This window comes from Rahnella sp. PAMC25617, assembly GCF_050606005.1.
GTDB classification, from domain to species: Bacteria; Pseudomonadota; Gammaproteobacteria; order Enterobacterales; family Enterobacteriaceae; genus Rahnella; species Rahnella variigena.
In genome coordinates this window covers 1-40,517 of the sequence record NZ_JBOCUM010000022.1, presented here as the reverse complement: position 1 = coordinate 40,517, position 40,517 = coordinate 1, and the positions used below count along the sequence as shown (strand labels likewise).

At 50.8% G+C, this 40,517-nt stretch carries 42 protein-coding genes; 26 read left to right on the top strand and 16 right to left on the bottom strand.

Annotation, left to right across the window (positions count from 1 at the left end):
- Window positions 1–11: 11 nt before the first annotated feature.
- Window positions 12–1,535: a glycerol kinase GlpK gene (glpK, locus tag ACM615_RS23175; protein ID WP_112289342.1), complete on the top strand. Its 1,524-nt coding sequence runs from the start codon at window positions 12–14 to the stop codon at window positions 1,533–1,535.
- Between the two features lie 140 nt (window positions 1,536–1,675).
- Window positions 1,676–2,686 carry a class II fructose-bisphosphatase gene (gene glpX, locus ACM615_RS23170; RefSeq protein WP_431012590.1) on the top strand — a complete coding sequence of 337 codons (1,011 nt, stop codon included), beginning with the start codon at window positions 1,676–1,678 and terminating at the stop codon, window positions 2,684–2,686.
- A 64-nt stretch (window positions 2,687–2,750) separates the two neighbouring features.
- Here the strand turns inward: glpX and emrD are convergent, their stop codons facing one another.
- A complete protein-coding gene (gene emrD, locus ACM615_RS23165; protein WP_431012589.1) occupies window positions 2,751–3,944 on the bottom strand; it encodes a multidrug efflux MFS transporter EmrD in 1,194 nt (397 codons plus the stop codon).
- Window positions 3,945–4,252: 308 nt separating this feature from the next.
- Between emrD and fpr the strand changes: the two genes are divergently transcribed.
- Window positions 4,253–4,999, top strand: coding sequence for a ferredoxin--NADP(+) reductase (gene fpr / locus ACM615_RS23160; protein ID WP_112289339.1), 747 nt, complete (start codon window positions 4,253–4,255; stop codon window positions 4,997–4,999).
- Window positions 5,000–5,015: 16 nt separating this feature from the next.
- Here the strand turns inward: fpr and ACM615_RS23155 are convergent, their stop codons facing one another.
- Window positions 5,016–5,438 carry a DUF805 domain-containing protein gene (locus tag ACM615_RS23155; protein WP_120163794.1) on the bottom strand — a complete coding sequence of 141 codons (423 nt, stop codon included), beginning with the start codon at window positions 5,436–5,438 and terminating at the stop codon, window positions 5,016–5,018.
- A gap of 158 nt (window positions 5,439–5,596) precedes the next feature.
- Here ACM615_RS23155 and ACM615_RS23150 point away from each other — a divergent pair, with 158 nt between their 5' ends.
- Window positions 5,597–6,205 carry a DUF1454 family protein gene (locus tag ACM615_RS23150; protein ID WP_112289337.1) on the top strand — a complete coding sequence of 203 codons (609 nt, stop codon included), beginning with the start codon at window positions 5,597–5,599 and terminating at the stop codon, window positions 6,203–6,205.
- 127 nt (window positions 6,206–6,332) lie between these two features.
- Window positions 6,333–7,100 (top strand): triose-phosphate isomerase, encoded by a 768-nt coding sequence (gene tpiA, locus ACM615_RS23145; protein WP_112289336.1) that lies wholly within the window; start codon window positions 6,333–6,335, stop codon window positions 7,098–7,100.
- A 102-nt stretch (window positions 7,101–7,202) separates the two neighbouring features.
- Here tpiA and ACM615_RS23140 read toward each other — a convergent pair whose 3' ends face one another.
- The 3 genes from ACM615_RS23140 to cpxP form a co-directional block, all read right to left on the bottom strand.
- Window positions 7,203–8,192, bottom strand: a complete 990-nt coding sequence (locus ACM615_RS23140) for a sulfate ABC transporter substrate-binding protein (protein ID WP_113877622.1) — start codon at window positions 8,190–8,192, stop codon at window positions 7,203–7,205.
- 183 nt (window positions 8,193–8,375) lie between these two features.
- Window positions 8,376–9,362, bottom strand: a complete 987-nt coding sequence (pfkA, locus tag ACM615_RS23135) for a 6-phosphofructokinase (RefSeq protein ID WP_112289334.1) — start codon at window positions 9,360–9,362, stop codon at window positions 8,376–8,378.
- A gap of 347 nt (window positions 9,363–9,709) precedes the next feature.
- Window positions 9,710–10,219: a cell-envelope stress modulator CpxP gene (cpxP, locus tag ACM615_RS23130; RefSeq protein ID WP_112289333.1), complete on the bottom strand. Its 510-nt coding sequence runs from the start codon at window positions 10,217–10,219 to the stop codon at window positions 9,710–9,712.
- Window positions 10,220–10,371: 152 nt separating this feature from the next.
- Between cpxP and cpxR the strand changes: the two genes are divergently transcribed.
- The 3 genes from cpxR to trmL are packed head-to-tail and all read left to right on the top strand — an operon-like array spanning window position 10,372 to window position 12,951.
- The gene (gene cpxR / locus ACM615_RS23125) at window positions 10,372–11,073 is read left to right on the top strand and encodes an envelope stress response regulator transcription factor CpxR (RefSeq protein ID WP_013577597.1); all 702 of its coding nucleotides are present in this window, start codon (window positions 10,372–10,374) and stop codon (window positions 11,071–11,073) included.
- Window positions 11,070–12,440 (top strand): envelope stress sensor histidine kinase CpxA, encoded by a 1,371-nt coding sequence (gene cpxA, locus ACM615_RS23120; RefSeq protein ID WP_129637819.1) that lies wholly within the window; start codon window positions 11,070–11,072, stop codon window positions 12,438–12,440. The genes cpxR and cpxA overlap by 4 nt, the downstream gene beginning before the upstream one ends.
- A gap of 37 nt (window positions 12,441–12,477) precedes the next feature.
- Window positions 12,478–12,951, top strand: a complete 474-nt coding sequence (trmL, locus tag ACM615_RS23115) for a tRNA (uridine(34)/cytosine(34)/5-carboxymethylaminomethyluridine(34)-2'-O)-methyltransferase TrmL (protein ID WP_112289331.1) — start codon at window positions 12,478–12,480, stop codon at window positions 12,949–12,951.
- Window positions 12,952–13,004: 53 nt separating this feature from the next.
- Here the strand turns inward: trmL and cysE are convergent, their stop codons facing one another.
- The 5 genes from cysE to ACM615_RS23090 form a co-directional block, all read right to left on the bottom strand.
- Complete coding sequence (gene cysE, locus ACM615_RS23110) at window positions 13,005–13,826, bottom strand: serine O-acetyltransferase (protein WP_013577600.1); 822 nt, start codon at window positions 13,824–13,826, stop codon at window positions 13,005–13,007.
- Between the two features lie 87 nt (window positions 13,827–13,913).
- On the bottom strand, window positions 13,914–14,933 hold the full coding sequence (gpsA, locus tag ACM615_RS23105; protein WP_113877623.1) for an NAD(P)H-dependent glycerol-3-phosphate dehydrogenase: 1,020 nt from the start codon (window positions 14,931–14,933) through the stop codon (window positions 13,914–13,916).
- Window positions 14,933–15,403: a protein-export chaperone SecB gene (secB, locus tag ACM615_RS23100; protein ID WP_013577602.1), complete on the bottom strand. Its 471-nt coding sequence runs from the start codon at window positions 15,401–15,403 to the stop codon at window positions 14,933–14,935. The genes gpsA and secB overlap by 1 nt, the downstream gene beginning before the upstream one ends.
- A 64-nt stretch (window positions 15,404–15,467) precedes the next feature.
- The gene (grxC, locus tag ACM615_RS23095) at window positions 15,468–15,719 is read right to left on the bottom strand and encodes a glutaredoxin 3 (protein ID WP_013577603.1); all 252 of its coding nucleotides are present in this window, start codon (window positions 15,717–15,719) and stop codon (window positions 15,468–15,470) included.
- 67 nt (window positions 15,720–15,786) lie between these two features.
- A complete protein-coding gene (locus tag ACM615_RS23090) occupies window positions 15,787–16,218 on the bottom strand; it encodes a rhodanese-like domain-containing protein (protein WP_015699203.1) in 432 nt (143 codons plus the stop codon).
- Between the two features lie 304 nt (window positions 16,219–16,522).
- Between ACM615_RS23090 and gpmM the strand changes: the two genes are divergently transcribed.
- From gpmM to ACM615_RS23065, 5 genes are all read left to right on the top strand, one after another.
- On the top strand, window positions 16,523–18,067 hold the full coding sequence (gpmM, locus tag ACM615_RS23085) for a 2,3-bisphosphoglycerate-independent phosphoglycerate mutase (protein WP_132967212.1): 1,545 nt from the start codon (window positions 16,523–16,525) through the stop codon (window positions 18,065–18,067).
- Window positions 18,068–18,239: 172 nt separating this feature from the next.
- Window positions 18,240–19,505, top strand: coding sequence for a murein hydrolase activator EnvC (gene envC / locus ACM615_RS23080; RefSeq protein WP_205951123.1), 1,266 nt, complete (start codon window positions 18,240–18,242; stop codon window positions 19,503–19,505).
- Between the two features lie 2 nt (window positions 19,506–19,507).
- Window positions 19,508–20,440 (top strand): divergent polysaccharide deacetylase family protein, encoded by a 933-nt coding sequence (locus ACM615_RS23075; protein WP_431012588.1) that lies wholly within the window; start codon window positions 19,508–19,510, stop codon window positions 20,438–20,440.
- A 180-nt stretch (window positions 20,441–20,620) separates the two neighbouring features.
- Entirely contained in the window at window positions 20,621–21,844 is a 1,224-nt protein-coding gene (locus ACM615_RS23070; protein WP_113877627.1) for a glycosyltransferase, read from the top strand.
- 2 nt (window positions 21,845–21,846) lie between these two features.
- Window positions 21,847–22,776 carry a hypothetical protein gene (locus ACM615_RS23065; protein WP_431012587.1) on the top strand — a complete coding sequence of 310 codons (930 nt, stop codon included), beginning with the start codon at window positions 21,847–21,849 and terminating at the stop codon, window positions 22,774–22,776.
- A gap of 65 nt (window positions 22,777–22,841) precedes the next feature.
- Here the strand turns inward: ACM615_RS23065 and tdh are convergent, their stop codons facing one another.
- A complete protein-coding gene (gene tdh / locus ACM615_RS23060; protein ID WP_113877629.1) occupies window positions 22,842–23,864 on the bottom strand; it encodes an L-threonine 3-dehydrogenase in 1,023 nt (340 codons plus the stop codon).
- A gap of 9 nt (window positions 23,865–23,873) precedes the next feature.
- Window positions 23,874–25,070: a glycine C-acetyltransferase gene (gene kbl, locus ACM615_RS23055; protein WP_129637814.1), complete on the bottom strand. Its 1,197-nt coding sequence runs from the start codon at window positions 25,068–25,070 to the stop codon at window positions 23,874–23,876.
- A 241-nt stretch (window positions 25,071–25,311) separates the two neighbouring features.
- Between kbl and rfaD the strand changes: the two genes are divergently transcribed.
- The 12 genes from rfaD to coaD all read left to right on the top strand — a co-directional run bounded on the left by rfaD (window position 25,312) and on the right by coaD (window position 37,789).
- Window positions 25,312–26,244 carry an ADP-glyceromanno-heptose 6-epimerase gene (gene rfaD / locus ACM615_RS23050; RefSeq protein WP_112289323.1) on the top strand — a complete coding sequence of 311 codons (933 nt, stop codon included), beginning with the start codon at window positions 25,312–25,314 and terminating at the stop codon, window positions 26,242–26,244.
- 30 nt (window positions 26,245–26,274) lie between these two features.
- Window positions 26,275–27,324 carry an ADP-heptose--LPS heptosyltransferase RfaF gene (rfaF, locus tag ACM615_RS23045; RefSeq protein ID WP_129637813.1) on the top strand — a complete coding sequence of 350 codons (1,050 nt, stop codon included), beginning with the start codon at window positions 26,275–26,277 and terminating at the stop codon, window positions 27,322–27,324.
- A complete protein-coding gene (gene rfaC / locus ACM615_RS23040; RefSeq protein WP_431012586.1) occupies window positions 27,324–28,307 on the top strand; it encodes a lipopolysaccharide heptosyltransferase RfaC in 984 nt (327 codons plus the stop codon). The genes rfaF and rfaC overlap by 1 nt, the downstream gene beginning before the upstream one ends.
- A 2-nt stretch (window positions 28,308–28,309) precedes the next feature.
- Window positions 28,310–29,407 (top strand): glycosyltransferase family 9 protein, encoded by a 1,098-nt coding sequence (locus ACM615_RS23035; protein WP_431012585.1) that lies wholly within the window; start codon window positions 28,310–28,312, stop codon window positions 29,405–29,407.
- Complete coding sequence (locus ACM615_RS23030) at window positions 29,400–30,401, top strand: glycosyltransferase family 8 protein (RefSeq protein ID WP_431012584.1); 1,002 nt, start codon at window positions 29,400–29,402, stop codon at window positions 30,399–30,401. Before ACM615_RS23035 ends, ACM615_RS23030 begins: the two co-directional genes overlap by 8 nt.
- Window positions 30,394–31,680 (top strand): O-antigen ligase family protein, encoded by a 1,287-nt coding sequence (locus tag ACM615_RS23025; protein WP_113877635.1) that lies wholly within the window; start codon window positions 30,394–30,396, stop codon window positions 31,678–31,680. Before ACM615_RS23030 ends, ACM615_RS23025 begins: the two co-directional genes overlap by 8 nt.
- 66 nt (window positions 31,681–31,746) lie before the next feature.
- Window positions 31,747–32,754 carry a glycosyltransferase gene (locus ACM615_RS23020; RefSeq protein ID WP_431012583.1) on the top strand — a complete coding sequence of 336 codons (1,008 nt, stop codon included), beginning with the start codon at window positions 31,747–31,749 and terminating at the stop codon, window positions 32,752–32,754.
- A gap of 160 nt (window positions 32,755–32,914) precedes the next feature.
- Window positions 32,915–33,997, top strand: a complete 1,083-nt coding sequence (gene rfaQ / locus ACM615_RS23015; RefSeq protein ID WP_112289316.1) for a putative lipopolysaccharide heptosyltransferase III — start codon at window positions 32,915–32,917, stop codon at window positions 33,995–33,997.
- Window positions 33,990–35,138 carry a glycosyltransferase family 4 protein gene (locus ACM615_RS23010; RefSeq protein ID WP_431012582.1) on the top strand — a complete coding sequence of 383 codons (1,149 nt, stop codon included), beginning with the start codon at window positions 33,990–33,992 and terminating at the stop codon, window positions 35,136–35,138. Before rfaQ ends, ACM615_RS23010 begins: the two co-directional genes overlap by 8 nt.
- Window positions 35,139–35,258: 120 nt before the next feature.
- Window positions 35,259–36,533, top strand: coding sequence for a lipid IV(A) 3-deoxy-D-manno-octulosonic acid transferase (waaA, locus tag ACM615_RS23005; protein ID WP_112289314.1), 1,275 nt, complete (start codon window positions 35,259–35,261; stop codon window positions 36,531–36,533).
- Entirely contained in the window at window positions 36,533–37,300 is a 768-nt protein-coding gene (locus ACM615_RS23000; RefSeq protein WP_431012581.1) for a glycosyltransferase family 2 protein, read from the top strand. Before waaA ends, ACM615_RS23000 begins: the two co-directional genes overlap by 1 nt.
- 6 nt (window positions 37,301–37,306) lie before the next feature.
- A complete protein-coding gene (gene coaD / locus ACM615_RS22995; RefSeq protein ID WP_431012580.1) occupies window positions 37,307–37,789 on the top strand; it encodes a pantetheine-phosphate adenylyltransferase in 483 nt (160 codons plus the stop codon).
- Window positions 37,790–37,797: 8 nt separating this feature from the next.
- Here coaD and mutM read toward each other — a convergent pair whose 3' ends face one another.
- The 4 genes from mutM to radC all read right to left on the bottom strand — a co-directional run bounded on the left by mutM (window position 37,798) and on the right by radC (window position 40,111).
- Complete coding sequence (mutM, locus tag ACM615_RS22990) at window positions 37,798–38,607, bottom strand: bifunctional DNA-formamidopyrimidine glycosylase/DNA-(apurinic or apyrimidinic site) lyase (RefSeq protein ID WP_431012579.1); 810 nt, start codon at window positions 38,605–38,607, stop codon at window positions 37,798–37,800.
- 142 nt (window positions 38,608–38,749) lie between these two features.
- Complete coding sequence (gene rpmG, locus ACM615_RS22985) at window positions 38,750–38,917, bottom strand: 50S ribosomal protein L33 (protein WP_004392084.1); 168 nt, start codon at window positions 38,915–38,917, stop codon at window positions 38,750–38,752.
- 11 nt (window positions 38,918–38,928) lie between these two features.
- Window positions 38,929–39,165, bottom strand: a complete 237-nt coding sequence (rpmB, locus tag ACM615_RS22980; RefSeq protein WP_004931195.1) for a 50S ribosomal protein L28 — start codon at window positions 39,163–39,165, stop codon at window positions 38,929–38,931.
- Between the two features lie 265 nt (window positions 39,166–39,430).
- Complete coding sequence (gene radC, locus ACM615_RS22975) at window positions 39,431–40,111, bottom strand: RadC family protein (protein WP_112289310.1); 681 nt, start codon at window positions 40,109–40,111, stop codon at window positions 39,431–39,433.
- 185 nt (window positions 40,112–40,296) lie between these two features.
- Here radC and ACM615_RS22970 point away from each other — a divergent pair.
- Window positions 40,297–40,517: flavoprotein (locus ACM615_RS22970; protein ID WP_431012578.1), on the top strand; the 221-nt coding region annotated here is incomplete at its 3' end.

Genomic DNA, 40,517 nt, shown 5'->3' with positions numbered 1-40,517 from the left:
GGATGAACATTATGTCAGCAGATACGACTCACGAAAAAAAATACATTGTCGCACTCGACCAGGGTACGACCAGTTCACGCGCCGTGGTTCTGGATCACGATGCCAACATCGTCAGCGTTTCACAGCGCGAATTCACCCAGATATACCCTAAATCTGGCTGGGTTGAGCATGACCCGATGGAAATCTGGTCTTCGCAAAGCTCGGTGCTGGTGGAAGTGCTGGCGAAAGCCGACATCAACTCTGATCAGATCGCCGGTATCGGTATCACCAACCAGCGTGAAACCACCATCGTGTGGGAAAAAGAAACCGGCAAGCCAATCTATAACGCGATTGTGTGGCAATGCCGCCGTACTGCTGACATCTGTGAAAAGCTGAAAAAAGATGGCATGGAAGAGTACATCCGTCATAACACCGGCCTGGTGGTTGACCCGTATTTCTCCGGCACCAAACTGAAATGGATCCTCGATCACGTTGAAGGCTCCCGCGAGCGTGCTAAACGTGGCGAACTGCTGTTCGGCACTGTAGACACCTGGTTAGTCTGGAAAATGACTCAGGGACGCGTTCACGTAACGGATTACACTAACGCCTCACGTACCATGCTGTTCAACATCCACGACCTGAAGTGGGATGACCGTATGCTGGAAGCGCTGGATATTCCGCGTGAAATGCTGCCGGAAGTGCGTCCTTCTTCTGAGATTTACGGCCAGACCAACATCGGTGGTAAAGGCGGTACGCGTATTCCAATCGCCGGTATCGCAGGTGACCAGCAGGCGGCGCTTTATGGCCAGCTTTGCGTACAACCGGGTATGGCTAAAAATACTTACGGCACCGGCTGCTTCCTGCTGATGAACACCGGTACTGAAGCGGTCGCGTCTAAAAACGGTCTGCTGACCACCATCGCCTGCGGTCCGCGCGGCGAAGTGAACTACGCACTGGAAGGCGCGGTGTTTGTTGGCGGGGCTTCGATTCAGTGGCTGCGCGACGAACTGAAACTGATCAGCGACGCAACAGACTCCGAATACTTCGCCTCTAAAGTGAAAGACACCAACGGCGTTTACGTGGTACCGGCTTTCACCGGACTCGGTGCGCCTTACTGGGACCCGTATGCCCGTGGTGCCATCTTCGGTCTGAGCCGTGGCGCCAACAGCAATCACATCATCCGTGCAACACTGGAATCTATCGCTTACCAGACCCGCGACGTGCTGGATGCGATGCAGGCTGACTCAGGCACACGTCTGCAGGCGCTGCGTGTGGACGGCGGCGCGGTTGCCAACAACTTCCTGATGCAATTCCAGTCAGACATTCTGGGCACCCGCGTTGAGCGTCCGGAAGTGCTGGAAGTCACCGCGCTGGGTTCTGCTTTCCTCGCAGGTCTTGCCGTCGGCTTCTGGAACGATCTGGAAGAAGTGCGCAGCAAAGCCACTATCGAACGTGAATTCCGCCCAAGCATTGAAACGACGGAACGTAATGTCCGCTATAAAGGCTGGCAAAAAGCGGTGGCACGCGTTCGCTCGTGGGAAGATCACGACGAGTAATCGCCGGATATTATCGCCAACACCTTTCTGAAACTCCCCGCACGGGGAGTTTTTTTATGCCGATTCCCCGTTGTGCTAAAATCGCTCCACAGATGAGCCCTGCCTCACCGACCTCTTTTTTTCTTTCTACAGGCTTTCCAATGAAACGTGAATTAGCAATCGAGTTCTCCCGCGTGACCGAAGCTGCCGCGCTCGCCGGTTATAAATGGCTGGGCCGGGGTGATAAAAACCTCGCCGACAACGCTGCCGTTCAGTCCATGCGCATCATGCTCAACAAAGTCGATATCGACGGCACTATCGTCATTGGCGAAGGGGAAATCGATGAAGCGCCGATGCTGTATATCGGTGAAAAGGTCGGTACCGGGAATGGCGATGCGGTGGATATCGCGGTCGATCCGATTGAAGGTACGCGCATGACTGCAATGGGACAATCCAACGCACTGGCCGTTCTGGCCGTCGGCGACAAAGGGTCTTTCCTCAATGCGCCGGACATGTACATGGAAAAAATCGCCGTCGGGCCGGGTGCCAAAGGCGCTATCGATCTGAACCTGACGCTGGCTGAGAATCTGGCAAATGTCGCCAGAGCGCTGGATAAACCCCTGACAGAACTGACTGTGGCTGTTTTGGCGAAACCACGCCACGACGACGCTATCCGTGAAATGCTGGCCTCCGGCGTGCGTGTGTTCGCATTCCCGGACGGCGACGTGGCGGCAACTATTCTGACCTGTATGCCGGAAAGCGAAGTGGACGTGTTGTACGGCATCGGCGGCGCACCTGAAGGGGTGATTTCCGCTGCGGTGATCCGCGCGCTGGATGGTGATATGCAAGGCCGTTTACTGGCACGTCATCACGTGAAAGGCGATACGCCGGAAAACCGCCGCATGGGCGAAGATGAGCTGGCGCGTTGTCAGGCGATGGGGATTGAGGCGGGTAAAGTGCTGCTGCTCGATGATATGGCGCGTAACGATAACGTGATTTTCTCCGCAACCGGCATTACCAAAGGAGATCTGCTGGAAGGTATCAGCCGTAAAGGAAATATGGCGACCACCGAAACGCTGCTGATCCGCGGTAAATCCCGCACCATCCGTCGTATCCGCTCGACGCATTATCTCGACCGTAAAGACGCCGCGTTGCACGAATTTATTATCTGACCGGATGCCTTAAAGACAAAAAGCAGAGCTCAGCTCTGCTTTTTTTTATGCGCCGGAAACAGTATCAGACCGTATGGCCCTGCTCCTGCTGACGGTTCGACATTGGCCACCAGCACAGCAAGATCAGTACCGCCATCGCAAACATCAGCAAACCCAGACTGAACTGACCGGTTTGCGGCAACATCGCTGACATCCACGCCAACAGCCCCGAGCCCATATTTTGCAAGCCACCCACCAGCGCACCCGCCGCACCGGCCAGATAAGGGAAAGGCTCCATCGCGCCGGTAGTCGCCAATGGGAACAACATGCCAGCGCCGAAGAAGAACAGAGAAGCGGGAACGATCAGCGTCCAGATATTCATGATGCCCAGCCAGCCAGGGATCCACATCGCCAGCCCGGCCAGCAGACAACTGATGACCGAATGCCACATCAGCTGCTGGAAACTTTTTTCGGTACGCCCGGCATACCAGGCACCAAAGAATGCCGCGGGGATCGGCAGGATAAACAGGATGCTGACCATCACGCCGCTCAGCCCGAGAACGCCGCCCATCAGCACGCCACAGCTGGCTTCGAAGACCGCCACACCGGCCAGCGCACCGACCAGCATCACCAGATAGCGGCTGAAGTTGGCATCTGCCAGCAATAAACGAAGGCTGGCGAACATTTTACGCGGCGGATTATCAGCCGTGAATTCCGGACGGGTTTCCGGCAGCCAGCGGTACATAGAAAACGCCACGCCCGCGCACAGGATCAGCAGAAAACCAAAGCTTGCACGCCAGCCCAGCCACGCAGACAAAGCGCCGCCGATGACCGGTGCCAGCAGCGGACTCACCAGAATTCCCATGTTCAGCAGGCTGTTGGCATGACGCAATGCACCACCGCTGTACAAATCACGCGGCATGGTGCGCGCCATCACGCCCGCCACGCCGGTACCCAGCCCCTGTACCGCACTGGCCAGGATCAGCATATTCAGACTGGTCGACATCATTGCGCCCGCCGCGCCAATCAGGAAAATCATCAGCCCGGCCAGGATCACCGGTCTGCGCCCGATGTTATCGGAGAGCGGTCCGTAAATCAGCTGCGAGCCGCCGTACGTCAGCAGATAGGCCGCCATCACACGCTGCACGGCACCGGGTTTCACCGCCAGACTGGTCGCCATATCCGCGATATTCGGCACATAAATGGTTTGCGCCATCTGGCCAACAGCGACCAGCAAAATCAACATTACAAGCAGGTGAATGTTTTCCAGTTTTTTCATTTTTCAGTTCATTATCAGACAGTGATGGAAAAGTGCAGAACAAATAACCAGTAAACCGGCCGCACGGGCGGCGGCGCATAAGTTAACAAATTAAGATGAATAAGCGAGTATCGCAGTGAACTATCCCGTCCGCCGACTGGCAGCAGGATAAGCCAGCGGTGTAACGCTGGGTGTACAAAAATCGATACTGGCTAACCAGAGTTGATCAGGCTGATAACATTTAACCGATAAGGGATCCGAAAAATTTGAAATAAAATCAGGCCTCAGTTTCGGTATTCATGAATAAATCAGGAACAACGGGAGTTTTTATGGCTGATTGGGTGACGGGAAAAGTCAAAAAAGTTGAGCACTGGACAGACAATTTGTTCAGCATCACGGTCAATGCACCGGTCGATCCTTTTACCGCAGGCCAGTTCGCCAAACTCTCTCTGGATATCGATGGCGAGCGCGTTCAGCGTGCCTATTCGTATGTGAATCCGCCCTCCAGCAACGAACTGGAGTTCTATCTGGTCAATGTGCCGGAAGGAAAGCTCAGCCCGCGCTTGCACGTGATGCAGCCGGGTGACGAAATTAATATCACCAAAGAAGCCGCAGGTTTTTTCGTCATCGAAGAAGTGCCGGAATGCGATACGTTGTGGATGCTGGCAACCGGCACGGCAATCGGGCCGTATCTGTCGATTTTGCAGGAAGGGCTCGGGCTGGAGCGGTTCAAAAATATTGTTCTGGTTCACGCGGCACGCTTCGCGGCTGACCTGAGTTATCTGCCACTGATGCAACAGCTTCAGCGTCGCTATGAGGGCAAATTACATATTCAGACAGTGGTCAGCCGCGAAGAGATTGCCGGTTCACTGAGCGGTCGTGTACCTGCGCTGATTGAAAACGGCACGCTGGAAACGGCTGTCGGCCTGAAGATGCTGGCAGAAGACAGCCATGTGATGCTGTGCGGAAACCCGCAGATGGTGCGCGATACCCAGCAAGTCCTGAAAGACACGCGGGGTATGCGCAAGCATCTCAAACGCAAGCCGGGCCATATGACCAGCGAGCATTACTGGTAAATCTATGTCCGCAAAACTAGCGGAATTTAACGTCGTCCGGTTCCGGGCCAAAACGATTTGTGCCCGGCGTACCGACAAACGCGCCGCAGTCGATAATCAGCATGATGAAAATCACGGATGGCGCCAGACGGCCTAATACCCAGCTCCAGGTTTGCGGCATCGCCGCAGCCCAGTTACCGGCCACCAGCATCCACGCCAGCACAAACAGCAATGCCCACCAGGCGGATTTATTGCGATCATGCAATCTTTTCACCAGCACCGCCGCGGTCGGCCACAGTAATACGACCAGCGCAAAACCTGCGGTCTGATAGGTAATCCATTCCTGTGCGGCGAAAAAGAAATCAGCCACCATCAGAATCAGCCAGCTGACCATCCAGATCCAGAAATCGCGACGGCCCAGGCGGCCGTTAAAAGAAAACAGTGCATGCTGTAACGTCATTGACAGTCCGTTCCGTAAAGTCCAATGGGAGTAAATTGTTAAATCAGGCGGAGTGTAACCCACAGGCAGCGGCGGCGAGAATCTTTACGCTCTCCTTTTGACATTACCCCCCGTTCCCCGCTTTAATCGGTCTGTTGAAACAAAATAAGAAATGCCCTATGACTGTTGCTCAATCTTTATTACGCCTGGCGCTGCCCGCGCTGTTGATACTGGCCTGCCAGAATGTCGCGCTTGCCGATCCACCGACCGATCATTCAGGCGCAGAAGAGATGCCAAAGGCACCTTATCTGCTGGCCGGCGCACCGACGTTTGAAACGACGCTGATCAATTTCCGCGCAAAATATAATGAAGCCAATCCGACTCAGCAGATTGGCGAGTTCCGTTCCATCAGCGACAAATCGGCGAACAGTTCCCTGACCCGCGCCGCCAGCAAGATTAACGAAAATCTGTACGCTTCGACGGCGCTGGAAAAAGGCACCGGCAAAATCAAAACGCTGCAAATTACCTATTTGCCGATTCAGGGTGCCGAAGAGAAAGCCGCGCGCACGCTGGCGATCAGCTACATGGCGAACCTGATGCGTCAGTTTGACGCCACACTTTCTGCGCCACAAAGCGTGGCGAAAGTGACGTCCATGATTGAGAAAGGTAAAGGCCAGCAGTTTTATAAGCAGGAAGTGGGCGCGGTGCGTTTTGTGATTTCAGACAATGGCGAAAAAGGTCTGACATTCGCCGTGGAGCCGGTCAAGCTTGCGCTGGCTGAGCCGTGAGATGACGGCTTTTAATGACAAAAAGCAAAGCCTTTACGTCCAATGATCTCTATACTGTTGCACAGGTAATCTGCTTATTTGGCAGAAATTTTAATCGACACTCGCGTCCCCTTTTGGAGGAAAAAACATGCGACATCCATTAGTGATGGGTAACTGGAAGCTTAACGGCAGCACCCACATGGTTAACGAACTGATTGCTGCTCTGCGTACTGAACTGAGCACAGTAGTAGGTTGTGGCGTTGCGATTGCTCCACCAGAAGTTTACCTGTCACAGGCTAAACACGCTCTGGCTGGCAGCCGTATCGCGCTGGGTGCTCAGAACGTTGATGCTAACCTGTCCGGCGCATTCACCGGCGAAATCTCTGCCGACATGCTGAAAGACATCGGTGCGCAATACATCATCATCGGTCACTCAGAACGCCGCACTTACCACAAAGAAAGCGACGAGTTCATCGCGAAGAAATTCGGCGTGCTGAAAGAAGCGGGTCTGATCCCGGTTCTGTGCATCGGTGAAACCGAAGCAGAAAACGAAGCTGGCAAAACTGAAGCCGTTTGCGCTAAGCAACTGGATGCGGTTCTGAACACTCTGGGCGCGAAAGCATTCGAAGGCGCAGTTATCGCTTACGAACCAGTTTGGGCGATCGGTACCGGTAAATCGGCAACTCCTGCACAAGCTCAGGCAGTTCACAAATTCATCCGTGACCACATCGCGAAACAAGATGCTGCGGTTGCTGAACAAGTGATCATCCAGTACGGCGGTTCCGTTAACGCGGCTAACGCTGCTGAGCTGTTCACCCAGCCAGACATTGATGGCGCACTGGTTGGCGGCGCATCACTGAAAGCGGATGCTTTCGCAGTGATCGTGAAAGCGGCTGCAGAAGCTAAACAAGCGTAAGCCTGTTTCTTTTCTTCTGCGCAAAAAAACCCCGGCATGCCGGGGTTTTCTTTTTTGGTGGCAAAGAGAGTTATTTGCGAAAGACCTGTCTGTAAAACGTCATTAACGCTTAGAGATCTGGTCAAAAATACCGTCTGTCGCGAAATGGTCTTTCTGCGCCTGTGCCCAGGTACCTGCAACCTGATCAATGGTGAACAGTTTCAGTTTCGGGAATTCAGAAGCGAATTTCTTTTCGACTTGCGGATCACGAGGGCGGTAATAGTTTTCTGCCGCGATAGTCTGGCCTTCCGGTGAATACAGATACTTCAGATAGGCATCCGCCACAGTGCGGGTATCACGTTTATCCACCACTTTATCGACCACAGAAACCGTTGGCTCAGCCAGAATCGATTCGCTTGGCGTCACGATTTCAAACTTATCTTTGCCGACTTCTTTGGTCGCCAGCAACGCTTCGTTTTCCCACGCAATCAGCACATCACCGATACCGCGCTCAACGAAAGTATTGGTTGCGCCACGCGCGCCGGAATCCAGCACTTCGACGTTTTTATACAATGCTTTCACGAAATCCTGAGCCTTCGCTTTATCATTGTTGTTGTGATGCAGGGCATAACCCCATGCTGCGAGATAGTTCCAGCGGGCACCGCCTGACGTTTTAGGGTTCGGCGTGATAACCGACACGCCCGGCTTGATCAAATCATTCCAGTCGTGAATTTGTTTCGGATTGCCTTTGCGCACCAGGAAAACAATGGTGGACGTATAAGGTGCAGAGTTGTCCGGCAGACGGGTGATCCAGTTTTTATCGATACGACCGCGCTCGGCAATAGCATCAACGTCATACGCCAGCGCCAGTGTTACCACATCCGCTTCAATGCCGTTAATAACAGACGTGGCCTGTTTTCCTGAACCGCCATGCGACTGACGCACGGTCACGGTATCGCCAGTTTTTGCCTGCCAGTATTTGCTGAACGCTTTGTTGTATTGTTCATAGAACTCACGCGTTGGATCGTATGACACGTTCAGAATCTGAATATCTTTGGCAATTGCTCCGGTTGCCACCAACAGTAATCCCAAACCTACAGCCCATTTACGCATCGCACTCTCCCGAGATAGTTTCTATGGATTTCATTTATTTGTTCGTTAAGGAGAGCGTGCCAGATAAAAATGAAACGCATAAAGAATAAAAGGTTTTTTTCTATTACTTTCTGGAATAAACAAAGGACGGGCGAAAAAAAACCTCCCGTAAAGGAGGTTCTTTCGATTGCGTAATTAACTGTATCAGAACAGTTTTTTCGCAGTGTCGTACCAGTCTTCTTTGAATTTGCTTTTCTTGTTCTCTGGTGCGATACAAACCGAGATGAGCTCGTGAACCATTTTCTCGTTTTCTACGCCGACACAGAAACCGCCCTGAGAATAGTCGCGGCCTTCTTCCAGCAGCAGGTCAACAGCATAAGCGCCCATGCGGGAAGCTAAGATGCGGTCGTAAGCGACTGGCGCACCACCACGCTGAATGTGACCTAATACCGTGCCACGCGTTTCGCGGCAGGTTTCTTTCTCAATGTATTTGGCCAGCTCTTCGATGTTATCTAACTTCTCCGTGATGGCGACGATAGCGTGTTTTTTACCTTTCGCGATGCCTGCTTTGATTTCAGCAACCAGATCATCACGTTTGAATTCAACTTCCGGGATAGCGATAAATTCGCAACCACCGGCAATCGCAGCCGCCAGAGTCAGGTCGCCGCAATAACGGCCCATCACTTCAACGATGGAGATACGCTGGTGTGAAGAGGAGGTATCACGCAGACGGTCAATCGCTTCTACCACAGTGCCCAGCGCCGTGAAGAAACCGATGGTGTAGTCAGTACCGGCAACATCGTTATCGATAGTGCCTGGCAGGCCGATACAACGGATGCCGCCTTCTTTGGTCAGCAAGTCTGCACCTGCATAAGAACCGTCACCACCGATAACCACCAGGCCATCAATACCGCGGTCTTTCATATTCTGCAGCGCCACTTTACGCATTTCCGGGTCACGGAATTCCGGGAAACGAGCTGAACCCAGGAAAGTACCGCCGCGGTTAATCATGTCTGAAACGCTGTAGCGATCCAGTTTGCGCATGCGGTTTTCGTACATGCCGAGGTAGCCATCTTCAATACCGTAGACTTCTAAATCTGCAGATAAAGCGGAGCGGACAACGCCACGGATCGCAGCATTCATGCCTGGGGCATCGCCACCACTTGTCAGTACACCAATTTTTTTGATCATGACTACCTCTGAACTTGTAGATGCAATTTCTTAAGAATCTTGAGCCAGCCTGTTGGGCGAATTTTTCTTGTGCAGCCAAAAGGGCTTACTAGCGTTTGAGCCTATAGTATAACAAAACACCGGTGCTGAATTGATTCAAGTCAGCAAGAATACGCATACACTGCTCTGTACTTCGCAATTTACTGATTCATACGGCTTTTACAAGATATTTCCAGTTCGTTACGCGCAGATTTCCACCTTGTTAATTTACGCTTTTGTGAACCCATGCGGAATTGCAGGCAAAAAAAACCCCACCTTTCGGCGGGGGAAGACAGGGATGGTGTCTATGGCAAGGAAAAACAGGGATCTTACTCGGTCGTGCTGGTACTACTCGTCTTCTGGGCAGAAGAGGGCTGTAATCCAGATAACTGCTTACGCATCTGTTGCATGCGCTGCTCGTGTTTCTGGTTCAATACGTCTTTTTGCTCAGGCGTCAGCAGATTAAACATCTGGTTGCGGATGCGGGCCATTTCGACCTGGCGATCCACCTGTTCCTGAGCCATTAATTCGGCTTGTGACCGGACTGCGGCCTGATCAAACTTTTCGGCGGTAACCAATCTGTGCATCGTTTCTATCTGTTCTACATTTACATGAGGCAGATCTTTTCGAGCCTGGTGCATCAGGTCACGCATTTGCTGGCGCTGCTGCTCAGTGAGATTTACACCATCAAACATGGTGTTGCGTTCCTGAGGCTTATCCAACATCGTGCTATCATGTTCTGCTGGCATCGCCGACACTGGTTTTGCGCCATCTGCTAAAACGACACCTGAACTCAGCGTCAGAAGCGTGGCCAAACCGAATGAAGCTGCCTTAAACATCACATACTCCTAAAGTCTTTATCGCTTCATCGCGAATCATTGAAAAGCAGTCTAAACCTGCTGCTGCAAACAAGCGTCAGTGCTTGTAAAAGTACGTAAAGTCATGGAATAGCGGCAATTGATGACGTATTTTGCGTCTAGAGGTAAATACAATGAATAAAATTTTGTTAGTTGATGACGACCGTGAACTGACTTCACTTTTGAAAGAATTGCTCGAAATGGAAGGCTTTAATGTTGTGGTGGCTTACGACGGTGAGCAGGCATTAGAGAAAATCGATAATACCATCGATCTTCTGTTACTTGACGTGATGATGCCGAAGAAAAACGGCATTGAAACCCTTAAAGAATTACGCCAGCGCCACCAGACGCCAGTGATTATGTTAACCGCTCGCGGCAGTGAATTAGACCGTGTTCTTGGCCTCGAACTGGGTGCCGATGACTATCTGCCAAAACCGTTTAATGACCGCGAACTGGTTGCCCGTATCAGGGCGATGTTGCGCCGCTCCAACTGGAGCGAGCAGCAGCAAACCAATGAGAACAACGGTTCACCGACGCTGGAAGTCGATGGCTTACAGCTGAATCCAGGCCGTCAGGAAGCCAGCTTTAATGGCGAAGCGCTGGATCTAACCGGTACCGAATTTACCCTGCTGTATTTACTGGCAAAACATCTCGGACAGGTCGTTTCCCGCGAACATCTGAGCCAGGAAGTATTGGGTAAACGTCTGACACCGTTTGACCGTGCGATTGATATGCACATCTCTAATTTACGCCGTAAATTGCCCGATCGTCAGGACGGACATCCGTGGTTTAAAACCCTGCGCGGACGCGGTTATCTGATGGTTTCTGCTTCATGATAAACAGCCTTACGGCACGTATTTTTGCCATTTTCTGGTTTACGTTAGCCCTGGTGCTAATGCTGGTATTGATGGTGCCGAAACTCGATTCACGCCAGATTACGCCGTTGCTCGATAACGAACAACGGCAGGGCCTGATGATTGAACAGCACGTCGAAGCTGAGCTGGCGACCGACCCTGCCAATGATCTGATGTGGTGGCGCAGGCTGTTCCGCGCTATCGACAAATGGGCACCGCCAGGTCAGCGTTTGTTGCTGGTCACCAGCGAAGGGCGCGTGATTGGCGCTCAGCGTAATGAAATGCAGATTGTGCGTAACTTTATCGGTCAGTCTGATAACTCAGATCGTCCGAAAAAGAAAAAATATGGCCGTGTGGAAATGGTCGGGCCCTTCTCGGTTCGTGATGGTGAAGACAATTACCAGCTTTACCTGATGCGCCCAGCCAGCAGTTCTCAGTCTGATTTTATCAACCTGATGTTCGACCGCCCTCTGCTTCTGCTTATCGTCACGATGCTCATCAGCGCCCCGCTGTTGCTGTGGCTGGCGTGGAGCCTGGCGAAACCTGCGCGTAAGTTGAAAAACGCCGCAGATGACGTTGCACGCGGCAATCTCAAGCAGCATCCGGAACTCGAAGCCGGCCCGCAGGAATTCCTTGCGACCGGTGCCAGTTTCAACCAGATGGTCAGCGCTCTCGAACGAATGGTGACGGCGCAACAACGGCTGATATCTGATATCTCACATGAACTTCGTACCCCGCTGACACGTCTGCAACTGGCTACTGCGCTGATGCGTCGTCGTCATGGCGAAGGTAAAGAGCTGCAACGCATTGAAAATGAAGCGCAACGTCTTGATGGTATGATCAATGACTTACTGGTGTTATCACGCAGCCAGCATAAAAATGAGCTGTCGCGCGAGACCCTGAAAGCCAATGAACTCTGGGAAGGCGTGATTGACGATGCGCAGTTTGAAGCCGAGCAGATGGGCAAAACGCTGGAGATCACGTCGCCGCCTGGTCCGTGGAAACTGATCGGGAATGCCGCGGCACTCGACAGCGCACTGGAAAATATTGTGCGTAATGCCCTGCGTTATTCACATCACCACATTGCGCTGAACTTTGCCCACGACAGCGAAGGGATCACCATCACCGTTGATGACGACGGTCCGGGCGTGAGTGAAGAAGATCGTGAGCAGATTTTCCGTCCGTTCTACCGGACTGATGAAGCGCGTGACCGTGAATCCGGCGGTACCGGCCTTGGGCTGGCTATCGTGGATACTGCGGTTCAGCAGCACAGAGGCAAAGTCAAAGCCGAGGACAGCCCGCTGGGCGGCCTCCGTTTGATTATCTGGCTGCCGCTGCACCAGCGCTAAGTTTCTGCTATTCTGCGTCCCTCTATCAGGGGGACGCATGCTTAACATCGTTTTATTTGAACCAGAAATCCCGCCAAATACCGGCAATATTATCCGCCTGTGTGCCAACACCGGATGTCAGCTTCACCTCATCGAACCGTTAGGTTTCGGCTGGGACGATAAACGTCTGCGCCGCGCCGGGCTCGATTACCATGAATTCGCCCATATTAAGCATCACGCCAATTATGACGCGTTCCTCAGCAGCGAAAATCCACAACGTCTTTTTGCACTGACGACCAAAGGTACGCCCGCGCACAGTGCCGTCAGCTATCAGGATAATGATTTCCTGCTGTTCGGCCCTGAAACACGTGGTCTGCCGGCATCCATTCTGGATAATCTGCCCGCACAGCACAAAATCCGTATTCCGATGCTCGCAGAAAGCCGCAGCATGAACTTGTCGAATGCTGTTTCGGTAGTGGTGTACGAAGCCTGGCGCCAGCTGGGATATCCGGGCGCACTGCTGAAAGAATAGCGTTGTGGAAATGAAGACGATGGCATGCAGAATGATGCCATCGGAAATGCCTGTCAGATACCGTCGCCGAATTCAAAACCCTGCGCAATACCGTTGAAATGCTGATCCATATCCATGGAAGGACGCTCGCTTTCCGGACGCCCGACAATACGCGCCGGCACGCCCGCAGCGGTGGTATGCGGAGGAACGGATTGCAACACGACCGAGCCCGCCCCGATTTTTGCGCCAGCACCCACTTCGATATTACCGAGTATTTTCGCACCGGCACCAATCATGACGCCTTCACGAATTTTAGGGTGACGGTCGCCGCAGGTTTTACCGGTACCGCCGAGGGTAACGGATTGCAAAATCGACACGTCGTTCTCAACAACAGCCGTTTCACCGATGACAATTCCGGTCGCATGGTCAAACATGATGCCGCAACCAATGCGTGCTGCCGGATGAATATCTACGCCAAAGGACACTGAAATCTGATTCTGGAAATAAATCGCCAGCGCTTTACGATCCTGCTTCCACAGCCAGTTACCGATACGGTATGCCTGAAGTGCGTGGAAACCTTTCAGATAGAGCAGCGGAGTCGAATATTTATCGACCGCCGCATCGCGCTGATGCACAGCCAGAATGTCGCGGGCAGCGGACAAGATCATTTGTTCGTCGTTGCGATAGGCTTCTTCAACCACTTCACGGATAGCCATCGCGGGCATAATCGGATTGCCCAGCTTATTGGCCAGAATGTAGCTCAGCGCGCCGCCCAGCGTTTCATGTTTAAGTAACGTCGCATGGAAAAAACTCGCCAGCATCGGTTCACACTCAGCCAGTGCTCTCGCTTCTGATTTAATGTTATTCCAGACCAGCTCTAATTCTTCTAGCGACATCACTTTTCCTTACGACTTTGCAAGTTCGGGTAATAAAAAGCCGCCCTGTCGGGAACACCAACAAGGTGGCTATACTTTATACGCCTTTCAGTGGCTGTGTTTTTCGTCCTTGCTCGCACGGGCAAGTAAACTGATCGCTGCTTCACGCGCATCTTTACCGCAGTACAACACCTGGTAAATCTGTTCTGTGATTGGCATTTCAACGTTGTTACGCTGCGCCAGAGCCCGTACTTCTTTCGTATTGCGATAGCCTTCTACAACCTGGCCGATGGTGTCCTGAGCGGTCTGAACATCCTTGCCTTGTCCCAGCATAATGCCGAAACGACGGTTGCGGGACTGGTTGTCTGTGCAGGTTAACACCAAATCACCCAGCCCTGCCATGCCCATAAATGTCGCAGGGTCAGCGCCCAAAGCGGCACCCAGACGCGTCATTTCAGCCAGTCCGCGGGTAATCAGCGCGGTTCGGGCATTAGCGCCAAAGCCAATACCATCTGACATTCCTGCACCAATGGCGATAACGTTTTTAATCGCACCACCCAGCTGAACGCCGATAAAATCCGGGTTGCTGTAGACACGGAAACTTTTGCCACAGTGCAGTAATTGCTGCAAATCGTCGGCAAACGTCGCATCGGTTGCGGCCAGAGAGATTGCCGTCGGCATACCTGCCGCGAGTTCTTTGGCGAATGTCGGCCCGGAAACCACAGCTAACGGAATGGCATCGCCGAGTTCTTCGCGTGCGACATCCTGCAACAGACGGCCGGTTTCCGCCTCCAGCCCCTTCGTCGCCCACACCACACGCGCATCAGGACGCAAGTGGGGTTTAAGCTGGCGCAATACGTCACCAAATACATGGCTGGGTACCACAACCAGCACATTACGGCTGGCGGCTAAGGCGACAGACAGATTGGTTTCGAGCAACAGATTATCGGGGAACGGAACATCAGGAAGGAATTCCTGATTACAACGGGCACGTTGTAAGGCGTTGATGTGGTCGGGATTATGTCCCCACAGCACAACGGGATGGCCATTTCTGGCGAGAGTAATCGCTAAAGCGGTGCCGTACGAGCCGGCACCGATCACTGTCATTGACGCATTGACGGTTTTCATCAGGCATCCTGATGCGGTTCTGCACCTTCGCCTTCAGCTTGCTGTTGCAGATAGTTCATGAACAGAGCGTCAAAGTTAACAGGTGCCAGATTCAGTTGCGGGAAAGTACCGCGGGAGACCAGGCTGGTGATGCACTCACGAGCATACGGGAACAGAATGTTCGGGCAATATGCACCCAGGCAATGCGCCATCTGGTTGCCATCGATACCGGAGATAGTGAAGATACCACCTTGCTGAACTTCACACAGGAACGCAGTTTCGTCGCCAAGAGAAGACGTTACGGTCACACGCAAGACAACCTCGTATACGCCTTCGGCCAGCTGGCTGGAAGCGGTATCAAGATCCAGTTTAACTTCTGGCTGCCAGTCTTGCTGGAAAACCTGAGGCGCATTTGGCGCTTCAAAAGAGATGTCTTTTGTATAAATACGTTGGATCTGGAAAGCCATCTCGGTGTTATTTTGTTCTGACATGTGAGTAATACCCTTAAGTTAATAGTCCTTTTAAACACGTAATGCGAAACCACCGCCGCCCTGATTAACCCAGCATTGGGTCAAGGCCACCGCGTGCATCAAGTGCATGTAAATCATCACAACCGCCAACGTGCTGTCCGTCGATAAAGATCTGAGGCACGGTTGAACGACCGCTGCGGGCGATCATTTTTTCACGCTTATCTGCGTCACCATCGATAGCGATTTCATCGAATGAAGCACCTTTGCTGTTGAGCAGGGCTTTCGCACGATGGCAGTAAGGGCAGGTTGCCTTGGTATAGATTTCAATTTTAGCCATGGGTTCCACCTCAGAGTCGTAGAATTTAATGCTGTAGCGGTTATCTGAACGTCTTATTTACCGCGAATCATTTACCGCGAACTAAAGGCAGGTTTTCACCGCTCCAGCCGCTGATGCCTTCTTTGAGTGTGAACACACGCTCAAAACCAGCAGCAATCAGGCCTTCAGCCGCAGTACGGGAAGTTTGTCCGGTGGCACATACCACGATTACTGGCTGTGCTTTGTGTTTGGTCAGTTCACCCAGATTGTTGTTTTTGATGTCAGCAGACAACACATTCTGTGATTCAGCGATGTGGCCTTTGCGGAATTCTTCACGCGCGCGAACATCGACAACGATGGCATCTTCTTTATTAATCAGGCGTGTTGCTTCGCCACGGGTGATCTCTTTCACTTTAGAGAAACGTGTTTTAAAGGTGGTCACAATTACTGCAATCAGTAACGCAACCCACGCCAGGCTGAGAACCGGATGCGCACTGATGAACGGCATAATATCTTGCATGGGGTGTAACAACTCCCGTCAGTTGGGGGAAAATTCAAGGCTTCAGAGTATACCTGCGCGCCGGAGCAAATACAGCCAGTAAGCGCGGGCGAATGCCACAATCTGCGGCACGTCTCGGAAAATTAACACGCCTTTATGCTGAAAGTTAACCCTCACCTCACCTCATCTTTGATCTCCTCCGGCTATTCACTTCCTGCACTGGGGTAAAATCAGCCGGCTTAAATGCCTTTAGTCGCGCCTGTTTATCCCGTTTCAGCGGGCGAGCCTATTGAGCATTTCATCTTTTAAACTGAGGTCAATTGACATGTCGAGCAACAAAAAACCGATGGTTCTGGTGATTCTGGACGGCTATGGACATCGCGAAGAGCAACAAGATAACGCGATCCTGAACGCCAAAACGCCGGTGATGGATAATCTGTGGGCCACTCATCCTCACACACTTATCGCTGCCTCCGGACTGGACGTCGGTCTGCCCGACGGTCAGATGGGCAACTCCGAAGTCGGCCATGTCAATTTAGGTGCGGGCCGCATCGTGTATCAGGACCTCACCCGTCTGGACAAAGAAATCAAAGAAGGCGACTTCTTTAATAATAGCGTACTGACCGGTGCGGTTGATCGTGCCATTGCCGCAGGCAAAGCGGTTCACATTATGGGTCTGTTGTCTGCGGGCGGCGTTCACAGTCACGAAGACCACATTATGGCGATGGTGGAACTCGCGCACCGTCGTGGCGCGAAAGCCATTTATCTGCACGCCTTCCTGGATGGCCGTGATACACCGCCGCGCAGCGCTGAAGCTGCACTGAAACGCTTCTCTGAGAAATTCGCACAAATCGGTACTGGCCGTATCGCCTCTATCGTAGGCCGCTATTACGCGATGGATCGCGATAACCGTTGGGATCGCGTACAACTGGCTTACGATTTGATGTCACAAGCAAAAGGCGCATTCACTGCCGATAATGCACTGGCTGGCCTGCAGGCCGCTTATGCCCGTGATGAAAATGATGAATTCGTGAAGCCAACCGTATTGCAGGCAGCAGGCGAAGAATCCGCGGCCATCAATGACGGCGATGCACTGATCTTCATGAACTTCCGCGCAGACCGGGCCCGCGAAATCACCCGCGCCTTTATCAGTCCGGACTTCGATGGTTTTGCCCGCGAAAAAGTCATCAACTTCGGCGATTTCATCATGCTGACCGAATATGCCGCGGACATCAACGCCGCCTGCGCCTATCCGCCAGCATCACTGAAAAATACCCTCGGCGAGTGGCTGATGGCACATGGCAAAACTCAACTGCGTATTTCCGAAACTGAGAAATATGCACACGTTACCTTCTTCTTTAACGGCGGCATGGAAGACTCATTTGAAGGCGAAGACCGCATTCTGGTGAAATCCCCGAACGTCGCAACTTATGACCTGCAACCGGAAATGAGCTCGGTTGAACTGACGGAAAAACTGCTCGGCGCAATTGCCAGCGGAAAATATGACACCATCATTTGTAACTATCCGAATGGCGATATGGTCGGTCATACCGGCGTTTACGACGCTGCGGTGAGCGCCGTTGAAGCACTGGATAATTGTGTTGCTCAGGTTGTGGATGCCGTGAAAGCAGCCGGTGGCCAGTTGCTGATCACCGCCGACCACGGTAACGCAGAACAAATGCGCGACCCGGCGACAGGTCAGGCACACACCGCGCATACCAGTCTGCCGGTGCCATTAATCTACATTGGCGGAAATGCACAAGCGGTTGAAGGCGGTAAATTGTCTGATATCGCACCAACAATGCTTTCACTGATGGGCATGGAAATTCCGGCAGAAATGAGCGGCAAACCGCTGTTTATCGCACGCTAATTTCTCTTAAAGCTCTGTTACAAAGGCGTACTGACACCCGTTGGTACGCCTTTTTTGTTTGTGCATCAGCCGGTTGATTAGTGTTACGATACGAGAAGGGACAGCCATATTGTCTATCATCCACGGTCGACAAGCGGAAAAAAGTTTGAGCAAATTCATTCATTTCAGCCTGATGAGAACCCGCCTTTCCGCTCAGGACAAGGCCGTATCTGTTTTCCCATCTTCAGCCTTATTACTTTGTGCTTCTTTACTCTCTCTTTCCGTGAGTGTGCATGCTGACGACAATAAAGATCAGCTAAAAACCATTCAGCAAAACATCGCGGAAAAAGAAAAAAGCGTTAAGCAGCAGAAACAACAGCGCGGCACTTTATTACAGCAATTGCAGGCGCAGGAAAAAACCATTGCCTCCGCCAGCAGCCAGCTGCGCGGAACTCAGTCAACCCTCGCCACACTCAGCAAAGACATTGCCGGGCTTAATGCCTCTATCGATAAGTTGCAAAAACAGCAAAAGACGCAGGAAGAGATCCTGGCAAAACAGCTCGATGCGGCATTCCGTATCGGCCAGCATAAAGGCTTGCAATTGCTGCTCAGCGGTGAAGAGAGCGAACGTAATGAGCGGATCCTGGCGTATTTCGGCTATCTGAATACCGAACGACAGAAAACCATCGAAGAGCTGAAACAGACCCGCGCCACGCTGGCTGAACAACGTGTTTCGTTGCAATCAAAGCAATCACAACAAAAAAGCCTGCTGAGTGAACAGCAAACGCAGCAACAAAAACTCGAACAGGCGCGTGCCGCCCGTAAGCAAACGCTCACGGCGCTGGAATCCTCATTGCAAAAAGATGAGCAGAGCCTGACGGAGCTGCGCGCCAACGAATCCAGCCTGCAAAACAAAATTGCCGCCGCTGAACGTGCCGCCAAAGCCCGTGCGGAAAAAGAAGCGCGGGAAGCCGCCGCCGTGCGAGCGAAAGAACAGCAAGCGAAGAAAAAAGGTTCAACCTATAAACCAACCCAAAGCGAACAGTCACTGATGGCCCGAACCGGCGGTCTGGGACGTCCTTCGGGTCAAAATATGTGGCCGGTTAACGGTTCGTTGATACATCGCTTCGGCGAACAACTACAGGGTGAACTACGCTGGAAAGGCATTGTCATTTCAGCACGTGAAGGCAGTGATGTCCGGGCTATTGCCGATGGACGCGTCATTCTGGCGGACTGGTTACAGGGCTACGGCCTGGTTGTGGTTATCGACCACGGTAAAGGCGATATGAGTCTTTACGGTTACAACCAGGATGCACTGGTCAGCGTTGGCGATCAGGTCAGAACCGGTCAGGCCATTGCTAAAGTTGGGAACAGCGGCGGACAGGGCCAGCCATCGCTGTATTTTGAAATTCGTCGTCAGGGCCAGGCAGTAAATCCACAGCCGTGGTTGGGAAGATAGCATTGCGATATAAAAAGTCCGTTTTAGCTGCCCTTTGTGGTACTGCGTTTTTCGTTTGTCAGGTTCAGGCAGCGAGATTATCCATCCTGATTGATGACTTTGGTTATCGCCAGCATGAGGAAAACCAGGTACTTCAGATGCCAAAAGCGGTATCCGTTGCGATTTTCCCTAATGCTCCAGATTCGCAGATGATGATGAACAAGGCACATCAGCAGGGCCGTGAAATATTGATCCACCTGCCGATGGCGCCGCTCAGCAAACAACCGCTGGAAAAAGATACGCTGACACCTTCGATGAGTGCCGCAGAAGTGAAGCGTATTGTCGATCAGGCCATCAGCAATATCCCGTATGCGATTGGTATCAACAATCATATGGGCAGCGCCATGACCTCCAGCCTGACCGGCATGGAAAACGTCATGCAGGCCATGAATGCTCACAACTTATTCTTCCTCGACAGTATGACCATCGGCAATACCAAATCGGTTCAGGCCGCTCAGGGAACCCGGGTGAAAGTGATTAAGCGCAACGTCTTTTTAGATGATGTGCAGAACGAAGCGGAAATCCGCCATCAGTTTGAACGGGCTATTCAGCTCGCCCGCAAGAACGGTTATGCCATCGCCATCGGTCATCCCCATCCGACCACGGTGAAAGTGCTGCAACAAATGCTGCCGAATTTGCCTTCCGATATCGTTCTGGTGCGGCCAAGCGATCTGCTCAACGAACCCCAGCGCAGCGCCCCGGCGGGGAAAGCGACCAGTATCACGGCGTCTAAACCATCACGTAAAGGCATCAGCGTCTGCCGCGTGAAACAACCGGTTCCGCAAGTGTATGCCGACAGCATGTTTACAGTGCTGGGCGAAAGCCTGTCTGCATTGCCGGCAATACAGTTTGTTGAACGCCAATATCTAGCATGGACCACATTCCCTAAAGAATAGGATTCAGGGACATTGACTGGCGGCAGGTTCCCATTTTCGAAAAAATGGATTTGAAATATTCATACAACATATTGATATGAGTGATTTTAGTATCAGAATCAAATATGTAGAGCTTATAGAATTTGCCTCTTATAATGGGTAGCATATTTTTTTAACCGGGCTGAGCAAGGGCGCTATCCGATGGGACTAGATCGATCTAAAATTCTGCTGCTCGACAGCGGCAAAGAATGGGGAGGTGGCACCAACAGCATGTTGGAGTTGCTGAAAAGAATCGATCGTGAAAAGTTTGAAATCAGTTGCTGCTTTTACAATGATTACGCCCGGGATAACGGGGAAACCATCAGTCAGATATTGAACTCGCTCAATGTGCCGGTATTTTTCATTCCTCAGGTCAGACAACCCACCTGGGCAAAAATCAGCAAAGAAGTCCTGCGAACGCTGTTTTTCTTTAGCGGCAATTTACGCCAGAAAGCGATTTATTCTGTCGATAAAATCTGGCGTATAAACCCCAATATCCGCAAAATCCATTCCCTGCTTGAGCTCGGTCAGTTTGATATTTTATATATGAATAATCAGCCAAGTTCTAACGTGGAAGGCTATTATTCGACCGCAGGCTTACCGACAGAAATCGTGCAGCATTGCCGCATCGAACCGGTTCTGAACAAAGACGTCGTGGGCATTGTTAACCGTTTTTGCCACAGCATCATTTCTGTTTCTCAGGGTGTTCAGGAACAGTTGCTCAAACGCGGCGTGCGCAAAGAACTGTGTTTTACCGTCTTCAACGGCATTGATATTAATCAGCCGTTACCTGATGGCATCAGGATCCGCGCAGAACTCGGCGCAACAGAAGATACTTTCATCTTTGGCAGTATCGGTTCTCTGATTAATCGTAAAGCCCACCACTTCACCCTGCTGGCACTCGATAAATTTAACCGAGCTTTCCCGGAAGCAAAATGGAAAATGGTCTTTGTCGGTGAAGGCCCGAATTTACGCCGCCTGATCCAGCAGGCTGCCGCACTGAATATAATGGATAAAGTCATCTTCACCGGTTTTCAAAGCAATCCTCTGGAATATCTGGCGGCTTTTGATGCCTTTATATTAGGCTCAAAAAGTGAAGGTTTACCGCGGGTCGTTCTGGAATCCATGTTACTGAAAACGCCGGTGATTGGATCCAATGTCACGGGAACTGCCGAACTGATTAAAAATGCAGAAACCGGAATGCTTTTCGAGTATGGCGATATTGAGATGCTCTTCAACCATATGAAAACGCTGTATCTCAACGCCCATTTGCGAAGTGAAATCGCTACGCAGGCAAACCTCACTGTCCGCGAAAAATTTGCGATTGAAAAATATGTCTCTGGCGTGGAAACCGTTTTGAGCAGCGTTAAAAAGAAACAAGGCTGAACATGTTCAAATTTCTAAATTCTAAATATCGTCATATTCTTTCACGCCACAATCTGCCTTATGCCGATACCGTCAAGGCAGGCGCGCCAAAGAATAATATCACCTCTGTCGTCATTCCTTCCGCGGGTGCTGACTACATTGAAGAAGCCTGTTTATGCGCGGAATTTGCCGACAAATTCGCGACACAATTGCAGGAAATTGTCATTGTGACCGATCAGGATGCCAGCCTGTTCCGGCCTCTGCCTGAAAAAGTTCGCATAGTGACACTCAATCCCGAAACTAAATCCGGCGATTATCGCTATAAACAAATTTATCTCAGCCGTCTGATCAAACTGCTGGCGCCTTTGCAGGCCAAAACTGACGGCATTTTGATGATCGACTCTGATCTGAATCTGCTGAAAATGCCTGAAATTCAGCTGCATGAAAACCATATTTATTCGAGTTTTCGTCAGGGCAAAATGATTGCCAAACTCGGGGATTGTGACCCTGAAATTATTCCAGCGTATTACAAAGACAGCGTGCGGCCTTATATCGTTGACCACGTCAACGGCGCATTTTTAGCGGCGACGCGTAAAACCTGGGAACGTTTGTGCCCGTTGTGGATTATGTTTTTCAGAGATACCTGGAATATCCTGCCAGATAATCAGCCACCGACCGATCAGCTGCCCCTGGCGGCGATGCTCGACACTCTGGACATTAAAAGCGTGAATCTCGGCGACTGGATGAACTGGCCGGTCTCGAAGAAAATTGGCGGCACGCCGTCGGTGATTCCGAAAGAGGTCATTGGCGCGCACGGCGGTTTCCCGCTGACAGAATGGCAAAAGTATCTGGCCTCGCCAGACAATGAACTGCTGTTTAAAGGGCAGGATTACACCCGCAAAGTGCGATATCTGACGGATGCAGAGAAACAAAAGGCAGAACCGGCCGCCTGAGCAGCCCGTTAGCCAGAAAAAAGCCCGCTGTTGAGCGGGCTTTTTCATCTCTGCGAAAAATCAGGTCACCAGTTAAGAATGACTTTTCCGGAATGACCGGAACGCATCGCATCAAACCCTTTCTGGAATTCATCAATCGGGAAATGGTGAGTAATTAACGGCGTGAGATCCAGCCCGGACTGAATGAGCGCCGCCATTTTGTACCAGGTTTCAAACATTTCCCGGCCGTAGATCCCTTTGATAAACAACCCTTTGAAAATCACCTGATTCCAGTCGATGGCCATTTCTGCAGAAGGAATGCCGAGCATGGCAATTCGCCCGCCGTGATTCATCGCACTGAGCATACTGCGAAATGCTGACGGTGCGCCGGACATTTCCAGCCCGACATCAAACCCTTCCGTCATCCCCAACTCTTCCATGACATCCGGCAGGCTTTGCTGACTGACATTGACCGCCCGCGTCACACCCATTTTGCGCGCAAGTTCGAGCCGGTATTCGTTCATGTCAGTGATTACAACATGACGCGCGCCAACGTGTTTGCAGATAGCAGCAGCCATGATACCAATCGGACCCGCGCCGCTTATCAGGACATCTTCTCCGACTAAATCAAAAGACAGCGCGGTATGAACTGCGTTGCCCAGCGGGTCGAAAATGGCCGCCAGATCATCAGAAATATTGTCCGGGATTTTGAACGCATTGAACGCCGGTAAAACAAGATATTCCGCAAAGGCACCGGGACGGTTTACCCCGACGCCCTGCGCATTGCGGCACAAGTGCGTGCGCCCGCCGCGGCAGTTGCGGCAATGCCCGCAGGTGATATGACCTTCGCCCGAAACACGGTCGCCGATGCTGAAGCCTTTAACTTCCTGCCCGATCCCGACAACTTCGCCGACGTATTCGTGGCCGACCACCATCGGTACCGGAATGGTTTTTTGCGACCATGCATCCCAGTTATAAATATGCACATCGGTACCACAGATGGCTGTTTTGCGGATTTTGATCAACAAATCGTTATGGCCCATTTCCGGCACCGGCGCATCCGTCATCCAGATGCCTTCCTCACGTTTGAGTTTTGCTAAGGCTTTCATGGAAACTCCTCAGGCGATCACGCCAAGCTTTTTGCCAATACGGGTAAAGGCTTCAACCGCCTTTTCGATTTGTTCGGTGCTATGTGCCGCAGACATCTGGGTACGGATACGCGCCTGGCCTTGCGGCACTACCGGATAAAAGAAACCGGTGACATAAATGCCTTCCTGCTGCAAAAGCGCGGCAAATTCTTGCGCTAAACGGGCTTCTCCCAGCATGACAGGAATGATGGCGTGATCGGCCCCTGCCAGCGTGAAACCGGCTGCGGTCATTTTTTCACGAAACATTTTTGAATTACTGAGCAGGCGCTCGCGCAGTTCGCTGCCTTCTTCCAGCATGGAGAGCACTTTCAGCGAAGCGGAGACAATCGACGGTGCCAGTGAATTGGAGAAAAGATAAGGACGTGAACGCTGGCGTAACCAGTCGATGACTTCCTGACGAGCTGCGGTATAACCACCGGAAGCTCCGCCCAGCGCTTTACCGAGCGTTCCGGTGATGATGTCTACCCGCCCCATCACGTCACAATATTCATGAGTACCGCGCCCTTCGGCACCGACAAAACCGACAGCATGGGAATCATCGACCATCACCAGCGCGTCAAATCGTTCTGCCAGATCGCACACACCTTTCAGGTTAGCAATCACACCATCCATGGAAAACACGCCGTCGGTGGCGACCAGAATATGCCGGGCACCGTCGTCTTTCGCCTGCTGCAAACGGGCTTCGAGTTCGTCCATATTATTGTTGGCATAGCGGTAGCGTTTCGCTTTGCACAACCGGACGCCGTCGATGATTGATGCGTGATTCAGCGCATCCGAAATGATGGCGTCTTCTTCGCCCAGCAGCGTTTCGAATAATCCGCCGTTGGCATCAAAACAGGAGGAATAAAGGATCGCGTCGTCCATACCGAGAAAATCGGCCAGGCGGTGTTCGAGTTCTTTATGGGCATCTTGTGTACCGCAGATAAAACGCACCGACGCCATGCCAAAACCGTGGCTGTCGAGCCCTTCTTTCGCGGCCCTGATGAGCGCCGGATGGTTAGCTAACCCGAGATAGTTGTTCGCGCAGAAATTGATGACCGGTTTACCACCCGCGACAGAGACCTCGGCCTGCTGAGGCGTGGTGAGTATACGTTCTTCTTTAAACAGTCCTTCAACCCGCGCCTGATCGAGCTGGTCTTCCAACTGCCGATAAAACGAAACAGACATACAGTATTCTCCTGAAATGACTCATTCACGGAATACATTACTAATCTGAATACGAAATAACGATGGAACCGCTCACAATATCTTTGTTTTGCAGCATAGTTCACGCCTTACGGTCTGAAACACAAGAATGCGTCTTATCGGACACCTTCCCAATGTGAGCTTCATAATGAAGTGTTATGATATTACCCAATTACAGGCTGCGCATGGTGCGCGGTTCTTAAAATGATTAAAGGTGGATCCCATGATAATCGTCACTGGCGGCGCTGGTTTTATCGGCAGCAATATTATTAAATCGCTCAATGATATGGGATACCGCGATATTCTGGTGGTCGATAACCTGAAAGACGGCACCAAATTCGTCAATCTGGTTGATCTGGATATTGCGGATTATTGTGATAAAGAAGATTTCATCGCCAGTATCGTTGCAGGCGATGATTTAGGTGATATTGACGCCATTTTCCACGAAGGCGCCTGTTCGTCCACCACCGAGTGGGACGGAAAGTACATGATGGACAACAACTATCAGTACTCTAAAGATATCCTGCATTATTGTCTGGATCGCAGTATTCCTTTCCTTTACGCCTCTTCCGCAGCGACTTACGGCAGCCAGAGCACCAGCTTTGTTGAAGATCGTAAATATGAGCAGCCACTGAACGTCTATGGCTATTCTAAATTCCTTTTTGACCAGTATGTTCGCGAAATTCTGCCACACGCAGAATCGCAGATTTGTGGTTTCCGTTACTTCAACGTTTACGGACCACGCGAAGGTCATAAAGGCAGCATGGCCAGCGTCGCATTCCACCTGAACAACCAAATCAACGCCGGCGAGAACCCGAAATTGTTCTCCGGCAGCGAAGGCTTCAAACGCGATTTCATCTACGTGGGCGATGTGGCTGCGGTAAACCTGTGGTTCTGGCAGAACGGCGTTTCCGGTATTTTCAACTGCGGTACCGGTCGTTCAGAATCCTTCCAGGCGGTGGCAGACGCGGTCGTGGCGTACCACAAATCTGGCGATATCGAATACATTCCTTTCCCGGAAAAACTGAAAGGCCGTTATCAGTCCTTCACTCAGGCCGATATGACCGCGCTGCGTAATGCCGGTTATGACAAACCTTTCAAAACGGTTGCTGAAGGCGTGACGGAATACATGAGCTGGCTTAACCGCACAGTTTAAGCCCTGCACATTGAGGAATGGATTAACGGTATGAAAATACTGGTAATTGGGCCGTCATGGGTCGGTGACATGATGATGTCTCAAAGTCTTTACCGCACCCTGAAAGCTGCGCACCCGCAAGCACAAATTGACGTGATGGCACCTGCATGGTGCCGTCCTTTGCTCGACCGGATGCCGGAAGTGAATCAGGCGCTGGCGATGCCATTGGGTCATGGCGCTCTGGAACTTGGCGAGCGTCGTCGTCTGGGCGTTTCATTGCGCGATACGCATTATGACCGCGCTTATGTCTTGCCTAACTCTTTTAAATCAGCGCTGGTTCCGTTCTTTGCGCGCATTCCTCAGCGCACCGGCTGGCGTGGCGAAATGCGCTATGGCTTGCTCAATGATTTACGGGTCCTCGATAAAGCCGCATTTCCGCTGATGGTTCAGCGCTACGCGGCGCTCGGCTACGAAGCCGGAAAAATCAAAACTGCGGCCGACCTTCCACAACCCATTCTGTGGCCAAAACTGCAGGTCACTGAAGCCGAAATCGCGGCCGTCAAAATCGCCTTTGCTGTCGATAATTCACGCCCGTTGATTGGCTTTTGTCCGGGTGCTGAATTCGGCCCGGCCAAACGCTGGCCGCATTATCACTACGCCGTACTGGCTGAAAAACTGATCAGCGAAGGCTATCAGGTCGTGCTGTTTGGCTCGGCAAAAGACAATGCCGCCGGAGAGCAAATCCGCCTGGCACTGACTGAAAGTGCTCAAGCTTTCTGCCTGAATCTTGCGGGTAAAACTTCTCTGGATCAGGCTGTGGTGATGATCGCGGCCTGTCAGGCTGTGGTCAGCAATGATTCTGGTCTGATGCATGTCGCTGCTGCACTGGATAAACCGCTGGTGGCACTCTACGGGCCGAGCAGCCCGGACTTCACCCCGCCTCTCAGTCATCAGGCGAAAGTTATCCGCCTGATCACCGGCTACCATAAAGTCCGCAAAGGCGATGCCGAAGAAGGCTATCACCAGAGTCTGATTGATATTCAACCTGAGCAGGTTCATCAGGAATTAAACCAGTTACTGAGCGCAAGGAAGGAGATTTAATGCGGGTTCTCATTGTCAAAACCTCGTCCATGGGCGACGTTCTGCATACGCTTCCTGCATTAACGGATGCCATGCGGGCTATTCCCGGGATCCGCTTTGACTGGGTTGTGGAAGAAGGTTTCACTCAGATCCCCGGCTGGCATCCGGCCGTCGATCGCGTTATTCCGGTTGCGATTCGCCGCTGGCGCAAAAACTGGTTTGGCTCAGAAACCCGTCAGCAACGCTGTGATTTCAAACGCGAAGTGCAGTCCACCCGCTATGACGCCATCATTGATGCTCAGGGATTAATCAAAAGTGCAGCGCTGATCACCCGTGTTGCCAAAGGCGAAAAACACGGGCAAGACTGCAAAAGCGCCCGTGAACCCTTCGCCAGCTGGTTCTACAATCAGCGCCACGAAATTGATAAAAAACAACATGCAGTGGAGCGCACCAGAGAACTGTTTGCTAAAAGTCTCGGCTATGTAAAACCTGCGACCCAGGGCGACTACGCCATTGCGGCGCGCTTCCTTTCACATTTGCCTGACGATGCCGGTCAGTATCTGGTCTTTCTCCATGCGACCACCCGTGCAGACAAGCACTGGCCGGAAGAAAAGTGGCGTGAACTGATCGGGATGTTAAGTGCTGCCAATCTTCGCATCAAACTGCCGTGGGGCGCTGAGCATGAATATCAGCGCGCGTTGCGCCTGGCTGAAGGGTTTCCTTACGTGGAAGTCTTGCCTAAATTGAGTCTCGAGAAAGTGGCTGAGGTGTTAGCCGGTGCGCAAGCCGTGATTTCAGTGGATACCGGACTCAGCCATCTGACTGCGGCGCTGGATCGCCCGAATATCACCCTCTACGGTCCGACCGATCCGGGTTTGATTGGCGGGTACGGGAAGAATCAGTTTGTCCTGAAAGCAGAAAACAACTCGCTGGAGGCTCTTCCGGCGGAACGCGTTTTTGAGCAACTCAACGATGTTATTTCTGCCAATAAGGAAATGAACTGACCATGAGCTATGTAATTATTTTCATTTTGCTTTGGCCATTCAAAATGCTGATGAAACCTTTTCATCAGGGCAAAGGACGCAATCTCGTCATCCAGACCGCCAAAATTGGCGATTTTGTTAACATCACGCCGTTACTCAAACATCTGAAAAAATCGGATGTGTTAATCAGTAAAACGGTGCTGCCACTGGCCGGGCGCGACACAACGATTGAGTCGATCTTCCTGATTGAAGAACACAAGAAGTCTCTCTTCAGTAAAATCCGTCTGGCGTTCAGGCTCCTCAACCGCTATGACAATGTCTATCTTCTGCAACCTAACAGCATTAATGCTTTCTACGCTGCATTTTGTAATGCGAAGCACAAAGCCTTTTTAGAAACCTATGTGCGTAAGTGGTATCACCGGATTTTCTTTGCCACAGCCAACGTGGTTCGTCAGCACGGTAAATATGACCTCGCTTTAGAAAACTACCTGAAACTGGCTGATCCCGCGCTGACGGCTGACAGTTACCACTCGCATGCCACGCTGCCGTTATGGATCCCGAAAACTCACTATCCTGTGCTGGATAAAACCGGTGAAATCAAAATTGGGATCAGTATTTCTGCGGGTAATCGTGCAAAAACCATCCCACGGGAAGTCTGGCAACAGATCATACAAAATCTGTCGAATCTGAACTGTCAGTTCATCGTGTTCGGTCCGGCTAATGAACAGCCTTATCTAGATGCTTTGCTTGAAATATTAAGTGAAGAGGAAAAATCACGCGTCGTGAGCCTCATCGGTCAGATGCCGTTAGAAGATGTGCCTTTTGCGCTAGGTCAACTTGATGCTTATATCGCCTCAGATTCAGGAAATGCCTATATAGCAGATTCACAAAAAACGCCTATCATCTGCTTTACCGGCCCATGTTGTAAGGAAGAACAGCGTCCGTTAGGTAAGGTGCTGTTTATTGAACCTGAAAACTTTGAACCTGCTTCGTTTGTTTTTGAAACCAGAACCCGTTTTAGCCTGACGCCGGAACAATTGTTTGCGCTGAACGAACATAAATTAAAAGCGATTCACGAGTTCATTACTGACAGCAGAGGTCAGGAGCCCCATTATGGCTAATATCTTGCATTCATCGATTAAGAATAGGGAAGAAATTGTTAACTCTCTGGGAACTGAAAAAGATGTGGTGCATCTCTCTTTCGGTATCAATGACAGTTATGCTCGCGGAATGGGCATTGCTGTGTTCTCAGTTCTGGAAAACAACCCTGATCTGCGCTTTCATGTTCATTTATTCGGTACAAGACTAAGCAATGAGAGCATCAGCCGAATCATTGAGTTAGCGAAGATGTTTCCCCTTGCCGTCACCACCTATACCTTCAAAGATGAGGCGTTCCAGGGATTGCCGATGGTTGGCCGATACACACACGCCATCTATTACAGGTTATTTATTCCTCTCATCCTCGCTGATATCACAGATAAAGTGATTTATCTGGATGCTGATACGCTATGTGTCGGTCAGTACAATGACCTGATCACACTGGATATCAGTCAACATACGTTATGTGCAGTAAATGATGAAAAAAGGGCGCGAGCTAAACTTTGCCCGGTGCTTAAACTGACTTCTGGTAATTATTTCAACTCCGGATTTCTTTATATCAATATCGAAAAATGGGTTGCCAGAGACACCACCAATCGGGTGATTAATGAACTTCGCGAAAACGGGGATAAATTTAAATTCCCTGATCAGGAAGCCCTGAATGTCGTGCTGGAACACGAAACCCTGCTACTGCCTAAAGAATATAATTATATCGTCGATATCATTTACAAACGCGTAGGCCATGAGAAAGCACTTCCTGCTGGTGTGATCCTGATTCATTACACCGGAAAATGTAAACCCTGGCATTCGTGGGGAGGAAGCAAAGTGGCAGATCTCTATTACTCCTATTATGAGCGCTCCCCATGGAGAGGCATTTCGCTCGACATGCCAGTAAGTTATAAAGAAATGAAACGCTATGCTCGTGTCCTGTGGTTTAAAGGAGACTACTTAAGTAGCGTGAAATGGATGGCTAAGTATATGAACACAAAAGTATTCAGGAAAAGAACACATGATTAACCCTTGGTTATCAGCAATCAAAAAATCGTCATTTGACGATAAGCTTGCTGCACTGTTTTTCTTATTCACCACTATCTCGATTTCTTTTTTTATGCTGTCCGGAGAAGTCACCCGAAACTTTTTCTATATCACGACATATATCGCTGTTATCTATTTCTTGTACATCACGTTTAAAAAAGATAAAAAAGTCCATTTTTACGTTTTTTCATGGATTGTATTACTGCTCGGTGTTAGCAAAGTATTGTGGGTCGCATTGACGACCAATGAACAGTATCCGCTGATTGCTCACCATTATCAGATAAGCGGCAAGCGACTTATCCTGGCGGCCTTTATTCTTTATGCTATAGAGCATAATTTGCACAGATGGAAGATATCGACAGTGACTGTCCGCACGGGCATTGCGATCATGACATTGTTATTTATGATTATCTCCGTCATGCATATCGCGGTTTATCTGAAAACAGGCGAGCGTATCAGAATTAACTCTGACGCACCGACTTCCGGTGCTTATACGTTTACTATTTTCTCATTACTGGTGATGTACAGCCTGAAATTTCATGGACTAAAACATTACAGGCTTTTTTGTCTGGTGATCATGACCATGACATTTGGCGTTCTGGCAGCAACAGAAACCCGATCAGCGGCAATCCTGTTTACCTTTATTAGCGTCTGTAGTGTGCTCTATGATTTCGCGAAGAGTTCACATACATCAAAAATGATTTATGGCTTCGCCATTGCAGGGCTAATCATTTCTGCTCTTTTATCCGGCCACCCGTATTACAACAAAATCGTTACCCGAATCGATAATCTGCAGAATGAAGTCTCCTCTTACGATGCCGGAAACCGTAATACTTCCGTAGGCGCCCGTTTCTCAATGTGGCGTGCCGGTATCGATGCTTTTGAACATCATCCGTTCGGACAGTCAGCAGACAGCCGGAATGCGCTGGCGACAACCTTCATTAATCAACATGAAGGGGGAAATCCGGAAGCCTTACGTAATCTGCCTTTCCATTTGCACAATGACATTATTGACACCTTGTCATTACAGGGCATTTTTGGCGGGATTATTATCGTGCTGTTCTTCGCCGTATTATTGTTATATCCCTTTAAACTCGTCCCTAAAGGCTACGAATTTCTGCTTCTTTCAGTACCGGTTATTTATTTCAGTCAGGGCGACTCTCAGTTCTATAATCGCGAGACTCCGTATTTTGTCGTTCTGATCGTGGGTTATCTGCTGATGCTGCGGATGAAGACCCCAGCAGTCTCTGAAAAACAATGATTTTACGTGCCGGGCACTGCGCCCGGCGCGGTTGCCAGCTCTCCTTATTCGTGGAAATTTTGTGTCATGACCCTAACAATACCATCCGAAACCATTAAGCTCAGCGCGATCATCCCTATGTACAACGCAGGGGCGATGTTCCGGGATTTTATGGATTCACTCGTCGCGCAAACGCTGGATAGCCTCGAAATTATCATTGTTAACGACGGCTCGACGGACGGGTCAGAGCAGACAGCACAAGAGTACGCCGCAAAACATCCCCATATTCAGGTTATTACTCAGGAAAACGGCGGGGTTTCGCGCGCACGTAATGCCGGTCTGGAAATTGCCCGGGGCAAGTACGTGACCTTTCCGGATGCCGATGACATCGTCTCTCCGGAGATGTACAAAACGCTGATTGAGATGTGTGAACAGGATGATCTGGATGCCGCTCAGTGCAATGGTGAACGCTATTTTGTCGGCTCAGAAAAAGTAAAACCTCTCATTCCTGAGGACCGTTTAACCTCAACGGGGGTACTGGATGGGCCGTTGTGGTTGAAAACGGCGCTGGCAACGAACCGGTATTTACATGTTGTCTGGCTTGGCGTCTATCGTCTCGAATTGATTAGAAAACAGGGACTGTATTTTGAACCTGGTTTACACCATCAGGACATTCCCTGGACGACCGAATTCATGTTCAATGCCCGCCGCGTGAGATACACCCAAACGATCCTATACCGCTACTATATTCACGGTCAGTCAATCAGTAATCAAAAACGCACTGGGATGAAGAACGTTGAATATCAAAGACATTATCTGAAAATTGCAAAAATGCTTGATGCGCTGAATGAGCGATATAAAGACCGGATAAAAATTTATCCTGAGTTTCCACGGCAGGTCACACGTGAAGCGCTGACGGTTTGCCACTCTGTTCGTCGTGAGCCTGATCCTGCGGCTCAAAAAGCCATGATTGAAGATATTTATACCTCCGGCACACGTAAGATAATGCTCCGTAATGCCCGCGGCCCGAAGCAATGGTGGCAACTATTATTGTGGCTAAAGCGCCTGCATAACTTACGCAAAAAACTCGCCTGAGGCCTTTAAGAAAGAGATGATTTCCTTACCCACATAATTCCTTTATAACTATTTCCTAAACGAAGTTATTTACCTTTCTATATCAGGCAGATAAATAACTTCACAGCATAGGATTCTTCACCTAAAATCTATTCACTATATTCTAATATCAGATAATAGAATGCCTAACTCAGAAGCCAAGTACGCAGCCTTTATCCCCAGACGAATTTTGCTGGTGAAACTCCGTCATCACGGAGATATGGTGCTCACAACACCAGTGATAAACAGACTGCGCCAGCATTATCCTGATGCTGAAATTGATGTGCTTCTCTATAAAGAAACCCGCCCTATTCTGAGCGAACATCCGTCGCTTTCACACATTCATGTCATTGACAGAACATGGAAAAAGCAAGGGATCCGCTATCAGTTACAGCAAGAATATCAGCTGCTGAAAGCCGTTCGCGCACGGCATTATGATCTGGTGATCAACCTGGCTGATCAGTGGCGGAGTGCGCTACTTTCTTTGTTTACGGGGGCAAAAGTCCGGCTGGGTTTTGACTATAAAAAACGCCGTTCTCCGGTCTGGCGGGCTGGCCATACAGAGTTAGTGACGACTGAAAATCACAGTATTTTGCATACCGTTGAACAAAATATGTCGATTTTATCTCCGCTTGGGATCCCGGTGGAGAATGCCCAAACCTCGATGCATTATTCAGAAAGTGACAAGGCTTTTTGCCAGCAGTTGCTTCTCAAACATCATGTCACCGGCGGATACATCGTGATTCAGCCGACCTCACGCTGGACGTTCAAATGCTGGGATGATGATAAATTTGCCAGCGTCATTGATGGCCTCGCAGATACAGGTCTTACGATTGTCATGACCGCGGGTCCTGATAAAAAAGAACGGGATATGGTGCGTAAAATCCAGGATCTCACTCACAACCCTCAGGTTATTTCTGTTGCCGGGCAGTTGTCGCTGACGCAACTGGCCGCCATGATCGACGGTGCAAAACTTTTTATCGGTGTTGATTCTGCGCCGATGCACATGGCAGCAGCCCTGAATACACCTTGCGTGGCGTTGTTCGGTCCGACGAAAATGCAGCACTGGCGCCCCTGGGGCAATAATAATACGACCCTGTGGGCCGGAGATTATGCCCCGCTGCCCGCGCCGGATTCTATCGACACAAAAACCCAACAGCGTTATTTGCATGCTATTCCGGTCAGCGATGTTATTGATGCCGCCAGGAGTTATCTGCATGACTGATTCTGCTGACCAGACAAAAAGTATTCGTTTAGCGATTGTCAGACAAAAGTATCGCCCGGATGGCGGTGCAGAACGTTTTATATCTCGTGCGCTGGAAGCCCTGGACGATCAGAATATTGACCTGAACATCATCACCCGTCAGTGGGAAGGCAAGCCTAATCCGAAATGGAAAATTCATATTTGTAACCCGGCAAAATACGGTCGCGTTTCAAGGGAAAAAGGCTTTGCCGCCGCCGCGCAGCAATGCTGGGAGCAGGAACATTTCGATATCGTCCAAAGTCATGAGCGCATCCCGGGTTGCGATATTTTCCGTGCAGGAGACGGCACACATCGCGTCTGGCTGGAACAAAGGGCACGCGTCATTTCCCCTTTTCAGCGTTTCCTTACGCAAATCAGTCCCTACCACCGCTATGTCCTGCAAGCCGAAAAAACGATGTTCCATTCGCCGGAATTGAAAAAGATTATCTGTAATTCTGAGATGGTAAAACGCGACATCATGCGTTGTTACGGGGTCGATGAGAGCCGGTTCGAGGTTATTTATAATGCGATCGACTCGCAAAAGTTTATTCCCGCAACTGACGAGCAACGCAATGCCTCACGCGAAACACTTTCTATCCCTGCCGGCGCTGTTGCCCTGATTTATGTAGGTTCAGGCTTCGAACGTAAGGGGCTTAAACCCGCGATAGAAGCCATTGCCGCCAGTGACCGCTATCTCATCGTTGTCGGACAGGATAAAGACCAGAAGAAGTATGAATCTCTGGCGAAGCAGGCAGGATGTCTGGAAAGAGTCCGTTTCGCCGGCGTACAAAACCATGTTCTCCCTTTCTATCACGCAGCTGATGGAATGATTTTACCGACGTTGTATGACCCGTTTCCTAACGTGATTCTTGAAGCGATGGCCTGCGGCCTTCCGGTGATCACCAGCCAGACATGTGGCGGTGCTGAATTCATCAGGGAAGGACATGAAGGGTTTGTTTGTGATGCGCTGGATGTGGCAAAACTCAGTGAATTCGTGAAGAAAATTCCTTCCCGACGGGAAAATGCTGAGATGGGAAATGCAGCCAGAGAGCGTATTCTCCCCTGCAGTCCAAAAAACCTTTCACAACAATTAGTTGCACTTTATTACTCGTTGCTGGCCTGATGCCATTCGCGCTGACATGATGAGTCGATCACACTTATCTGGTAACATGTGCCCATCTATCCGCCGGGACTATTTTCGCTATATGAAATTGACTTTCCCTTATGCAACGCCTGATAAAAGATGAATATTTTTTATAATATAATCATATATTTAATTCAGCCATTGATTTGGATCCGTTTACTGTTGCGCAGCCGGAAGTCTCCTGCATACCGTAAACGCTGGGCTGAACGTTATGGCTTCTGCAAAGGGAAGGTTGTGTCCGGTGGCATTATGCTGCATTCCGTTTCCGTGGGCGAAACACTGGCAGCCATTCCTTTAGTCCGCGCTTTACGTCATCGCTATCCTTCCTTGCCAATTACCGTCACGACAATGACCCCGACCGGCTCGGAGCGCGTTCAGTCGGCCTTTGGCAAAGGTGTGCATCACGTCTATCTGCCTTATGATCTGGCAGGATCGGTAAATCGTTTTCTTGATGAAGTAAACCCTAAGCTGGTGATCATCATGGAAACCGAGTTGTGGCCGAATCTGATCAGTGCCCTGCACCGTCGCCAGATCCCGCTGGTTATCGCCAATGCACGCCTTTCAGCCCGTTCGGCAAAGGGATATCAGAAGCTGGGCAAATTCATTCGTACCATTTTGCAACGTATCACGCTGATTGCCGCGCAAAACCAGGAAGACGGTGAACGTTTCCTCTCCTTAGGCCTGAAACGAAATCAGCTCGCTGTCACCGGTAGCCTGAAATTCGATATCTCCGTGACACCTGAACTGGCGGCAAAAGCCATTGCGCTACGCAGTCAATGGGCATCACGCCGTCAGGTCTGGATAGCTACCAGCACGCATGAAGGTGAAGAAACTCTGCTGCTGGAAGCACACAAAGAGCTGCTGAAAGCGCATCCTAACTTACTGCTGATTCTGGTTCCCCGCCATCCGGAACGTTTCCCGGTGGCCTGTGAACTGACGCGTAAAGCAGGACTTTCATTCATTCAGCGCAGCTCCGGGGAAGTGCCTTCCTCGACTACTCAGGTGGTGATCGGCGATACCATGGGCGAATTAATGCTGCTATACGGCATTGCTGACCTGGCATTTGTCGGCGGCAGTCTGGTCGATCGCGGTGGTCATAACCCGCTTGAAGCCGCGGCACACGCCATTCCGGTACTGATGGGGCCGCACACCGTTAATTTCAAAGACATTTGCGCCAAGCTGGCTCAGGACGACGGTCTCATTACGGTGACGGATACTGCATCGCTGGTGAAAGAAATTTCGACCCTGCTGACTGACGAAGACTATCGTTTGTATTACGGGCGTCACGCCGTTGAAGTTCTGCATCAAAATCAGGGGGCGTTACAACGTCTGCTGCATTTACTGGAGCCTTATCTGCCTGTCCGGAGTCATTAATGGCTGATAAAAAACGTTTATCCGTTGTACTGATTGCGCGTGATGAAGCCGGTTTGTTGCCGGAATGCCTTGAATCAGTCGCATGGGCGGATGAAATTATTCTGCTCGACTCCGGCAGCAAAGATGCAACTCAGGATGTCGCCCGCAATTTTGGCGCAAAAGTATTTCAAAATACCGACTGGCCGGGGTTTGGCAAACAACGTCAGCTGGCGCAAAGCTATGCCAGCGGTGACTATATATTGATGATCGATGCCGACGAGCGTGTAACGCCGGAATTGCGCCAGTCGATTGAAAATGTCCTGAATACTCCGCAGGAAAACACCGTTTATAGCCTCGGGCGCAGTAATCTTTTTCTCGGAAGATTCATGCGCCACAGCGGCTGGTATCCGGATCGTGTTAACCGGTTGTATCCTTCCACATTCAGTTATAACGACGATCTGGTTCATGAATCACTGAACACCGGGAGTGCTGCGGTCGTGCCATTGCAAGGCGATCTCCAGCATCTCACCTGTCGTGACCTTTTCGCTTTCCAGCGTAAACAGCTCAGTTATGCGCAGGCGTGGGCAGAACAACGTCATCAGCAACGGCGTAAATGCAGCTTCTTCTCGATTATTTCGCATACGCTGGGTGCATTCATGAAAACCTGGATCCTCCGCGCTGGCTTTCTGGATGGTAAGCAGGGGTTGATACTGGCAGGCGTCAATGCACAATATACCTTCAATAAGTATGCCGCCCTGTGGGCACTCAGCCATCAACTGCAAAAGTGAGCCGTCATGAGCACTAAGGCAATTTATCCCGGCACGTTCGACCCGATGACCAACGGGCATCTTGATATCGTCACACGTGCGGCACTGATGTTTGACCATGTTATTCTTGCGATTGCGGCCAGCCCAGGAAAAAAACCGATGTTCCCGCTGGATGAGCGCGTGGCGCTGGCGACACAAGTGACGTCGCATCTGGATAATGTTGAAGTGACTGGATTCAGCGATCTGATGGCGAATTTTGCCAAAGCTCAGGGCGCTAACGTGCTGGTTCGTGGATTACGTGCTGTGTCTGATTTTGAATATGAAATGCAGCTTGCGAACATGAACCGGCATTTACTGCCGACGCTGGAAAGCGTGTTCATGATGCCATCGAAAGAGTGGTCGTTTATCTCTTCTTCTCTGGTCAAAGAAGTGGCACGCCACGGTGGCGACATCACGCCTTTCCTGCCACAGGTTATCACTCAGGCACTGATGGAAAAAATCAGCGCCTGAATCGCTTATCAGCGCTGGCAGTTCGGGCAGAAAAACGTGGTGCGCTGAGCGTGTTTCTTACTCTCAATCGGCGTACCACATGCCCGGCAAAGCTCGCCAGCCCTTCCATACACCTGCAATTCCTGCGCAAAATATCCCGGCTTCCCATCTGACTGTAAAAAGTCCTTCAGCGTCGTCCCGCCCTGTTCAATCGAACGCAATAGTACTGCTTTGATGGTTCTGACCAGCAACTCCGCTTCATCACGTTTGAGCGAATGCGCGGGTCTGTCAGGTGAAATCCCGGCAACAAATAAGGATTCACTGGCATAGATATTCCCCACGCCGACCACCAGTTTGTTGTCCATCAGCCAGGGTTTGATTGGTGATTTTTTCGTGCGGCATTTCTCAAACAGATAATCTGCCGTGAAATCTTCGCTCAGCGGTTCAGGACCGAGATGCGCCAGGACATTGCTGCCCGCCAGATCAGAAGACCATAACCAGGCACCAAAACGCCGCGGATCGGTATAACGCAACACGTGGCCGGTATCCATCACCAGATCGACGTGGTCATGTTTGCCCGGCTCAGTCTCTTCCGGCAACACCCGCAAACTGCCAGACATGCCCAGATGAATGATGATCCATCCGGTTTTCAGCTCGACCAGCAGATACTTTGCCCGGCGCTGAACACTCAGAACAGGCTGATCGTTTAACGCTAAGATCTCCGCCGAGACAGGCCAGCGTAAACGCGGATTGCGTACGACGGCATGGAGTATCGTGTGACCTTTCAGATAGGGTTCAATCCCTCTGCGGCTGGTTTCAACCTCAGGTAATTCCGGCATTAATTTCTCCCTTAGCAGAATCGTGTTCAGAGTGTGTCGCAGACACCGACATCAGGCAAATAAAAGTCGCTGTGAATGGAAATCCCGAAATTCAGGCAATAAAAAACCCGGCCGGAGCCGGGTTTTTAGCAATCCACTAAAATTATTTAATTTTAGCTTCTTTGTAGATCACGTGTTGACGGACAACTGGATCGAATTTCTTCAGTTCCAATTTTTCCGGCTTAGTACGCTTGTTCTTCGTGGTGGTATAGAAGTGACCAGTACCAGCAGAAGAAACCAGCTTGATCTTCTCGCGAACACCTTTAGCCATGATGCAGTTCCTTAATACTTCTCACCGCGGGCACGCAGATCGGCCAAGACCGTCTCAATACCCTTCTTATCAATAACACGCATACCTTTAGCAGATACACGCAGAGTTACAAAGCGCTTCTCAGCCTCAACCCAAAAACGGTGGGAGTGCAGGTTCGGCAGAAAACGGCGTTTGGTCGCGTTCATTGCGTGGGAACGGTTGTTACCGCTCACCGGGCGCTTGCCAGTAACTTGGCAGACTCGGGACATGTCTATTCTCCAAAAATCAAATCAGCTCGAGCTTCGTATAGGGTATGGCCGCCTCGTCAGGCTTTTAGAGCCCATCTCAGCAAACTCCACTGAGAACCGACTCACTGTCGTCGGGTAAAAACCAATTCATCAGGTTAGAAACCTGCTGAGATAGGCTCTTATCGCCAAACCCAAGATTCTCAAAGGTGGCGTAGTATACGCTCTGTAGCGTAAGTGCTCAAGTCCCGAACAGCTAAAGATCCCAAAGGATCTTCAAAAAACAAGGCTAAATCCAACCACGCTCGGCAAAAGATACCGTTTCTCCGTGACCTACAACCAAATGGTCGAGGACACGAATCTCAAGCAGCTGGCACGCTCGAATAATCTGTTCAGTCACTTTTCTGTCCATCAGGCTGGGCTCAGCCCGACCGGATGGGTGATTATGCGCCAGAATTAGGGCTGCCGCATTAACCTTCATCGCACCACGAACAATTTCGCGGGGATACACTTCTACGTGCCCAATAGTACCAGCAAACATCTCCTCATGGCGAATAACGCGATGCTGGTTGTCGAGAAAAAGTACCAGAAACACCTCTCTTTCCCGGAAAACGAGCAAATTCTGCAAATATTCTCTGATAACCTCCGGGCTGAGCATCGCATTTTCAGCACTCAAATGACGCAAATAGGCTCGACGTGATAATTCGGAGACCGCGACCAGCTGGGAAAACTTGGCGACGCCCATCCCTTTCGTGCGGGCCATCGCGTCAAAATCGGCCATCAGCAACTGATGCAATGAACCGAACTCTTCCAGCAGATTCTTTGCCAGTTCCATCACATGCAATCCCCGGCATCCGGTGCGCAGGTAAATCGCCAGCAGCTCCTGATCCGTCAGCTCTTTCGCACCTTGCTGCAATAATTTCTCCCGCGGCGGCATCACGCCCGGCCAGGGCTCTTGTCGTTTCGTCATCCTGACTCCTTAATTGACCTGGATTGTGGCACAACGCCATAGCCGTCGTGATTTCCACCTGGTCAGCTTGCGAGACATTACGCAGAATTTTTATTGCTCCGGTAACGGAGCATCGCCAATAGCTGTCATCATTGCGCGTTATGCTAAAATGTCGCTTCTTCCAGCTTTCAACCAATCGGACAATGATGATGACGGGACTTTCCGGCAAACATATTGTGCTCGGTATCAGCGGTGGTATCGCTGCCTATAAAGCACCAGAACTGGTACGTCGCTTACGTGAAAGAGGCGCTGAAGTTCGCGTCGTTATGACAGAAGCGGCGAAATCCTTTGTGACTCCGCTGAGCCTGCAGGCTGTTTCTGGCTATCCGGTTTCCGACGACCTGCTTGATCCCGCAGCTGAAGCGGC

Bases quoted from the DNA above. Each gene is read 5' to 3' on its own strand.
- tpiA (WP_112289336.1), top strand. From the start codon at position 6,333: ATGCGACATCCATTAGTGATGGGTAACTGGAAGCTTAACGGCAGCACC.
- rpmG (WP_004392084.1), bottom strand. From the start codon at position 38,917: ATGGCTAAAGGTGTTCGCGAGAAGATCAAGCTGGTTTCTTCTGCTGGT.
- ACM615_RS23155 (WP_120163794.1), bottom strand. From the start codon at position 5,438: ATGACGTTACAGCATGCACTGTTTTCTTTTAACGGCCGCCTGGGCCGT.
- cpxP (WP_112289333.1), bottom strand. From the start codon at position 10,219: ATGTTTAAGGCAGCTTCATTCGGTTTGGCCACGCTTCTGACGCTGAGT.
- grxC (WP_013577603.1), bottom strand. From the start codon at position 15,719: ATGGCTAAAATTGAAATCTATACCAAGGCAACCTGCCCTTACTGCCAT.
- ACM615_RS23070 (WP_113877627.1), top strand. From the start codon at position 20,621: ATGGGACTAGATCGATCTAAAATTCTGCTGCTCGACAGCGGCAAAGAA.
- rfaF (WP_129637813.1), top strand. From the start codon at position 26,275: ATGAAAATACTGGTAATTGGGCCGTCATGGGTCGGTGACATGATGATG.
- trmL (WP_112289331.1), top strand. From the start codon at position 12,478: ATGCTTAACATCGTTTTATTTGAACCAGAAATCCCGCCAAATACCGGC.
- glpX (WP_431012590.1), top strand. From the start codon at position 1,676: ATGAAACGTGAATTAGCAATCGAGTTCTCCCGCGTGACCGAAGCTGCC.
- glpK (WP_112289342.1), top strand. From the start codon at position 12: ATGTCAGCAGATACGACTCACGAAAAAAAATACATTGTCGCACTCGAC.
- rpmB (WP_004931195.1), bottom strand. From the start codon at position 39,165: ATGTCCCGAGTCTGCCAAGTTACTGGCAAGCGCCCGGTGAGCGGTAAC.
- ACM615_RS23090 (WP_015699203.1), bottom strand. From the start codon at position 16,218: ATGCAAGATATTATGCCGTTCATCAGTGCGCATCCGGTTCTCAGCCTG.
- rfaD (WP_112289323.1), top strand. From the start codon at position 25,312: ATGATAATCGTCACTGGCGGCGCTGGTTTTATCGGCAGCAATATTATT.
- emrD (WP_431012589.1), bottom strand. From the start codon at position 3,944: ATGAAAAAACTGGAAAACATTCACCTGCTTGTAATGTTGATTTTGCTG.
- envC (WP_205951123.1), top strand. From the start codon at position 18,240: ATGAGAACCCGCCTTTCCGCTCAGGACAAGGCCGTATCTGTTTTCCCA.
- coaD (WP_431012580.1), top strand. From the start codon at position 37,307: ATGAGCACTAAGGCAATTTATCCCGGCACGTTCGACCCGATGACCAAC.
- waaA (WP_112289314.1), top strand. From the start codon at position 35,259: ATGAATATTTTTTATAATATAATCATATATTTAATTCAGCCATTGATT.
- rfaC (WP_431012586.1), top strand. From the start codon at position 27,324: ATGCGGGTTCTCATTGTCAAAACCTCGTCCATGGGCGACGTTCTGCAT.
- ACM615_RS23010 (WP_431012582.1), top strand. From the start codon at position 33,990: ATGACTGATTCTGCTGACCAGACAAAAAGTATTCGTTTAGCGATTGTC.
- gpmM (WP_132967212.1), top strand. From the start codon at position 16,523: ATGTCGAGCAACAAAAAACCGATGGTTCTGGTGATTCTGGACGGCTAT.
- ACM615_RS23030 (WP_431012584.1), top strand. From the start codon at position 29,400: ATGGCTAATATCTTGCATTCATCGATTAAGAATAGGGAAGAAATTGTT.
- fpr (WP_112289339.1), top strand. From the start codon at position 4,253: ATGGCTGATTGGGTGACGGGAAAAGTCAAAAAAGTTGAGCACTGGACA.
- pfkA (WP_112289334.1), bottom strand. From the start codon at position 9,362: ATGATCAAAAAAATTGGTGTACTGACAAGTGGTGGCGATGCCCCAGGC.
- ACM615_RS23065 (WP_431012587.1), top strand. From the start codon at position 21,847: ATGTTCAAATTTCTAAATTCTAAATATCGTCATATTCTTTCACGCCAC.
- cpxR (WP_013577597.1), top strand. From the start codon at position 10,372: ATGAATAAAATTTTGTTAGTTGATGACGACCGTGAACTGACTTCACTT.
- ACM615_RS23020 (WP_431012583.1), top strand. From the start codon at position 31,747: ATGACCCTAACAATACCATCCGAAACCATTAAGCTCAGCGCGATCATC.
- gpsA (WP_113877623.1), bottom strand. From the start codon at position 14,933: ATGAAAACCGTCAATGCGTCAATGACAGTGATCGGTGCCGGCTCGTAC.
- radC (WP_112289310.1), bottom strand. From the start codon at position 40,111: ATGACGAAACGACAAGAGCCCTGGCCGGGCGTGATGCCGCCGCGGGAG.
- ACM615_RS23000 (WP_431012581.1), top strand. From the start codon at position 36,533: ATGGCTGATAAAAAACGTTTATCCGTTGTACTGATTGCGCGTGATGAA.
- cpxA (WP_129637819.1), top strand. From the start codon at position 11,070: ATGATAAACAGCCTTACGGCACGTATTTTTGCCATTTTCTGGTTTACG.
- cysE (WP_013577600.1), bottom strand. From the start codon at position 13,826: ATGTCGCTAGAAGAATTAGAGCTGGTCTGGAATAACATTAAATCAGAA.
- ACM615_RS23025 (WP_113877635.1), top strand. From the start codon at position 30,394: ATGATTAACCCTTGGTTATCAGCAATCAAAAAATCGTCATTTGACGAT.
- kbl (WP_129637814.1), bottom strand. From the start codon at position 25,070: ATGTCTGTTTCGTTTTATCGGCAGTTGGAAGACCAGCTCGATCAGGCG.
- ACM615_RS23150 (WP_112289337.1), top strand. From the start codon at position 5,597: ATGACTGTTGCTCAATCTTTATTACGCCTGGCGCTGCCCGCGCTGTTG.
- ACM615_RS23140 (WP_113877622.1), bottom strand. From the start codon at position 8,192: ATGCGTAAATGGGCTGTAGGTTTGGGATTACTGTTGGTGGCAACCGGA.
- rfaQ (WP_112289316.1), top strand. From the start codon at position 32,915: ATGCCTAACTCAGAAGCCAAGTACGCAGCCTTTATCCCCAGACGAATT.
- ACM615_RS23035 (WP_431012585.1), top strand. From the start codon at position 28,310: ATGAGCTATGTAATTATTTTCATTTTGCTTTGGCCATTCAAAATGCTG.
- secB (WP_013577602.1), bottom strand. From the start codon at position 15,403: ATGTCAGAACAAAATAACACCGAGATGGCTTTCCAGATCCAACGTATT.
- mutM (WP_431012579.1), bottom strand. From the start codon at position 38,607: ATGCCGGAATTACCTGAGGTTGAAACCAGCCGCAGAGGGATTGAACCC.
- tdh (WP_113877629.1), bottom strand. From the start codon at position 23,864: ATGAAAGCCTTAGCAAAACTCAAACGTGAGGAAGGCATCTGGATGACG.